Here is a 55379-nt window from a genome sequence, read left to right on the forward strand (position 1 = left end):
CCACTACCAGCGCCGGACGGCCGATCCGCGCGGATTCGGCGCGGAGGCGCTCGCGCACGGTCTGCACGAAATCGTCGACATCGCGGGTTACCGCGGCCGCGGCGAGCTCGGGATCGTAGGGAGCCTTGTCCGGACCCGCCACCGTCTTGCCGGTGACGCGTGCCGGTTTCAGTCCGGTCGCGTGGTCATAGTGATGGAAATCACGGTAGGCGCCGTGGCCCGGGTAGCCCGATTTCGGGGACCAGACGCGGTAGCTGACGTGCAGATCGCGTCCGAAGGCCACCACGTCGGCGTCGCGGACCGGTCGTCCGAGGCTGCTGTCGCCGCGCAGCGACGGACCATCGACCATGAAATGCGTCACACCGGCGGCGTCGTATTCGACCTCCATGCCGGGGGTGAAACCGCACTCCGGCGCCCAGATGCCCTGGGGTGTGTGACCCCAGCGCTGGCGCGCGTCGGCCAGGCCCTCGGACAGCTCGAACCCGCGCAGCCGCGGATCCAGCAGTGGCTGGAACGGATGCGCCAGCGGACCGCCGAGCAGCTCGATCGTCTCGGCGTCGGCGAGCCCGCGCAGCACCGGCGCCGCGCCGTGCCGCCAGTGCTGCTCGAACTCGGTCAAAGCCGTTGCGGCGAGCCGATGTTCGTGGCGGCCGAGGGCGAGGTTGCCGGCCATGGCGGCCTCGTCGGCGCGCAGCTGCCAGTTCCCCAGCCAGTGGTGCATGCCGGCCAGGCAGTGCGGGTCGTCCAGCTGCGCCGCCAGCACCGGCGTGATGCCCAGGCTCAGCAGATGCGAACGGCCCTCCGCGGCCAGCGTGCGCAGCACCTGCGCGATGGGAAGGTAGGTGGCGGCCCAGGATTGGTAGAGCCATTCCTCGCCGACCGGCCACCGCCCGTGGTGCGCCAGCCACGGCAGGTGCGAGTGCAGGACCAGCGTGAACTGGCCGGGAACCGGCTCGCTCACGCCGGTTTCACCGCGATGGCCAGCAGGTCCAGGCTGCCGTCGATGTCCTCGGGGAAGATCGCGAAATCGTCGATGGTGACGCCCGCGACGTCGGCGGTCAGCTCGGCCGGCCACGGCTCACCGGCCAGCGCCCGCTCGATCTGCGCGTCGATGAAGGACCCGCCGTGCTTGGCGTCCAGCGCTTTCAGGCTCGGGCCGTGGTGCACGCCGGTCATCACCGAGACCTCGAACCCGGCGTCGACCAGCAGTTCGGTCAACTCGGCGGCGTTGAGTTCGCGGGTGTGGAACGGATTGAGCGGCGTATCGCGCCCGGGCGAGAAGGTGATCCGGTTCGGCGTGCTGATCAGCAGCTCGCCGCCGGGCCGCAGCACCCGCAGGCATTCGCGCAGGAACTGGCCCTGATCCCAGAGATGCTCGATGACCTGGAAATTCACCACGATGTCGACCGAGGCGTCGGGCAGCGGCAGCTCGGCGAGGTTGCCCTGGATCATCTCCACCCGCGGGTAGCGCGCGCGCACGTGCTCGACCGCGCCGGTGTCGTAGTCCAGCCCGGTGACCTTGGCGGCGACGCCGGCGATCATGTCCGCGCCGTAGCCTTCGCCGGATCCGGCTTCCAGCACGGTCTTTCCGGCGCAGCGCGCCAAGAGGCGGGCGTAGACGATCTCGTGCCTGCGGAACCAGTAGTTCTCCTCGGCGATGCCGGGGACGGTGCGCTCGCCGGTCAGCGGCAGGGGTTCGACGGCAGGGTCCGCAGCATCGGTCGATAGTGCGGCAGGGATCACAACCTCGCTCATCCAGTTGACGTTAGCCGAGCCGAAAAAGGCCGATACCTGCGGCCGGGCGTAGTGCTCCACGGCACGTGAGGGACAGTTGTAGAAGCGAAGCGGCTAAGTTACCCACGAGTAACTTAACGTAGGGTAATGTCACGCCCGAGCTAAACAATTGGACGTACGGCCCAGCCGTGCGACCACCGGATATACGCCCCCAGAACAGGAGGTCGACGAAGACCGATGCCGAACATCGTCGTACTCATCAAGCAGGTTCCTGACACCTGGTCCGAGCGCAAGCTGACCGATGGTGACTACACCCTCGACCGCGAAGCCGCCGACGCCGTCCTGGACGAGATCAACGAGCGCGCTGTCGAAGAGGCGCTGCTGATCAAGGAGGCGCAGGGCGGCGAGGTCACCGTGCTGGCCGCCGGTCCGGACCGCGCCACCGAAGCCATCCGCAAGGCGCTGTCCATGGGCGCCGACAAGGCCATCCACATCAACGATCCGGCGATCCACGGCTCCGACGCCGTGCAGACCGCCTGGGTGCTGGCGAGCGCGCTGGGCCAGGTCGAGGGTGTGGAACTGGTCATCGCCGGAAACGAGGCCACCGACGGCCGCGCCGGTGCGGTCCCCGCGATCATCGCCGAGTACCTCGGCCTGCCGCAGCTGACCCACCTGCGCAAGCTCACCGTCGACGGCGAGAAGATCACCGGCGAGCGCGAGACCGACGAGGGCGTCTTCAAGCTCGAAGCCGCGCTCCCGGCCATCGTCTCGGTCACCGAGAAGATCAACGAGCCGCGCTTCCCCTCCTTCAAGGGCATCATGGCCGCGAAGAAGAAGGAAGTGCAGACCCTCACGCTGGCCGATCTGGGCGTCGACCCGTCGACCGTGGGTGTCGCGAACGCGGGCACCGCGGTGACCGCCGCCACCCCGAAGCCCGCGCGCACCGCCGGCGAGAAGGTCGCCGACGAAGGCGATGGCGGCACCAAGATCGCCCAGTACCTCGTCGGTCAGAAGATCATCTGATTCGCCCGACCGAGACTGCTTAGGAGAGAACACAAATGGCAGAAGTACTTGTGCTCGTCGAGCACGCCGACGGTGCGATCAAGAAGGTCAGCACCGAACTGATCACCGCCGCCTCGGCGCTCGGTGAGCCCTCCGCCGTGGTGACCGGCCCCGCCGGCACCGGCGAGAAGCTGGCCGAGGCGCTGGCCGCCGCGGGCGCCGCGAAGATCTACATCGCCGAGTCCGACGATGTGGACAACTACCTGGTGACCCCGAAGGTCGACGTGCTCGCCGGTCTGGTCGAGTCGGTTTCCCCGGCCGCCGTGATCGTCGCGGCCTCCGCCGAGGGCAAGGAGGTGTCCGGTCGTCTGGCCGCGCGTCTCGGCTCCGGCCTGCTGGTCGACGTCATCGACGTCAAGGCCGACGGCACCGCCGTGCACTCCATCTTCGGTGGCGCGTTCACCGTGGACGCCAAGGCCACCGGCGACGTGCCGGTGATCTCGGTGCGCCCGGGCGCCGTCGAGGCCAAGCCGGCCGCGGGTGCGGGCGAGAAGGTCACCGTCGAGGTGCCGGCTCAGGAAGACGGCGTCGTGAAGGTGACCGCGCGTGAGCCGATCGTGGGCGGCGACCGTCCCGAGCTCACCGAGGCGAACATCGTCGTCTCCGGTGGCCGTGGCGTCGGTTCCGCCGACAACTTCGCGGTCGTGGAGACGCTGGCCGATTCGCTGGGTGCCGCTGTCGGCGCCTCGCGTGCCGCCGTCGACTCGGGCTACTACCCGGGCCAGTTCCAGGTGGGTCAGACCGGTAAGACGGTCTCCCCGCAGCTCTACATCGCCCTGGGCATCTCCGGCGCCATCCAGCACCGCGCCGGCATGCAGACCTCGAAGACCATCATCGCGGTCAACAAGGACGAAGAGGCCCCGATCTTCGAGATCGCGGACTACGGCATCGTGGGCGACCTGTTCAACGTCGCCCCGCAGCTGACCGAAGCGGTCAAGACCCACAAGGGCTGATCCGCGGCACCACCGCACGCCCCCGGCCTCGAAAGAGTCCGGGGGCGTTCGCGTTCCGGGGCAATGGCAGGGTGGACGGTATGACGTTGCCTGTGGAGGTCGCCGAGAACATTCGCGAAGTCTTCGACGAACGCGGCGAGCGGTGGCTGGCGGATCTGCCGGCGATGATCGAAAGGCGCTGCGCGGACTGGGGTCTGGAGGTCATCGGGGAACCGTTCGGGGGCGGCACGCATTCCTGGGTGGCGCCGGTGCGGCGGGCGGACGGCAGTGTGGCGGTGCTGAAGATCCCGGTGATCGACGCGGAGAACCTGGGGGAGGCCGCGGGGTTGTTCTGCTATCAGGGCGACGGTGCGGCGCGGCTGTACGAGTTCGATCCGGAAACCCATGCGCTGCTGCTGGAATGGGCCCGGCCGGGCGCGCCGCTGCTGCGGCAGCCGGGGTTCCCGAGCCTGGAGGGGCGGCCGGAGAACGGCGAGAAGATCGAGCTGGCCTGCCGGTTGTACCGACGGCTGCGCCGCGCGCCGACCGGCATCCCGGCCGGGTATCCGGCGCTGCCCACGGCCGCGGGCATGGTGCGGGAGTGGGTCGAGATGTTCACCGATCCCGAACCCGCGGTGGCACAGGTGCTTCCGGCCGCGCTGCGGGACCGGGCGCTGGCGTGGTGCCCGCGCCTGGCCGTGCCGGACGGCCCGCTGCTCGTCGTCAACCGGGACACCCACCTCGGCAATATCGTTGCCGCCGAACGGGAACCGTGGTTGCTGATCGATCCGAAGGCGTACCTGGGTGAGGCCGCCTTCGACGCCGGATTCCTGGTGATGATCCAGGTGCAGAGCGATCCGGTGCCCGAGCACGCGCGCGCCGTCGTCGCCCGCACCGCGAAGGCGCTGGACGTCGACCCCGAACGGGCCCGGGGCTGGGCGTTCATGCGGGCGATGGAGGAGATCGTCTGGGCTGTCGAGGACGAGGAACCCGCGGACCTCACGCTGCATCTCGCGGTCGCGACCGCGCTGGCCTAGCCGCCGGGCGGCCTCAGCGATGCAGGTTGGCGAGCAGCGTCGACAGGATCGGGGAGGGCCGGGCGTCCGAGCGGACCACCGCCGACACCGGAATGCGCAGGCGATGCTCGGTGAGCTCCAGGACGACCAGGCCTTCGGTCGGGCTCTCCGCGTACAGGACGGTCCAGGCGTCGGGGCGGTTGAGCAGTTCCATGGTGGCGGTGTGGTCGGGCGGGATGGGCGGGCCGTAGGTGGGGCCCTTGGTCAGGTCGGCGAAGGCCGCCCGGATGATGTTGTGCAGCAGCACCTGTTCCTGCTCGGGCGGCAGCAGCAGGGGGTAGGGGCTCAGCTCGGCCAGGGTGACGGTTTCGCGGGTGGCGAGCGGATGGCCGCTGGAGGTGGCGATGACGAGGTCCTCGACCCAGAGTTGTTCCACCGCCAGGCCCGGCTGGTCGACGCTGCCGCGGATCAGGGCGAGATCGCAGTCCCCGTCCGCGACGGCCGTGATCCGCTGGCGGAACGGCTTGATCACATATTCGATTTCGGCATCGGTGTGCGCGGCCCGGGTGCCCGCGATGGCCGAGAGCGATCTGGTCGCGAAGGACATGTTGGCGGCCAGGCGGATTCGTGGCCCGGTGGTGCGCACCGTGGCGCGGATGGCAGACTCCAGGCTGAGCATCTGTTTAGCCAGGGGAAGTAGCCGAGTGGTCGCGTCGGTCGGGATAACGGCCCTGGTGGTGCGCTCGAAGAGGGAGACACCGAGGTCGCGCTCGAGCCGGGCGATCTGATGACTGATCGCCGACTGTGAGATGAAGCACCGGCTCGCGGCTTTGCTGAAGCTCAGTTCCTCACAGACCGCGACAAAGTATGCCAGTTGGCGCAGCTCCACTACAAGCTCCCGATTCATGAATGATCTAGATAAGAGTCATCTTCATTATGCGCCCTAACACCTGAAATATCTGCGTTCCGCATGACGGTTAGTAATGAGAGAAGGAGGCTGTCATGGAACACGTAGATGTGGTTGTAGTCGGATCGGGATTCGGGGGTCTGGCCGCGGCCAAGCAGTTGGCGAAGTCGGGAATCAACTTCGTGCTTATCTCGAGCACGCCGGAGCATCTTTTCCAGCCGTTGCTGTATCAGGTCGCGACGGGTGTGCTGGCCTCCGACGAGATCGCGCCGCCCATCAAGTCGGTGCTGCGGCGGCACCGCGAGGCCGATGTGCGGCAGGGCAAGGTCGTCGACATCGACGCCGACAACGCGGTGCTCACCTACGAGGCGCAGGGGGAGCAGCGCCGGATCCGCTACGGCTCGCTGATCGCGGCGACCGGTGCGAGCCAATCGTATTTCGGCCGTGACGATTTCGCGGACAAGACGTTCGCCCTCAAGACCATCGACGACGCCAAGGCGCTGCGCGCGCAGATCCGCCGGGTCTTCACCGAGGCGAAGGACGCCGACGCGCAGACCCGGGAACGACTATTGAGCTTCGTGGTCGTCGGTGCGGGTGCGACCGGTGTCGAGGTCGCGGGTCAGCTCAAGGAACTCGCGAAAAGGTACTACCACCAAGAGGTTTCGGTGACCCTGGTGGAGGGCGCCGGTGCGGTGCTGCCGCCGTTCGGTGGTGGCCTCTCGGAGTACGCGAAGCGCTCGCTGGCCGGCAGCGGTGTCGAGGTGCTGCTGGGCACCTTCGTCACCGATATCGAGGACGGCAAGGTGACGGTCAAGGACGGCGCCGGCACGGAACGCCGGATCGCCGCGGAGACCGTGGTCTGGTCGGCCGGTGTGCAGGCGGGCGGGTTCGCCAAGATCCTGGCCGCGGCGACCGGTGTCGAAACCGACCGGGCCGGAAGGCTTTTGATCAACCCCGATCTCACCGTCGGCGGGCACGCCGATATCTACGCGATCGGCGACATGACCTCGCTCAACGGCTACCCCGGCCAGTCGCCGGTGGCCATGCAGGAAGGCCGGCACGCCGCCGACATCATCCGCCGCAAGAAGACACCCGGCACCCCGTTCAAGTACTGGGACAAGGGCAGCATGGCGGTGATCAGCCGGTTCAGCGCCGTGGTGAAGCTCAACGATCGGATCACCTTCCGCGGGTTCATCGCCTGGCTGATGTGGCTGGCGGTGCACCTGATGTACCTGGTCGGGTTCCGCAACCGGTTCGCAGCGGTGGCCTCGTGGCTGGTGGCGTTCATCGGGACCGGGCGGCCCGGGTTCGACGAGGTGGAGACCGGTACCGGAACGAAAACGAAGGAGTCGCCGAAATTGGCGGCCTGATCCTTCGGCGCGGCCGGTGAAAGTAACCGGGAAGTTAGCAATAGGCGCAGGTGCAGCCCTTTTCGCGAACCCGGCACGACCAGTCGGTAAACGATTGGTGTGACCGGGGTCTCGTTCACCTGACTGCCCTCGGCCCGACACTTCGGAGTTCCTTCGACGCAGTGTCGGGCTGGCTTCATCGAAGCTATGACTATTTCGTCCGTGCTGACCGCTCCAGCTCCGACGGACTCGGGGGCGGGGAAGTCCACCTACTCGCTCGTCGTCTCCTCCGACGCCGACCATCGCGTGGCCGCCCAGCGGCTGCGCTACCAGGTCTTCGCCAACGAACCGGGCTTCCAGATCCCGGACACCGGCACCGGCCTGGACGCCGACCGCTTCGATGACCACTGCGACCACCTGCTGGTCCGCGACGACCGCTCCGGCGAGTTCGTCGGCTGCTATCGCATGCTGCCGCCGGACAAGGTCGACGCCGCGGGCGGGTACTACACCGCCACGGAATTCGATGTGACGCAGCTGGATCCGGGCGGTCGCCGGATCGTCGAGATGGGCCGGGCCTGCGTGGTGCCCGACCACCGCAACGGCTCGGTGCTCACCCTGATGTGGGCGGGCATCCTGCACTACATCCAGCTCACCGGCTACGAATGGGTGATGGGCTGTGTGTCGGTGCCGATGCAGGACGGCCCGGCCGACCCGATCGGGGTGAACGTGCGCGGCGTGCGCGACGTGCTGCTCGGCCGGCACGCCGCCGACCCGGAATGGCGGGTGCACCCGCTGAACCCGGTGGTCGTCGACGGCAAGACCCTCGACGAGCTGGCGCCGCCCGCGCGCCCGAAGCTACCGCCGCTGCTGCGCGGCTACCTACGCCTGGGCGCGGAGATCTGCGGTGAGCCCGCCCACGATCCGGCCTTCGCGGTCGCCGATTTCGTCGCGCTGCTCGGGCTCGACACGATCAACACCCGCTATCTGGAACGGCTGCAGAGCGCCGCGGCCTCGCTCGACGGACGGTGACCGACCATGGTTTTCGACGCCCCGCCCGCGCAAGCGGTGCACGCGTGGATGCCGTCGAGCCCGTGCGGGCCCGGCTGCGTCGCGGTGACCGCTGAGGTCGGTACCGCCCGAGTGCTCGCCCGGCTGCTCGGTGTCGCCGGATTGCTGATCACCTATCCGCTCGTCAACGCCGCAACCCCGCGCAGGCGCCGCGAATTCGTGCAACGCCGGTACGCGCACGCGGTACTCGGTTGCCTCGGTATCGAATTGCGGGTCCGCGACCTGCGACCCGCCGGGGGATCCGCGCGCTACGCCGAACCCGGACAGGGCGTGCTGATCGTGGCCGGCCACGTGAGCTGGGCCGATGTCGTGGTCATGGCCGCGGTGCAGCCGCTCGGCTTCGTGGCGCGCGCGGACATGCTCGACTGGCCGGTGCTGGGCGGGCTCGCGCGGCGGCTCCGCGTCATCCCGATCGAACGGGAGCGACTGCGGGAATTGCCGGGCGTCGTGGACGAACTCGGCGTGCGGCTGGCCGACGGGGACCGGGTGGCGGTCTTCCCCGAGGGCACCACCTGGTGCGGCCGCGCCTACGGCCGGATGCGCCCGGCCCTGTTCCAGGCCGCGGTCGACACCGGAACCTTCGTGCAGCCGGTGCGGCTGCGCTACCTCGACCAGCACGGTGCCCAGTGCACGGTGCCCGGCTTCGTCGGCGCGGACACCTTCGCCGATTCCGCCAAGCGCATCCTGCGCTCGCGCGGCCTGGTCGCCGAGGTGCTGCTACAGCCGCAGGAGTATCCCGGCCTGGATCGCCGGGATCTGGCCCGGCGCTGCGAACTCGCCGTGCGTGGCACGGAACGGTCCCGGCATGGCGGCGCGGTCGAATGGATCGAGGCGAGCACCACCCGCGTCCAGGACCCGGCGCCACTGCGGGCCGAGCCCGAGATCGCCACCGCGCCCGGTCATCACGGCGTCGACCGCGGACTGCGCGGCCGCGCGGTGGCGGTACTGCGCCGCCGGACGCCCGCCTGAGCGGCGTTCAGCTGGGCTTGATGAGCAGCGTCTCGTAGGCGTAGATCGCCGCCTGGGTGCGATCGCGCAGCTGGAGTTTCTCCAGCACCCGCCGGACGTGCGTCTTCACCGTCTGCTCGGAAATCACCAGCTCCCCGGCGATTTCGGCATTCGACAGGCCGCGCGCGATCAAGACCAGGACCTCGGTTTCGCGGGCGGTCAGGTCGGCCGGTTTCGAGACGGCGTGCGGCCGGCTGCGGCGCGCGAACTCGGAGAGCAGCCGCCGGGTCACCGAGGGCGCGAGCAGGGCCTCCCCGGCGGCGACGATCCGGACCGCCTCTCCGAGGGACTGGGCCGAGGATTCCTTGAGCAGGAAGCCCGCGGCCCCGGCCCGCAGTGCGGCGTAGACGTATTCGTCGAGATCGAAGGTGGTCAGCACGATCACCTGGGTGGCGCTCGCGGCGGTGATCTCGCGGGTGGCCTCGATGCCGTCGCAGACCGGCATGCGCACGTCCATCAGCACCACCTCGGGCTGGAGCCGGGCGGTCTCCTGGATCGCCTGCCGGCCGTCGGCGACCTGACCGACCACGTCGATATCGGGTTGCGCGTCGAGCAGGACGGCCAAGCCCTCGCGGACCAGCTCCTGGTCGTCGGCGATCAGTACGCGGATGCTCATCGGTCTCCGTTCAGGGTCGGAAGTGCCGCGGCGACAAGGTATTCACCGTTTCCGGTCGGCCCCACATCGAGGGTGCCGCCGAGCATCGCGACTCGCTCGCGCATGCCGAGCAGGCCGTGGCCGGAGCCCGGCGTGGCCGTCACCCCGGGCCCGTGGCGATTGTCGACCCGGATCCGGATCTCGGTGGCGGTGGTGGTGACCTCGATCCGGACGGGTGCGCCCGGCGCGTGCCGCAGGGCATTGCTCACCGCCTCCTGCACGATCCGGAAGGCGGAAAGCTGCACGCTGGCAGGCACTGTCGAGCTGTCACCGAGAAGCTTCGATTCGATGTCGGTGCCGGTGGCGCGCACCGAGGCGACGAGGCCGGGCAGGTCGGCCAGGGTCGGTTGCGGCATGACCCCGGTCTCACCGGAGCGCAGCACATCGAGCACGTGCCGCATTTCGCCGAGTGCCGCGGTGGCGCTGGAGCGGATCGTGGCCAGGCTCGCGACGGTCTGCGGCGCGATGCCGGGGTCGCGGTACTGCGCCGCCTCGGCCTGGATCGCGATGACCGACATGTGGTGTGCCACCACGTCGTGCAGTTCGCGGGCGATCCGGGCCCGTTCCTCCAGCAGCACCGTGCGCTGGTGCTGCTGCTCGGCCGCCGCGCGCTGGCCGCGCAGGCTGTGACTCGTCGCGATCAGTGCCCGCACCGTCACCACGGTGGTCAGCAGGAGCCCGGACACCACGCTCGCGGCGAACAGGCCGACCGGCCAGCCGTGCGGGCGCAGATACAGGGCGAGGGCGACGCCGGTGGCGATCGTCGCGCTCCACGACAGCGCGGCGGTCCGCACGCTGGTCCGGAACGCGGCCAAGCCGAGCACGACGAAATGACTGTTGAGCATCGGATCGACCCACAACTCCGCGTCTGCCCACAGCGAGGCGAGGGCCACCGCCGCGAGCGAGCAGCCCCAGGCGAGCGCGGGCGCCCGCGCCACCAGGAACAGCGCGAAACCCGAGAGCAACGCGAGTCCGAGGGCGTGTGCTTCGGACAGCGCCGAGGCCGCGAGCAGGGTGACCAGGACTACCCCGGCCGCCGGGCCGGCCGCGGCGGTCGTCACCGTGCGCAACGGCCACCGCGCGACCCGGCCGGGCCAGGTATCGAGCAGATGCGCCGCGATGGTCCGCATGCGCTAGACCGGATCGCAATGGCGCGGCAGTTCAGATGTCGAAACAATCGAGGTGATCATCGGACTCCAAAGGTGTTTCGATCCTGCTGGCGACAGTAATTCCGGGCCGGGCCCGGCACATCCCGCTCGGGAGCGATCTTTCGCGCTCACTCTCGAGCGGGAGCAGCCGGTTCACACGGGTGCGGGCAGCAGCGCGGGCACCTCGATCTGGAATTCGCTCTCGATCTTCGCGACCTGTTTCTGCCCCACGATGGTCTTCATCATCAGATCGCGGGCCTTGGTCATCGTGTACCCCCGCCACGAGGATATCGTGCCGATGCGCCACGATTCCTGTTGCAGAGCAGTGCTTTCCGGCCGACGCCGGGTCTCGTACTCGGCGAGTACGGCGGCCAGCGCCGCGTTGTCGCTCAGGTCGATGGGCACGATCCCGCGCGCCAGCGCGATCGCGTCGACGATGGCCTCGCTGGCGCCGCGGCCCAGGTTCGGGGTCACGGCGTGCGCGGCGTCGCCCAGGAAGACGACCCGGCCCTTGCTCCAGGCCGGCATGGGGCCCAGGGCACGGACGTCGTGGTGCAGCATCGCGGCGGGCGGCGTGGCGGCGATCAGATCCTGCACCGGCTGCGGAAAGACCCCGAACCGGTTCCGCAGATCGTGTTTGACCAGTTCGTTCGGTTCGTCGATGCCGACCGTCGGGTTGCGCAGCGCGGCGGCCCAGAAGATGTGGTTGCTGCCGCAGTCCTTGATCGCGATGCGGGTGCCCCGGCCGAAGTAGAGGGTGAAATTGTTGGCACCGCAAGGGGGTTCGTGTTCGGCCACCGCGTGCACGATGCGGTAGTTCGCGGTGAGGATCTCGACGTCGGGGAAGATCGCCTGGCGGGTCCGCGAGTTGATGCCGTCGGCGGCGACGAGCAGATCGGCGCGTTCCTGCCGGCCGTTCTCGAAGGTCACCGTGACGCCGGTGTCGTCCTGGTCGACCGCTGTCGCACGGTGATTGAACTCCACCGGCCCGAGATCGGCGGAACCGGCGAGTGTTTCGATCACTTCCGAACGCCGGATCATCACCGGCATCGGTGCGTTGTGCTTGCGCGCCATCTCGGCCAGTTGCGCGTGGTAGAGCGGGGTGCCGTGCTGGTTGAAGAACTGCTGCCGGTGCACTTGCGCACCGCGCGCGCGGATCTCGTCGGCCAGGCCGAGTTCGGCGAAGGCCTTCATGCCCTTGACCCAGACCTGTAGCGAGGCGCCGACGGTGCCGAAGGCGGGTGCTTGTTCGTAGACGGTGGCCTCGATACCGACCTTCTGGAAGGCGATGCTGGCGCAGAGGCCGCCGATCCCGCCGCCGAGGATGATGACTCGTCCATTCGATGTCGTCATGGGAACTCCCGATACTAGGTATGGATGGTGTGCACGAGGTCGAGATCGAAGTCGCCCGAGCGGAATTCGGGGTTCGCCAGGATCGCGTCGCGATGAAACGCCGCGCAGGTGGTCAGGCCCGGCCCCTCGAGCACGAGTTCGTCGAGGGCGCGGCGCATGCGATCGATCGCGCCGAGACGGTCGTCGGCCCAGACGATCACCTTGGCCAGCAGCGCGTCGTAGTACGGCGAGACCGACATGCCCTCCTCGAGATGGCTGTCGACCCGCACCCACGGGCCCGCGGGCGGCCGGTAGCTCGCGATCCGGCCGGTGGACGGCGCGAAATCGCGCTCCGGGTTCTCCGCGTTGATCCGGCATTCGATGGCGTGGCCACGTAAGACGATGTCGGACTGCCGGATTCGCAACGGCTCGCCCTGGGCGATCCGCAGTTGCTCGGCGACCAGGTCCACCCCCGAGACCATCTCGGTGACCGGGTGCTCGACTTGCAGGCGGGCGTTCATCTCCATGAACCAGAACCCGCCGTCGCGGTCGAGCAGGAACTCCATCGTCCCGGCGCCCTCGTAGCCCACCGACCGGGCGCCCGCCACCGCGGCCGCGCCGATCGCGGTCCGCTGCTCCGCGTTCAGCGCCGGTGACGGCGATTCCTCGAGCAACTTCTGATGCCGGCGCTGCACCGAGCAATCCCGCTCTCCGAGATGCACTACATTGCCGTAGCGATCGGCCAGGATCTGCACCTCGATGTGGCGTGCGCCCTCGAGGTAGCGCTCCAGGTAGAGCCCGCCGTCGCCGAAGGCCAGGCTCGCCTCGGCCTGGGTCCGGGTGTAGGCCTCGGCGAGGTCACCGGGTTCGCGCACCACCCGCATGCCGCGACCGCCGCCGCCGGCCACCGCCTTGAGGATCACCGGATAGCCGACCTCGCCGGCGATCTCCTCGGCCTGCTCGGCATTGCGCAAGGCGGCGGTGGTGCCGGGGAGCAGCGGCAGGCCCGCCGCGCTCATCAGCGCCCGGGTCACGGCCTTGTCGGCCAGGCTCGCCATGACCTCCGAGGAGGGCCCGACGAAGACCAGGCCCTCCTCGGCGCAGACCGCGGCGAAATCGGGGTTCTCCGAGAGGAATCCGTAGCCCGGGTGCACGGCGTCGGCGCCGGTGCGCAGGGCGGCCCCGATGATGTTCGGGATATTCAGATAGCTGCGGCCCGGCTCCGGCGGCCCGACGCAGACGGCGTCGTCGGCCATCCGGACCGGAACCGAGTCGGCGTCGGCGGTCGAGTACACCACCACGCTGCGCAGGCCGAGTTCCCGGCAGGCGCGCACCACCCGCAGCGCGATCTCGCCGCGGTTGGCCACCAGCACGGTCTTGATCTCGGTCACGACGCCATCTCCATCGGGGTTTCGGCGGGCTCGAAGACGATCAGGCGCTGGCCGAACTCGACCACCGCGCCGTCGGTGGGCAGGACCTCCACGACCCGGCCCGCGCACGGCGCGGTGATCTGGTTCATCAGCTTCATCGCCTCGACGATGCCGACCACCTGGCCCTCCTCGACGTAGTCCCCGGGTGCGACGAACGGGTCGGCGCCGGGTTCGATGGCGCGATAGAAGTGCCCGACCAGGGGCGATTCGATCGCGACGGTGGTGCTGGCTTCGGCTTCCAGGGGCGGCATCGCCAAGGTGAGCTGATCCGGGCGGGCGCCCGCGATCGCCACGGTCTCGGCCCATTCGATGTCGACGTTGTACTCACCGGCGCGCACCCGCAGGCGGCGCGGTTGCCGATCGAGGTCGGCGACGATCGCCCGCACCTCGCGCATCATGTGGGTGAGCGAGGTGTCGAGATAGGCGTTGTGGTCGGTCTGGCGGAAGGCGGTCATGACTGTTCTCCGATCAGGGGGGTGGTGGTCGATCCGAATTGGCGAAACTTGCGATACCTCGCGTCGACGAGGTCGGAGCCGGATAGTGCGGACAACTCGGTGAGCGCGTGCGTCACCGCGCCGCGCAGGCCCGCGGCCGCGGCGATGATGTCGGCCGGCGTCGATTCCGGGATGACGCCGTCCACGACACCCAGCCGGAGTAGTTCCGGCGCGGTCAGTTTCAGCGCTTGCGCGGCGGCCGCGGCGGCGCTGCGGTCGCCCCACAGAATCGCCGCGCAACCCTCGGGGCTGATCACCGAGTAGTAGGCGTGCTCGAACATCAGCACGCGATCGGCGACGCCCAGCGCCAGCGCGCCACCGCTGCCGCCCTCGCCGGTGACCACCGCGACGATCGGCACCGGTAGCCGGCTCGATTCCATGATCGCGCGGGCGATGGCGCCGGCCTGCCCGCGTTCTTCGGCGCCGACGCCGGGATAGGCGCCGGGCGTATCGATCAGGGTCACGATCGGCATCCCGAACTTCGCCGCGTGCCGCATCAGCCGCAGGGCCTTGCGGTAGCCCTCCGGTTCCGGCATCCCGAAGTTGCGGGCGATGGATTCCTTGGTGTCGCTGCCTTTTTCGTGACCGATCAGCATGACGGTGCGGCCGGCCACGGTGGCCGGGCCGCCGACCAGCGCGGCGCTGTCACCGAACATGCGATCGCCGCGCAGTTCCAGGAACGAGTCGAACGCGACGGCCGCGAAGCTCAGGGTGGTCGGGCGTTCGCGGGCTCGGGCGAGCTTGACGATCGCCTCCGCGGGGCGCGGCGTGAGAAACTCCGGATCGGTGATCGTGGTGGGTTCGATGCTCGGTTCCGGCACGCTGAGAGCATGTGCGGCAAGCACTTTCGCGAAGAACGAGCGCAACTGCGCCCGGGGCACCACCGCGTCGAGCATGCCGCACTCCAGCAGGAACTCCGCGGTCTGGAAGCGGGGCGGCAGGTCCTCGTTGATGGTCTCCCGGATCACGTTCGGTCCGGCGAAGCCGATCAGCGCGCCCGGCTCGGCCACCAGGATGTCGCCGAGCATGGCGTAGGAGGCGGTGACGCCGCCGAAGGTCGGGTCCGTCAGCAGGCACACCACGAGCAGGCCCTGCTCGTGCATGCGGGCGATGGCCTGGCTGGTCTTGGCCATCTGCATCAGCGAGATGCTGCCCTCCTGCATCCGGGCGCCGCCGGAGGCGCACACCAGCAGCAGCGGAAGCCGTTCGGCCAGTGCGTGTTCGGCGGCGCGAGTGATCACCTCGCCCACCGCGCTGCCCATCGAACCGCCCATGAAGCCGAACTCCATGACGGCCGCGACGAGCCGGTGGCCGGCCAGGCTGCCGACGCCGAACAGGGCGGCGTCAGTGCCGCCGGTCCGCTCGCGGGCCTCCTCCAGCCGCCGGGTGTAGCTCTTGCGATCCCGGAACAGCAGTACGTCGTGGGTTTCGATGTCGTCGTACGCGCCCGGGACCCAGGACCCCTCGTCGATCAGCAGGGCGAGCCGATCGGCGGCGGTGAGGCGCAGATGGTGCCCGCACGCCGTGCAGACCCGGAGGTTGCGCTCCAGCCGGCGCTTGTACTGGTATTCCGAACAGGACGGGCATTTCACCCAGGTCGTTTCCTGGGCGAGCACTTGGGTCATCCGAATTCTCCAATCACCGGTGTCTTCTCGACCTGAGCGGCCAGAAATTCCTGCAGCGCGCCGGCAACGGCGGCTGGTGCGTCCGCGTGGACGGCGTGCCCGGCGCCCGCGACGTACACGTGAGATCCGTTGTCCAGCAGGGACAGTGCGCGCCGGACATGCTCGTCGGCCATGAGCGCGCCCGCGGCCGGGTCGCCCTGGACCAGCAGCACCGGGCAGCGCAGCCGCGCCAGCATCTCGTCGGGATCCTGCTCGCGCTGATTGCGGCCCTCCACCCAGCGCTGCTTGAGCTCCGGGTCCGCCAGTCGCAGCGAGACCGCGATCGAACGCATGGCGAAGGTGGGGTTGGCGTAGAAGGTCATGGCGTCACGCTGTTCCTGGCGCAGCTGATACAGCGCCGAGTCCACGATGACCACGGCGCGCACCGAGTCCGGCCGGGCCGCCGCGACCATCGAGGCGACCCAGCCGCCGAGCGAATGCCCGACCAGCACGACCGGTTCGGCGACGACCTCGGTCAGGAACTCCTCGATATCGGCCGCGAAGTCGCTGAGCCCGTACTGTCCACTGGCCCAGTCGGATCGGCCGTGCCCGCGCAGGTCGGGCGCGTAGACGTTCCAGCCCGGCCCGAGGCTGCGCAGGAACGGCCGGAAGGTCTGCCAGCGCGAGCCAAGGCCGTGCAGCAGGCAGAGCGCCGGTCCGTCGTCGCCGAGGTGGGCGTAGTTGAGCATGGCCCCCGCGGACCGGAAACCCCGCGACTCGATGAGCATCATCGCCCGCCGCTCCAGACCAGGGTCATGCCGGCGTATTTCCACTTGCTCGTCTCGATGGCGAGCAGCATGACGTTGTCCCCGGCGCGCAACCGGCCGGTCGTCACGGCCTCGTCCAGGGCCAGCGGCACCGCGGCCGAGCCGGTGGCGCCGACCCGCGCGATGTTCTCGTAGACCTTGTCCCGCAGCGCGAGCCACTCGTCGGTGAGCAGTCCGGCGGCCTCCAATTCGCTGGTCATATAGCCCGCGTTGCCCTCGGGCACGACCCACAGCGCGATGTCCTCGGCCGCCAGCTCGCTGGCCGCCAGCAGGGCCTTCAGTGAGCGGGTGATCATGTGCGGGATGAACTTTCCGGATTCGACGACGTCGACCTCGAGTGCCACCAGCCGCTTGGCCAGGGCCTGCTGGTGCAGCGGCGCGTGGGTCGCCCCGCCGATCACCCGCATGCCCGGTTTCTTCAGGCCGCCCATGGTCTCGAGGACCGAACCGAGCACGCCGGTCCTGACGCCCGGCTCGGCCGGCTCGGCGCGCAACACCAGCGCGCCCGCGCCATCGCCGAAGGTGTAGGCCACCAGGCGATCTCGCATCCGCACCCGCTCCGGGTCGATCCCGCGATACATCGGCACCAGCAGCGGGGAGATGGCCTCGCAGCCGACCACCAGCGCGGTGCGGTGGGTGCCGCGCTCCAGATATCCGCGCGCGATATCCGCCGCCTCGACGAAACCGGCGCAGCCGGAACGAATTTCGAGCGTCGCGCACTCGGCGATGCCCAGGTGCTGCTGCACGAAGGTGACCGCGGGCGGCAGCTGGTATTCGGGGCTGGCCGTCGACATGACGATCAGATCGACGTCGGCGGGTGTCAGACCCGCCCGGTCGAGGGCCTGCGCGGCGGCGCGCGCCGCCATCTCCGAATTGGTGATCAGGTGCTCGCCGGTGAGCGGATCGATCATCCAGTGCCGCTCGAGCACCTGGATGCCCTCGAGAATGTCGTCGGGCACCGGTCCGACCAGCGCCTCGACCTGCTTGTTGTCGATGGGCTCGCCGTGCAGATAGCTGCCGGTGCCCACCAGCTGTACCGACAATCCGTTCGTAGCCATGCTGGGTGTCCTTGGTCTCTCGTGTTTCTCGATCAGCTCGGCGCGAGCACGATGCTGAAATGGGTGCCGCCGAGCGAGGAGCTGTTCACCAGCACCGCGCCGTCGCGGGGCCGGTCGGGATGGAACGCGGCCAGCGCCGTCGCCAGCAGCCCGCCGACACCGATCTGCTCGCCCAGCGCGCGCTTCGCCGAAATGCGTTGCGGCCCCGAACTGCCGAATACGCGATCCAGCGCCAGCCGCTCCGGGTCGTCGATGGCCGGCCAGCCGACCTCGTTCGTCCAGACCTGGGCGATATCGGATACCCCGAGTCCGGCGTTGGCGATCGCGGCCCGCATGGCGCGCGCACTGCCCGCGCCCTGCGGATCGGTGCGGCCGACACCCAGTGCGTCGGAGGCCGAAGCGTGCCCGAGCACCTCGGCATAGACGGTGGCGCCGCGGCGGCGCGCGTTGTCGGCGCTCTCTAGGACGACCGTGGCGGCGCCCTCGCCGAGGGTGAAGGCGTCCTCGGGGCCCATCGGGATCCCGAGGCGGCGGTAGGCGAGCGCGACCAGCGCGGTGAGCGTGTCCGCGGCGGTGGCCAGGATCGCGGTGGCGCGACCGACCGACACCAGGTCGTAGCCGTAGCAGAGGGCATTCGCCCCGGCGGCATGCCCGGCGGTGACCGTCGAGGTGGGGCCGAGCGCCCCGAGCAGCGTGGCGACACTGCCCGCCGCCGCGTTGTACACGGTGTTCGGGAAGACCGCGGGATTGGCCGCGGCCGCGCCTTCCTCGCGCAGCGGCCGGACGAATTGCTCCATCGCCTGCATGGGCCCGAGTCCGGTGCCGAAGACGACACCGACCCGGGTCGGATCGTCGGCGATCAGGTCCGGGCCCGCAGCCTGCACCGCCTGGCTCGCGGCGAAGGTGGACAGCAGCCCGAGCCGGTCCATCCGGCGTGCCTCGCGCCGGGTCAGATGCTCGGCCGGATCGGTCTCGATGCGCCCGAGCCGCATCCCGTCCTCGATCCGGGCGCAATCGCGGCCCTCGGCCAGCGCCCGCAGCGCCGCCTCGAGGCCGACGCCGGCGGCGCCGACCGCACCCGCGCCGGTCAGCGCGACCCGGGTCACCTTCGCCGCCGGCCGGACGACACTGGTCGGGCGGTCGGCGAAGGCGACACTCGCGTTCGCGCCGGCGAACGCGAAGTTGTTCGAGATCGCGTTGCGCGGGCGGCACACGCGCGGCTCGATGGCCACGTGGTCGAGGCGGCACTCGGGGTCGGGCACCACGAGATTCGCGGTCGGCGGGAGGACACCATTGCCCAGCGCGCCGACGGTGATGATCGCCTCCACCGCGCCGGCCGCGCCGAGCAGATGCCCGATCATGGACTTGGAGCTGCTCACCGGCACCGAGTCGGCGGCCGCGCGCAATGCCAGCCGGGTCGCCTTGGCTTCGGCGCTGTCGTTGCGCGGCGTGCCGGTGCCGTGGCTGTTGATGTAGCCGATCTCGTCGTCGGCCAGGCCCGACCACTCCATGGCGGCGCGGATCGCGCGGGCCGCGCCCGTGCCGTCGGGCCGCGGGGCCGTCGGGTGATAGCCGTCCGCGGAGAGCCCATATCCCTTGATCTCGCAGAGCGGTTCGATATCGGCCGCGGCCACCAGGTCGGCCCGGGCCAGCACCAGCATGCCGCTGCCCTCACCGAGCGAGAGCCCGGTGCGCTTGTCCTGATAGGGCGCCGCCGGGGTGGGGGACAGCGAGCCCAGGGAGTTGAAGCCCGCGTAGGCCACATCCGAGAGCGCGTCGGTGCCGCCGGCCAGCACGATGTCGGCGCGGCCGAAAGCGATCAGATCGGCCGCGTAGCCGATCGCGTTCGCGCCGGCCGCGCACGCCGTGTTCACCGACAGCGTCGGTCCCTGGCACTGGAATTCGGCCGCCAGCGACTCGGCGATCGCCTGCGGCGGGCCGAACATCGCCAGCTTCGCGGCGCCGTTGCCGCTGCCGTCGCCGAGCCACTCCAGGGTGCTGAGCAGCCCGGCGTTGCAGGTGCCCAGGACGACCGCGCGGCGCTCCGGTGCGACGCCGGAGACCAGCGTGTGCGCGGCGTCCATCGCCTCCTGGGCGGCCGCGAACGCGAAATCGAAAGCGCGGTCCCGGAATCCGCCGACCGTGGCCGCCACCGGTGACGGCGGCACGGGCGAGCGCACCTCGCCGCCGATCCGGGTGCGGTACTCCGTCATCGGCAGGTGCTCGACCGGACGGATCGCGACGTGGCCGGTGCTGACGCCGTCCCACAGCGCCTTCGCGGTGTCGCCCTGGGAGGTCACGGCGCCGACCGCGACCACGACGACGGTCTGCATCGGCGCGGGCTCGAATTCTTCTCGTTTCATCACGACGGACTCCTGTTCGATTCAGATGCGCTTGAGGGCCAGCGCCGCGGACTGGCCGGACAGGCCCCGGCCGATCGCGACGCTGTAGTCGGAGGTGAGGTCGCGCGCGGTGCCGGGCACCCAGTCCAGGTCGCAGTCCGCGCCCGCGTGCTCGAGGTTGAGGGTCGGCGGCACCGCGCCGTCGCGCAGTGCAGCGGCGGCCAGGGCGACATTCAAAGCGCCTGCGGCGGACAGCAATTGGCCGACAGCTGGTTGCACGCTGCTGGCCAGCACGGTGTCCGCGCCGGCGCCGAGCGCGGTGCGCAGACCACGGGCCTCGGCAGCGTCCGCGCGCGGCACCGCCGCCCCGTCCGCGGCGACGTAGCCGACCTCGGTGCCCTCGATCGCGGCCTCGCGCAGCGCGGACCGGACCGAGGTGGCCACCGCGCTGCCGTCACCCCAGATCTGCCCGGGCGGCACCGGTTCCCAGCCGCCGCCGAACCCGACGACCTCCGCGTACGGCTGGATGCCGCGCCGCAGGGCGGACTCGTAGGTCTCCAGCACCAGCACACAGGCGCCTTCGCCGAGTACCGTGCCGCCGGCCGACCGGTCGTAGGGGCGGACCGCGCCGGGGTCGCTGTCGGCGGTGAGCAGGCCGAGCCGGTCCAGCTTGGAGGCGCACCACCAGGAGACCGCGTCGTCGAAGGCGCCGGCCACCGCGACCTCGGTATCGCCCCGCGCCACCGCGCGATAGGCGTTTCCGATCGCGCTGACCCCGGCGTCGCCGGCGCCGGATTGGAAGGCGCTGGGCCCGGCGAACCCGAATTCGTCGGAGAGGAAGAACATTTCGGCCGACGGCAGGCCTTCGACGAAGAACAGCGGATACATCTCCGCGGCTTCCTTGCCGAGACGTTCGATATCGATGGTGCCGTCGTCGTTGCGTGCCTGGACGGTGGCCTCCAGCACGTGCCGTGGATCGGCGATCTGGTTCTCGCTGGCCAGGAACACCCCGACCGTGTCGTTGCCGGGTGTCGCCGGATCGATCCGCGCCTCGTCGGTGGCCAGCCGCACCGCGGTGTGCGCCAGCTGGTTCGCCCGTGTCATCAGGCGCAGCGACTTCCGGTTGCGCACATAGGGTTTGGCGTCGAAGTCGGCCACCTCGGCGCCGATCCGGGTGCGCAGCGAGGACGGGTCGTAGCGCTGGATGCGCCGCACCGCGCTGTGCCCGGCGAGCAGCGCCTTCCAAGTCGGGGTGAAACCGACACCCAGGGGCGACACCACGCCGATGCCGCTGATCACAACGCGATTCATGGGACTTCCTTAGCTGGAGTCGAGTGGTTGATCAGGGCCAGCTCACGCACCCGGACGACAACCGTGTCGCCGCAGGTGATCCGGCCGGACAGCACCGCGTGCGCGCTGTCGCGGGTGCGCAGGTCCACCGCCAGCCGGAGCTGATCGCCGGGGCGCACGTAGTGGCGGAACTGCGCCCCGCGGGTGGCGGCGAGCTGCCACTGCCCGCCCACCGTCGCGGCCAGCAGCGTGTCGGCCAGATTCGAGAGCCCGTGCAGCAGCAGCACTCCGGGCAGCACCGGGAAGCGCTGGAAGTGGGTGTCGAACACGGTCAGCGTGTGCGGCACGTTCGCCAGCGCGACCGCTCTTGCGCCGACGTGCAATTCGACGATCCGGTCCAGGCACAGCCCGCCCGCCAGCGCGAGGTCGTCGGGCGGCACCCGCAACTGGCCGGTCCAGCGCGGGGCGGACAGAATGCTGTCGACGGTCATGACGCCTCCAGCAGCAGCGAGGCATTGGTCCCGCCGAAGGCGAACGAATTGACCACGGCGACCGAAACATCCGCCGTGCGTGCCTGATTCGGGACGTAGTCCAGATCCAGCTTCGGATCGGGTTCGGTGTAGTTGATCGTCGGCGTCACCAGCCCGTCGGCGAAGGCCCGCAGTGCGGCAAGCACATTGAGCGCGCCCGCGCCCGCCGTCAGATGCCCGGTCATCGACTTGGGCGAGGTGACGAGCAGGTCGTAGGCGTGTGCGCCGAAGACCTGCTTGATGGCCGCGGTCTCGGAGGTGTCGTTACCGGGCGTGCTGGTGCCGTGCGCGTAGACACAGTCGACGGCGTCCGGGACGACGCCGGCGTCGGCGATCGCGTTGGCCATCGCGGTGATCGAACCGCCGCCGTCCGGCGGAGAATCGGTGATCCGGTAGGCGTTCATGGTCGCCGCGTAGCCGCTGACCCGCCCGAGGATCCGCGCGCCGCGGGCCAGCGCGATCCGCTCGTCCTCCAGCACCATGAGCACCGAGCCCTCGCCGAGCACGAAGCCGTCCCGGTTCGCGTCGAACGGCTTGGACCCCTTGGTCGGATCGTCGTTGTATCCGGTGGTGAGGGCGCCGAGCAAGGCGAACCCGGAGACGTCGAGCCAGGTGGTCAGCGCGTCCTGACCACCCGCGATCGCCATGGTGATCTCACCGGCCTGAATGCGCCGGAACGCCTCCCCGATCGCGTGGGTGGCCGACGCGCACGCGGTGCTGATCCCGCTGATCGGTCCGCGGCAGCCGCCCACCTCCGCGATAGCCGCGAGATCGATGCCCTGATCGCAGCGCAGGGTGCTGTCCGGATCGCGGCGATGGATCTCGGCGCCGTCGCTGCGGTCGCGGGTCAGCCCGATCTGCGCCAGTTCGGCGGCTTCGGGCCGGCCGACGTGCCCGCCCACGAAGACCCCGCGCTGCTCCGGGGCGTGATGCCCGGCGACGTCGCCGGCCTCCGCCATCGCCTCCGCCGCCGCGACGACGCCGAATCCGCCTGCCCGGGTGAGTAATTCCCACCGCTGCGTGGGAATCAGCTCGGGCGCGGGCCGGAAGTCGCGCACCATCCCGGCGATCTGCACCGAGAACGAACCGGGATCGAAGGTCTCGATCCGCCCGACCCCGCTGCGTCCCGCGGCCAGCGCGGACCAGGTATCCGGTGCGGTATTGCCCACCGGCGTGACCGCGCCGATACCGGTGATGACCACCTTGTTGTTCATGAGCGTTCCCCACTTCGCAGGATTTCCTCGCGGTCGCGCACCGACGCGGCGTCTTCGAGCACGTCGGCGTCGATCAGCGCGCACATCAGGTCCTCGACTTCGAGGACGGTCCGGTCGCCGACCCGCAGGTGACCGGAGACGACGATGGTGTCCCCGGCCGACCGGATGTCGGCCGCGGCCAGGATGTCGTCGCCGGGGCCGACCCGCGACCGCGCGAGCGCGGCGCCGACCGAGAGGAGCACGGCGCGGTGCTTGCGGTCGGTGCTCAGATAGACCAGCCAGGCCGCGCTCTGCGCGAGCACTTCCAGCTGGATCGGTAGCGGCATGTATTGATGTCCGGAATCATCTGTGGCCCAGTACTTTTCGCTGGAACTGGTGCGCTTGACCGCCTCGATGCGGGTCCACGGTTCGAGCGTGTCGATGCGATCGACCAGATGGAATCTCATGGCGGCACCCGCGTCAGCTCGCCACGCCGACCTGGGGCGAGACCAGGTCGGCCAGGTTGCGCACGGTGAACAGGTTCATCACGTCCTCGGCGGGCAGCTTCCCGCTCAGCTCGGCCGGATCGATCTGGGGCATCACCTTTTCCAGCTGCGCCAGGCCGAGATCGGAGACGACGCCGTCCTCGGTGCCGAACTGCGCGTCGGGGATGCCGCCCTGGATCCGCTCGCTCAGCTCGTTGGTGGTGATCTTGACGCCGAGCCGGCGCTCGATCCGGAACAGGATGTCGAGCAGATCGATCGACTCGGCGCCGACCTCCCCGAAAAGCGTTGCGTCGGCTTCGACTTCGTCGATGTCGAGGGCGACGGCCTCGGCCACGATCTCGCGGACGGTATCGATGACACTGGTTTCGGACATGGTTGTTCCCTCTATCTGTGGTGTGCGGATTACTAGTGGCGGGTGGTCTTCTTGAGCGGCTTGCCCAGGAGCAAAGTGCCCCCGCCCATTCCGTCGATCGGGATCAACGCGCCGCTGAGGTGCCTGGTGTGGGTGGCCGCGAGGAAGGACACCAGCTCGGCGACCTCCTCGACGGAGGTCGCGCCGGGCACGGGTACCTGGCCGATGATGCCGGCGCCGTTGCCGCCGCCGAGGACGTCGGCGATCATCTCGGTCTCCACGAAACCGGGGAGCACGGCGTTCACCCGGATCCCGAATCTGGCGAATTCGAGCGCGGAGGCCCTGGTAAAGGAGTTGATCGCCGCCTTGGAGGCGGCGTAGGCGGAGGCGCCGAGCCAGGCCCGCTCGCCCATGACGGAGGAGACGTTCACGATGGCCGCCCCGTCCTGCTGGGTGAGCGCGGCCGCGGCGGCCCGGGTGCAGTTGAACACCCCGCCGAAGTTGACCCGCATGACCTCGAGCCAATCGGGTTCGTCCATCTGCATGATCAGCCGGTTGCGCGTGATGCCGCAATTGTTGACCAGGATGTCGAGACGTCCGGCCTGTGCCAGGGTCTCCTGGATGACGGCGTCGGCCTCGTCCGGCCGGGCGACGTCGCCCTGTACCGCGATGGCTTTTCCGCCGTTGTGCTCGATTTCCGCGACGACCTCTTTCGCGGCCTGTTCACCGCGAAAGTAGTTGACGGCGACGAATGCGCCCTCCGCGGCCAGCCGACGGCAAATTGCCTGTCCGATCCCGCCCGATCCGCCGGTGACCAATGCGGCGCGGCCGGTGTGAATTGATGACATACATACTCCCCGGAGCACTGCTCTCGGAAGTGCGGCACCGTCCGGATCGAACGATCGGATCCACACTTTCCGAAACCGATGATCCAGCTCGCCACAACGCTGTGCAACTGACCAAACAGTGACGCTGGTCACACAAATTCGGGTCATTGAAAAGTCGCCGGAAGCGCCATTTTCCACCAATCGCACACGATTAATTCCGGTGAATTCCCAGGCAGTCCGCATAATCGTGGCTACCCCTCGCGGGTGACCCCGAAGTTTGCCGGATGCCTATTTCGAACGGCCGTTGCCGAAGTGCGAAATGTGATGTTCACCGATCTGTATCAGTAGATGTACTCGGAAAACCAAACCGGTCGGGCGACTATGTGGGTATGACAGTGATGGAGGCCACTCGCCGGATGAAATAGCCGCCGTTTGCGCGCATAATCGCAAACGTGGGGATGGCCCCGATGCCGCGACAAACCGATGGCGTCCATCGCGGGCCCGGATTCTTCGGGTTTCCTGGTATACCCGTATTTCTCGATGGAGTTTTCGAAATGCATGCTTCGTACTTGTTTCCCGGCCAGGGTTCGCAGCGGATCGGGATGGGCCGCGATCTCCGCGATGCCTATCCGGATCTGGTCGCGCCGATATTCGAGACCGCCGATGACATTCTCGGATTCGAGCTCTCCCGGCTGTGCTGGGAGGGCCCGGAGGATCGGCTGGAGCGCACCGACATCACGCAGCCGGCCGTTTTCCTCGCGGGTTTCGCCGCCTACCGGGTGCTTGCCGAGACATTGCCACCGCCGCTGGTGGTCGCGGGCCACAGCCTCGGCGAGTACACCGCGCTGGTCGCGGCCGGCGTCCTGGACTGGACCGACGCGCTCGCGCTGGTCCGGCGCCGGGGCATGCTGATGGCCGGGGTGAACGAATCGACGCCGGGTGCGATGGCGGCCGCGCTCGGGCTGCCCGCCGCCGAGGTCGAGCGAATCTGCGCGGCGGTGCGCGCTGAGACCGCTGAGATCGTCGAGGTCGCGAACTACAACAGCGCCGATCAGACCGTGGTGTCCGGCAGTGTGCCCGGGGTGGCCGAGTTCAGTGCCCGGGCCCTGGCGCCCGCCGATCCGGCGGTGAAGGTGAAGCGAATCAAGGTCGGTGCGCCGTTCCACAGCTCGATGATGGCGGCGGTGGAAGCGGAATTCGCTGCGGACCTGGCCCGGGTGCGTTTCGCCGATCCGGTGCTGCCGATCATCGCGAACGTCACCGCGCGACCCGTGTGCACCGGGGCGGACGCGCGCGAGGCGTTGCGGGTCCAGCTCGCCGGATCTGTGCGATGGAGTGAAACGCTGACCACGGTGCTCGGTTACGGCATCGACGCATTTCTCGAGGTCGGTCCGGGGCGCGTGCTCACCGGTCTCTGCAAGCGCGCCTATCCCGAGGTGGCCTGCTATTCCGCGGGTGAGGCCCGGCGTATCGAGGCCATTGTCGGCGCGGCGAACTCGGGCGCGGATGCCGAGTTGCGCGCGTCCTGACCGCGGCCCGGGATGCCGTCCCAGAATTCCACCGCGAGGCTCTCGTATCGGATCCCGAATTCCAGCACCAGCAACTCGTTGGCGTCACTTTCCGGAGTTCCGGACAGTGAGGTGTACGCGGTGCGGTAGCGGTCCAGGCGTTGCTGGTGCGCGGACTTCTCGGCGGCGGCGACTTTCGCGACGTCCGCCGGGTCCGACAAACTACCGAAATAGAGTTTCAATAAGCCGCTGTCCCGCAGTTCGTGCGTCGGTGCGTCGGAGCTGTGCGACAGCCATTCGTCGAGTCGTGCCCGGCCGAGATCGGTGATACTATAAATTCGCCGGCGCCGGCCTGTCGGCTCCTGATATCCGGAGAGTAGTTCCTTCTCCGCCAGGCGCTCGGGTTCGGCATAGATTTGAGAGTGGGGGAAAGACCAGAAGAATCCGATCGAGCGGTCCACGTGCTTTTTGATGTCGAATGGTGTGCAGGGGCCGGTTCGTGCCACCAAGCTTAGAACCAGATACGACGTGGGGCTGAGCTTAAATGTAGACAAGCGGCTCATTCCTCTCGTGTCGAGGGCTAGCCGCGAATCGATGCGACGGACCCTTTCTTGGTTGTTGTGGATTCGCGCGGTTCGTAATTCACACAGTCCACTGTCTGGGACTCAACCTGTGGGCCGGACTATACATTTCGGACTGTTGGGCAGTCAACCGCCGTGCGCGGGCGCCCAAGTGCTGCAATGTCTTTCGGAACGAATGTCTCGGCGCCGTTTCAGCGCCGAGACATTCGTGGTTTCACCGAGTTGTCACCAAGGGGGCCAGGGTGTTTCCGGCCAGTTCGACAACGCCGGGCTGATGGCCGTTGGCGACCATATTGATGACCAGGCCGTCGACGCCGAGATCGAGGACCTGCTCCTGGAGCCGGCCGGCGACCTCGTCCGGCCCGCCGATGAACAGCTTGCCGGCCATGCCGGCCCGGACCCGGTCCACCTTCGACGGATCACCGACCCGGCCGGCGAACATCTCGTCGACCGCCCGGTGCGCGCGGTCGGGTGACTCGTCCATGGCGACGAAGGCTAGATAACTGACATCCAAGGTGGCGCGGTCGCGGCCGATCTCGTCGCAGCGCTGCTGCAGCGCGGCCAGCTTGCCCGGCAGTTCGGCGGCATCGCAGCCGATGCTCAGATGATCGGCGTAGCGGGCGGCCAGTGCGAAGGTCTTCTTCTCGCCGGCGCCGCCGAGCATGATGGGCAGGTCGTCGCGCACCCGCGGCTCGTTGATGGCGTTCGCGACGCGATACCACTTGCCCTCGAAACTCGGGCGCTGCCCGCGCAGCATCGGCGTGATGATCTGCAGGGCCTCGTCGAGCTTCTGGAAACGTTCGGTGAAGGAACCGAATTCGTAGCCGTAGGACTTGTGCTCGAGCTCGAACCAGCCGGCGCCGATGCCGAGCATGGCCCGGCCCTGGCTGACCACGTCGAGTGTGGTGATGATCTTGGCCAGCAGCGCCGGATTGCGGTAGGTGTTGCCGGTTACCAAGGTGGACAACTGGATTCGCTCGGTGGCGGTCGCGATGCCGGCCAGTGCGGTGTAGGCCTCCAGCGTCGGCCCGTGCGGCGGGCCGAACCGCTGGTAGAAGTGATCGGTCAGGAACGCGGTGTCGAATCCGGCGCGCTCGGCCTCCTGTGCCTGCGCGATCACGGTGGGGAAGAGCTTGTCGACGGTTCCCCCGAAGTTGAAGTCGGGCATCTGGTATCCGAGGCGAACAATCGCTCGCCCAGCGGGTTTGGTCATCTGCTACTCCGATAGTTGCGGCGCGGATTTCTCACACGTCTTTGCGGATCAGGGCTCGGCGTCCCCCGACCAGTACGCCGAGAGTCAGCAGGATGACGATCACCAGGCGCGGCCAGCCGCCCAGCGCGCCGATGAGCTCATCGGCCGCGTCGGCGCTCTGGGACAGCTTTCCCACCACGGCGGTCGGCGCCATGATCGTCATCAGTTTGTGCAGTTCGCCGAACGCGGTGGCCGAGGCGGCCTCCGGCAGCACCACGTGGGCGCTCACCGCGGCCACGGCGCCGGCCGAGCTGCGCAGCATCAGGCCGATGGCCAGGCCGAACAGGGCTACCGCGGGGAACACCAGATAGATCCCGAGCAGGCCCGGGAATGGCTGTCCCGCAGCGTATTTCGACGCGTCGATGGTGGCGATTCCGACCAGGTAGGCCAGGGTGGTGGACAGCAGGCCGACGACGGTGGAGATCGCGGCGGTGGTGATCACCTTGGCGGCGAAGACGGTGTCGCGCTGCGGGGTCGCCGCGAGCACCGGCCGGATGGTGCCGGAGGAGTACTCGGTGGTCATCATGAGCGCGCCCCACGCGCCGATCACCGCCACCGGCAAGGTCAGCGCGGTCAGGGATCCGCCGAGCACCGTGTCGTGGGCCTCGAGGCTGTCCGACAACCCGACCAGCAGTGCGCTGGCCGGGCCGAGAATCAGGGCCAGCAGCGGGAGCAGCCAGAGGGCGCGCGCGGATCTGGCCTTGATCAGCTCGGACTGCACCTGGAAGCGCAGGGCGGACCAGGCGTGGACCGGGGCGAGGGGGGCGACGATGGTGCTCATGCGGACTCCTGCATCAGGTCGTGCGGTGCGAAAGTGTGCTGGCCGGTGACCAATTGGGTGTAGACGTCCTCGACCGAGGCCTGCAACGGGGTCAGTTCGTCGAGCACGATGCCCCGCACGGCCGCGATCTGCCCGATCTCGCGGGACCGGGTCCCGCGCACGGTGCCGACATCGCCGCGGATCACCAGGCGATCGCCCAGTGCCTCGGCCAGTTCCGGCAGGCCCGCGCTGCGCACGCGCACCGTCGGTTCCGCGACGCGCTCGACGAAGGTCGCCGTCGGCTCGTCGGCGATGAGCTTTCCCCGGCTCATCACCAGCAGGTGGTCGGCGACCAGTTCGGTCTCGCTCATCATGTGGCTGGACAGCAGCACCGTGCGACCCTCGTCGGCCATCGCGCGCAGCGTCTGCCGGATCCAGCGGATCCCCTCGGTGTCCAGGCCGTTGACCGGCTCGTCCAGGATCAGCACCGAGGGGTCGCCGAGCAGCGCCGCGGCGATGCCGAGCCGCTGACGCATGCCGAGGGAGAAGCCCTTGACCCGCTTGCCCGCGACATCGGTGAGCCCGACCCGATCGAGCACCTCCTCGACCCGCCGGCGCGGGATGCCGTTGCTCGCGGCCAGGAAGGCCAGATGCTGGGCCGCGGAGCGCGATCCGAGCACGTCGCCGGCATCGAGCAGCGCGCCGACGGTATGCAGCGGATAAGTGAGTTCGCTGTACCGGCGCCCGACCACGGAGACCTGGCCGGAGGTCGGGGTATCCAGGCCCAGGATCAACCGCATCGTGGTCGACTTGCCGGAGCCGTTCGGTCCGAGAAACCCGGTGACGCGGCCGGGTTCGACGGTGAAGGTGAGGTCTTGGATGGCGCGCGTCTTGCCGTAGAACTTGGTCAGACTCCGTGCTTCGATCATGTTTCGAGCCTATGGACGCAGGCAGCGGGGCACATCCCTCCTCCGGGCGAACTTCGGGAGTCACTCTCAGGAGTGATATTCATGGCTGGATGTGACAGGTATGCGTCATTGCGGACACGTGCGGGGGCGTCGATGATGGGTGCATGCCTCTGATCCATCGCGTACTGATCGCGGTCTTCCCGGATGTCGACCTGCTCGACGTCACCGGGCCGGCCGAGGTCTTCGCGCTGGCCAATCGGGAAGGCGGCGGCCGGGTCCGCTACGAGGTGCGGCTGGTGAGCCCGCACGGCGGCGCGGTCACCACCTCGGCCGGGGTCCGGCTGCTGACCGATGTCTCGTTCGCGGAGGTCGACGGCGGTATCGACACGCTGATCGTGCCCGGCGCGGTGGCGACCTCCCCGAATGGTCCGGTGGCGTTGATCGATCACGACGTGGTGGCGTGGCTGGAGACCGTCGCCCCCCGGGTCGGCCGCCTCGCCTCGGTGTGCGTCGGCGCGCATCTGCTGGCCGCGGCGGGATTGCTGGACGGCAAGGTGGCGACCACGCACTGGTCCACCGCCGATCAGCTCGCCGCGGAGTATCCGCGGATCGTGGTCGACCCCGACCCGATCTTCGTCCGCTCCGGCCGGGTGTGGACCGGCGCCGGAATCAGTGCCTGCCTGGATCTTTCACTCGCGCTGGTGACCGAGGACCACGGCGAGGAACTGGCACTGGCGGTGGCCCGGCAACTGGTGGTCTACCTGAAGCGCCAGGGCGGGCAGAGTCAGTTCAGCGTGCCGCTGAGCCGCCCGGCCGCGTCCCGCCGCGATATCGACGAGCTGCGGCTGTTCATCGCCGAACATCTCACCGACGACCTGTCCGTGTCGGCGCTCGCGACCCGAATGTCGCTGAGCGAGCGGCATTTCACGCGTGTCTTCCGGCAGGAGACCGGCACCGGCGTCGCCGCCTATGTAGAGGCGGCGCGGGTGGAAGCCGCCCGGCGCCTGCTCGAAACCACCGACGAACCGCTGGCCGCGGTCGGCGGCGCCGTCGGCCTGGGCTCGGTGGAGACCCTGCACCGCGCCTTCCGCAAACAACTGGGCACCAGCCCCGGCGCCTATCGCCGCCGCTTCCGCACCATCGCCTGAGTCCAGGCCCGTACCTGTGCCGTAGCCGTTCCGGCCACGGATTCCCCACCCCCATGAAAGGAATTGTTGTGTCTACTGTCGCGCCCTCCGCCACCCTGCGTGAGGTTTCCGGTCTCGGCGACCAGCTGCCCCGCCTGGCCGAGGCCACCGTCGTCCTGATCGATTTCCAGAACACCTACCGCACCGGCGTGATGGCGTTGACCGGCGCCGAAGAAGCGCTGGCCGCGGGCGCCCGGCTGCTGGCCGCGGCCCGGGAGCTCGGCCGCCCGATCGTGCACATCGTCAACGATGGCGGGGAAGGTACGCCCTACGACATCCGCGCCGAGATCGGCTCGATCAGTGCCGAAGTCGCCCCGCGCGCGGGCGAACCCGTGGTGGTGAAGCAGGTTCCGAATGCCTTCTTCGGCACCGAGCTGGAGCAGACGCTGAAGGATCTCGGCGCCGGCCCCGAGCTCGTGCTGGCCGGGTTCATGACCCACATGTGCGTAACCTTCACCGCCCAGGGCGCTTTCAACCTCGGCTACCGCCCGACGGTGGTCGCCGAGGCCACCGCCACCCGGGCGCTGCCGGCTCCCGGCGGCCCGGCCCTGTCGGCCGCGGCACTGCAAGCCGCGGCGCTCACCACCATCGCCGATCTGTTCGGTGTCGTCGCGCCGACCGTGGATGACCTGACGGCCTAACGGAATTCGAGCACCGCCTTGCCGTGCAGGCGGCGTTCCCCGAGCAGGCGGGCGGCGTCGGCGAAGTCCGACCAGTCACCGCGCCAGGCGATGCCGGGATCGAGGCGGCCCGCGGCGACCTGGCCGGCCAGCCAGGTCAGGTCGCGGGCCAGCCCGCCGCAGGAGAGCAGGAAGAAGGTGACGATCGAGCGGTCGTGGCGGCCCTGATCGCCGAAGAAGTCGCCGAACTCGAACTGCTCGGCCTGACCGGCGGAGTGGCCGACAGCGACCAGAGTGCCGGTCTCGCTGAGGGAATGGAAGGCCTCGACCAGTTGGCGGCCGCCGATCAGGTCGACGACGCCGTCGACCGCGGTGTCCAGCTCGGCCGGGCCGGACACGACGCGGTCGGCGCCCAGCGCGGTCAGGGTGCCCGCGTGCGCGCCGGGGTCGCCGGTGCTCGCGATGACGTGCGCGCCGCCCATTCGGGCGAGCTGGATCGTGTAGCGCCCGACTCCGCCGGTGGCCCCGGTGACCAGCACCGAGCGGCCCAGGAGCGGGCCGAGGCGGTGCAGGGCGCGCAGCGCGGTGGCCGCGGCGACCGGGATCGTGCTGATCGCGCCCAGGTCGGCGGACGCGGGCACGACCCCGAGCAGAGCGGTGTCCACGGCGCGCAATTCGGCCCAGGCCCCGGCCATGCCGAGCGTGACCACCGGCGTGCCCGCCGCCGGGCCCGAGCCGTCCGCGGCGGCGCGCTCGACGACGCCCGCGGCATCCCAGCCGAGGACCGCGCCCGCGGGCGCGGTCTTCAGCGCGAACCGTACTTCGCCGTCGTTGAGCGAGGTCGCGGTCACCCGGACCAGGGCCTGATGCGGCGCGGGCTCGGGATCGGGGGCCTGGCCCAGCCGGAGGCCGGACGGCTGGGCATGGTCGACGAGCAGTGCGCGCATGAGCGAAGGCGCCTTTCGGGCGGGTGGTGCACACCGGTCGGCGTGCGGTCATCAATGTGCCACTGAGTGGCAAATGCGGTCAAGAGGCAAAGGGCAACGATAGGCACTCGCTGGGTAGAGTGCGTCCCATGTCCGATGCCGCGTCCCCGCCGCTGCCACTGCGCGAGCGCAAGAAGCAGCGCACCCGGCAAGCGCTGATCGACACCGCCGGGGAGCTGTTCGCCGAGCGCGGCGTCGACAGCACGACGCTGGACGACCTGTGCGCGGCCGTGGAAATCTCCAAGCGCACGTTCTTCCGCAACTTCCCCAGCAAGGAAGCGGTGGCGATGGCCCCGCTGCACGATCTGTGGGCCGCCTTCCTGGCACACCTCGACCACGCCACCCCGGCGACCGGCACGCTGCTGGATCTTCTCCAGGACACCCTCGTGGCCGCCGTCCGCGAAACGGCCGTCGACGGCTGGCCGCGGCGTGCGACCCGCAGCCATGGCCTCGCCCGGACCACCCCCGCGCTGGCCGCCCACAACCTCCAGTTCTGCGACCAGACCACCCGCAGCGCCCTGGATCTCCTGCACCGCGATCTGCGTCTCACCGACGATCTGCACGCCCGGCTGGCCCTGGACATCCTCGTCGCCGCGTTCCACTGCGCCCTCGACACCTGGTCCGCCCGAACCACTTTCGGCACACCCGAGTTGATCGCGGAGCTGCGCGCCGCGTTCGCCGCCGTGCCCGGTGCGCTGACGATGCGTGTCGAGCCGCGCTGATCGCCTGGCGCACTCGAGTGCGCTTTCTATCCTGTGGCATGAGCATTCGAACGGTGGCGTCGCGGCTGGTGTACGAGAATCCGTGGTTGTCGTTGCGGGAGGACCGGATCGAGCGGGCCGACGGGAGCCGGGGGATCTACTCGGTGGTCGACGCGCCGGACTTCGCCGTGGTGCTGCCGTTCGAGGACGACGGGTTCCATCTGGTCGAGCAATATCGGTATCCGATGGGGCGGCGGTCGTGGGAGTTTCCCGCGGGCGGGTTTCCGGCGGGCGTCACCGGGACCCCGGAGCAGCTGGCGGCCGCGGAGCTGGTGGAGGAGACCGGCTTTCGGGCCGGGCGGCTGGAGCGGCTGGGCTTGCTGCATCCGGCCAACAGCATGACCGGTCAGGGTGGGGAGGTGTTTCTCGCGACGGAGCTGTCGGCGGGGCCGGCGCGGCGGGAGGTGACCGAGCAGGACATGCGCCAGCAGTGGTTCGGGCGAACGGAATTCGAGCGGATGGTGCGCGCGGGGGAGATCACCGACGGGCCGACGCTGGCGGCATATCTGCTGTTCCGCATGCGCCCCTAGGACGCTGCCACCGAGCGCGCCAGCGCCCCGTGCAGCCACAGCTGGGCGGCGCCGCTGGTGGCCGGGCCGACGAGTGCGCCGGTGAGGGTCCAGTAGCGCTGGATCCAGGGGTCGGTCTCGCGGGATGCGCGCAGGAGCGTGCTGCGGAAGGTCGCGGTGTCGCGCAGTCCGCGCGCTGCGGCGTGGGTGGCGACGAAGTGGTCCAGGGCCGGGCCGGGGCGCGGGTCGGCGCCGGTGACGATCAGCGGAGCGACCCGTTCGCCCGCTTCGGCGAGGCCGACCAGGAGTCCGCGCCGGTCTTCGAGCTCGGCTGGTCTGGCCCGCCAAATACTCTGGGACATAGTGGCTTTCGCCTGCGGTACGGTCAGGTGCGCGACGAGCTCGGCGAAGGTGAGCAGTTGCCGCGGGGTGGGTTCGGCGGATAGCTCCGGGATGTTCATGAAGGCGAAGCCGTCGAACATCGGCGGCGGAAGCGGGGTGAGCAGACCTCGCCAGAAGTGCCGGATCCGGTCTTCGGCGGTCTTCCGATCCTGCACGGCGGCAAGGAGTTCGATCCGGTTCCGCTGCTGTTCGGGGGAGCCGTTCCCGACCGCGCGCAGCGCCGCACGCCGCCAGTTCAGGGCGGCGAGTTCGCTGTCGACGGCGGTGCGTTCGGCGGCGATCGCCTCGGTCACCGAAATGTGCCCGCGGAGCACCGCTCTGGCCCTGGTCAATCCGATGCCCAGCCCGTGCAGATGGCGGATCAGCTCGAGCTGGTCACTCGCGTCCGCGTCGAAGGTCCGATGGCCGCCGCCGGTGCGCTCGCACGCCAAAGCCCCTTCGTCGCAGTAGAAACGGATCGTCCGCACCGAAACCCCGGTGCGCCGCGACAGTTCCCCGATCCCGATCCGCCCTGTGTCCTCGCTCACGTTCGCTTGCACCTCCACCCGGCTGGAGTTTCTACCGTACTGCCGAACCCGCACTCGAGGATCGGAGCGACAATGACCAAGGAACACGATGATCAGGTCTGGGACGCGGTGGCCGCCGCCCGCCGCAGCCTCGTGCAGCTGCTGGAAGACCTGCCCGAATCATCCTGGGACCACCCCACTCTCTGCGCCGAGTGGCGCGTCCGCGACGTCGTCGCCCACCTGATCCTGTCCGCACACGCCGGCCTGTCCTGGATCCTGCTCGAACTCCTGCGCGCCCGCGGCAGCCTGGACCGCGCCATCCGCGACACCGCCATCCGCCACGCCGACCGCACTCCCACCGCGGCCCTGCTCGCCGAACTCCGCGCCACCATCCCCGCCCGCACCACCGCCCTCGGCACCACCCCCGCCGACCGCCTGATGGACCTCCTCGTCCACGGCCAGGACATCGCCATCCCCCTGGCCCTCCCACACGAAATACCCACCCCCGCAGCCCGAACCGCCCTGCACCGCGTCTGGACCATGGGCCCCCCATTCCACGCCCGCAAAAAACTCCACCCCTACCACCTGATCGCCACCGACACCGACTGGTCCGCCGGCACCGGCATCCAACTCACCGCCCCCACCGCAACTCTGCTCCTGCTGGTGACCGGCCGCACGAACGTCGAAGAGTTGCTCCAGCGCTGAAGATCCCTGCTTGCCGTGCCGCTCGTCCCGTTCGATGCTGTAACCGGTCGCGTTGTCACGACCGGTTCTGTTCGGCGGCGGGGAGATTCGAATGACCTACCTGGCACATGAATTGGCCGCGCGGATCGCCGAGTCGAAGGATCGGGAGGGTGTGGTTCGCGTCTATCCCGGCGAGCACTGGGGCGAGAGTCTGCAACGGATGCTGCACCGGGTGCACACCGAAGTCTTGGTCGCGGTCGGCGCTCCGCTCCGGATGCAGGGCTACTACCTCCGCGAGGCCCTGGTGCTGCGGGATCTGCTCGCGACCGGGAAACGGATCCGGGTGCTGTACTCGCGGGACTACGCACGGTCCCGGAATCCGGCGCCCGGTACCCGGCAGGCGGTGATCGACTCCTGGACCAAGGTCGCGCCGATGGAGTTCCCCAACGCGCTGATCATCGACCGCGCGGTCGGCGTGCTGTGGAGCCCGGTCACCGTGGCGCGGCCCGAGGCGCTGGTCATCCGGGACCCGGCCCTGCTCGGCTATCTACACCGATTCACCACCACGACATGGGATTCCGCGGTGCGGCTGCGGCCGGACCCGGAGTTCGACGGACTCGCCCTCGCGGTGCTGGACTCGCTGGCCACCGGCCTGAAGGACGAGGTGGCGGCACGGCGGCTCGCGGTGTCGGTGCGGACCTATCGCCGCCAGGTGGCGGCGTTGCTCGACCGGCTGGAGGTCGAGACGCGTTACCAGCTCGGAGTGCGCGTCGCCGAGTTGGGCATCGGGCCGGGGCGTGCGCAAGCCCCGGGACCGGATCCGGCAGGAAGCTGCCACAACCGTGGCGACAGCACCTGATCGGCGTGCCGCCGATTTAGCTTGGGCCCCATGGCTTTCAATGTTGCTGATCTGTTCGAACACGCGGTGGACGCCGTGCCGGATCGTCTCGCCGTCATCTGCGGCGACCGTCAGGTCACCTACCGTCAGCTGGACGAACGCGCCAACCGGCTGGCGCATCACCTCGCCGCCCGCGGCATCGGTCCGGGCGATCACGTCGGCGTCTACTCGCGGAACTCGATCGAAGCGCTGGAAGTGATGATCGCGACGTACAAGGTGCGGGCGGTCTCGGTGAGCGTGAATTACCGCTATACCGCCGACGAGGTTCGCTACCTCGTCGACAACGCCGATCTGGTGGCGCTGGTGCACGAGCGCCGATACGCGAACATCGTCGCCGAGGTGCTGCCGTCCACCCCGAAGGTGACGGATGTCCTTGTGATCGAGGATGGTTCGGCCGTCGGCCACGACGGTAGGGTATACGAGGCTGCGCTGGCGGCGCGGTCACCGGTGCGAGATTTCGAGGAGCGCAGCGCCGACGATCTCTACCTGCTGTACACCGGTGGCACGACGGGATTCCCGAAAGGCGTGATGTGGCGTCAGGAAGACGTGTGGCGCGCGCTCGGCGGCGGAATCAACCACGTCACCGGTGAATACGTGGAACACGAGTGGCAGCTTGCCGACGAGGCCCGCCGGTCACCCGCCGGTCTGGTGCTGGCACCGCTGTCGCCGTTGATCCACGGTGCGGCCCAGTGGGCGGCCTTCCTCGGCCTGAATTCCGGCGGCACCATCGTTTTCGTGCCGCAGTTCGATGCCGCCGAGGTGTGGCGCACCGTGGAACGGCACCGCGTCAACGTGCTCACGGTGGTGGGTGACGCGATGGCCGGGCCGCTGCTGGACGCCTACCGGGCCGGCAGCTACGACACCTCGTCGCTGTGGGCGGTCACCAGCCACGCCGCCCTGTTCTCCCATGCGTTGAAACAGCAGTATCTCGAGCTGTTTCCGAATCTGTTCCTCACCGACGTGGCCGGCTCCTCGGAGAGTGGCGGAACCGGACTCGGGGTGGTCACCAAGGACTCCGATCACGCGCAGGGTCCGCGCGTGCGCTGCAACGCGCAGACGGCGCTGCTCGCCGACGACAACAGCCTGATCGAACCGGCGCCCGGCGCGGTCGGCCGGATGGCGCGCACCGGGCACGTGCCCCTCGGCTACTACAAGGATCCGGAGAAGACGAAGACGATCTTCGCCGACGTCGACGGCAAGCGCTATGTGGTGCCGGGTGATTACGCGCGCTACGAAGCCGACGGCACCGTCACCCTGCTCGGCCGCGGTTCGGAATGCATCAACACCGGCGGCGAGAAGGTGTTTCCCGAGGAGGTGGAGGGCGCGCTCAAAGCCCATCCGGATGTGTTCGACGCCTTGGTGATCGGTGTCAGCGACCCGCGCTTCGGGCAGGCGGTGGCGGCGCTGGTGCAGGCCCGGCCGGGAGCCGTGCTCGACCTCGCGCAGCTCGACGGGCATATTCGCGTCACGGTCGCCGGGTACAAAGCGCCGCGCACCTATTGGATCGTCGAGGAGATGATGCGTCAGCCCAGCGGCAAAGCCGACTACCCGGCGGCGAAACGCTATGCCGCCGAACATTCCGAGCTGGCAGGGAAGCCATGCTGATCGCTCAGCGCGCCGGTTCGGCGGTGCCGAGGTGGAAAGGGGTGCTGCGGCCGCGGGCTTCGAGGCGGCCGTCGCCCCAGCTCGCGCTGCCGTAGGCGTCTACCTCGATGGCGTAGTCGCCGGGGGTGAGGGGGTGGGGGAGGTGCAGGGTGGTGGTGGGCTTGCCGTCGACGATGTCGAGGTAGCGGCGGTCGGCGGCGTGCGGGGTGATCATGAAGAGGCGGGCGTATTCGAAGCGGCTGCGGGCGGCGGTGGCGTCGGCGGGTGCCCATGCGATGGTCAGCGCGGGTGGGGTGGCGTCGGTGAATTCGACGGTGACGTGTAGCCGGCCCGGGAGTCCGCTCGGGTGTTTCACGGTTCCTCCTCGGCTGCCCGGATCGGCCGCGCTGTGTTCGGATTCCAGGCTGGCACGTGCGGGGGCGCGGGGCAAATGTCGGTCGGGGACCCTATCGTGGGCCGATGCGAACGCTGTATGTCATCGCGCATCCGGAGTCGGCCCATCATGTCGACGGGCTGGTGGGTGGGTGGTACGACTCGGAATTGACGGCCGGTGGTCTGGCGGCCGCGGCACAGATAGCCGAAGAGTTGCGGGCCCGGATTCCCGACGGTGCCGAAGTGGAGTTGTTCTCCTCCGATCTGTTGCGGGCGCAGCAGGCCGCCGAGGTCATCGGCGCCCGGTTGGGGACAGTCCCGGTCATCGATCGCGCGCTGCGGGAGAAGTCCTACGGCGTGGCCGAGGGGAAACCGCAGGCCTGGCTGCGGGAGCGTTTCGTGACACCGCCCGCGACGGGGGAGCGGCTGGGTCATGACGAAGGCATCGCCGGGGCGGAGACGATGGGCGGGTTGGCGCGGCGCGTGTACGCGGCGATGGACTCGATCCTGGCTCGCGGCGGCGAGCACCAGATCATCGTGACGCATGGCGGCACACTGACTTTCGTGGTGGGCGCGTTTCTCGGGCTGCCGTGGGAGACGCTCGGTTACGCGCGTTTCCGGGGACCTTCCGGCAGTATCACCGAACTCCGGGAGGACGACTACTTCCACAATCGCGAGCTGGTCGGCCTCGGCGATACCGGCCATCTGCGCCGGGAGTGACTCGCGCATCCGGCCTTCCGGGCGGTGGCGCTGGTAGGTTGACCGGAAGGTTGCTGCCGTCCGACATGCGAGGAGAGTGATGTTCGGTGAAGGCGCGGCGATGAACTGGGCGAGGTTTCGGGCCTCGCCGTATTTCCCGGCGACGGTCCTGGTGTTCATCCTGGCGACGGCGGCCGCGATCTTCGCGGGTTCCTACACCTATGTCATGGCCAAGCCCACGCCCCGCCACGTTCCGATCGCCGTGGTCGCGCCCTACGGCGACAACGAGTTACGCGATTTTCTCGCGGCCATGAACGGCGGCTTGAGCGGCACCCTCGAAATGCGGGGTTTCGACAGCTACGGTCCCGCGCTGCGCGAGCTGTACAGCCAGCAGGTCTTCGCGATCGTCGAAAAGCGCGCGCCGGGAATCGAAGTCGACATCGCGACCGCCTCGGGCGCGTCGGTGGCGGATCTGCTGGCGCAGACCGCGGTCACGGCGGGCTCGGAAACCCAGCACGCGGTCACGGTGACGGACCTGATTCCCCTGCAAGAGGGCGATCCTCGCGGCCTCGGCCTGTTCTACATCACCCTGGCGGCCATCATCGTCGGCTTCGTCGGCGCGATCCAGCTCGGTGTGCACGCGAGCGGCCTCGGCCCGCACGCCCGCATCGCCTTCACCGCCGCCTACGCGCTGTTCGGTGGCTTCGCGATCGCCGCCACCGTGGACTGGGGGCTGGGCGCGCTGGAGCTGCCCTTCCCGGAGTCGTGGGTGATCCTCGCGCTGACCATGTTCACCGCGGGCATGGTCTTCACCATGTTCGACAAGCTGTTCGGGCGCTGGGCGATGGTGCCTACCTGGGGTCTGCTGGTGATCCTGGGCAACCCGTCCTCCGGCGGCGCGGTGTCCTGGCCGCTGCTGCCCGCGATGTTCGCCGTGATCGGCCGGTGGTTGCCGCCGGGCGCATCGGTCCAAGCCCAGCACACCGCGGTGTATTTCCGTGCGCACCAAGACCTGTTCCCGTTCCTGGTGCTCGCGGGCTGGGCCGTCGTCACCTGCGCGGTCTACCTGTTCAGCGCACGTCGGCCCCGCCGCTAACCCGGCAGCGTCTCGTTCAGCTTGCGCAACAGCGTGATCAGGGCCGCTCGCTCGTCCGCGGTCAGACCGGACAGCAGCCGCGTCTCGTTGCGCAGGTGCTCGCCGATCGCCTCGTCGATGAGCGCGCGCCCCCGGTCGGTGAGCTGGATCAGCCGCCCGCGCGCGTCGTCCTCGGCCGCGCGCCGGTGCACCAGCCCGGCCCGCTCCAGGCGATCGACCCGCTTGGTGACCGCGCCGGAGGTCACCATCGTCGACCCGCGCAGATCACCCGCGCTCAGTTCGAACGGCTCACCGGAGCGGCGCAGGGTGGCCAGTACGTCGAATTCGCCTCGGGACAGCTCGTATTCGGCGAATACCCGGCCCAGTCGCTCTTCGAGTGCCCAGTGCAGCCGGCTGATCCGGCCGACCACCTGGATCGGGCTCGAATCGAGATCGACCCGTTCCCGGCGCCACTGGCGCTCGATGCGGTCGATGTCGTCGAGCTCGGCGGGGGTGCGATCCATCGCCATAGATTGACATATCTTCCTGGGAAACTAATATATCTTCCATGGAAACTAATTCTGTGGCGCCGCCGTACTCGGCCGCCAGATCGTGGCTGAGCGTCGCGGTGATCACGGCGAGCCTGTTCGTCTTCGTCACCACCGAGCTGATGCCGGTCGGCCTGCTGACTCCCGTCAGCGCGAGCCTGAGCATCTCGGTCGGCGTCGCGGGGCTGATGGTCACCCTGTACGGCCTGTCCGCCGGGCTGGGCGTGCCGTTCATCGTGGCCTGGACCCGGCGGGTCGACCGGCGCATGCTGCTCTCGGCGCTGCTGGCGATCCTGGCGCTGGGCAACCTGGTCACCGCGCTCTCGCCGAGCTACCCGCTGGTGCTGGCGGTGCGGCTGATCATGGGCTTCGCCAACGGCGTGTTCTGGGCCATCGGCGTCAGCATGGCGATGCGTGTTGTCCCGGAACGGCATTCGAGCCGCGCGGCGGCGGTCGCGCTGTCCGGGATCTCGATCGCCACGGTGGTGGGCATTCCGCTGGGCACCTTCCTGGAAAGCGTCAGCAGCTGGCGCACCACCTTCCTGATCTGGAGCGCGCTGAGCGCGGTGGTGTTCGTGGCGGTCACCGTCATCGTGCCCGCCCTGCCCTCGGCGAACGCGATCCCGGTCCGCGAGGTGTTCCAGCTCCCGCTGCGCAACCGGCAGCTGCGGCTGGTGCTGGTGGCCGTCGTGCTGTACGTGTTCGGTCACTTCGGCGCCTACACCTTCGTGCGGCCGTTCCTGGAGCAGAATGCCGCCGTCACACCGGCATTCATCACCGTCCTGCTGATCATCTACGGCGTCGGCGGCGCCGCCGGTAACTTCCTCGCCGGCTACACCGTGACCAAGAACCTGCGGGCCAGCTTCGTCGTCGCCTGCACCGGTCTCGTGGCGGCGCTGCTGTTGCTGCTCGCGATCGGCGACTCGAAGGTCGGCGCGACCCTGGCCCTGGCCCTGTGGGGCGTCTCCTTCGGCGCGGCCAACCTCTGCCAGATCAACCTGCTGCTGGAGGCGGCCCCGGACAAATTCGAGGCCGCGATGTCGATCAACACCATGGGCTACAACACCGCCATCGCGCTGGGCGCGCTGTTCGGCGGCCTGTTCGCCGACCACGTCGGCGTCACCGGCGCGGTCTGGTTCGGCGTCGCCCTGATGGCGGCCTCGCTGCTGGTCACCCTGTTCGCCCGGCGCCGGGCCACCGAACCCGCACCGGCGGAGGTTGTGGCTACCGGCTCATAGTTTTCCGCTGCCACCGATCAGCCACGGGTTGAACGTGCAGGTCGGCACGGTCGCGTGCGCGGGATCGAGCGCGTTCAACGCCAGGCTCGCCGCGCGCGGGGAGTACATCAGGGTCAGGTGATCGGACAGATCCTGCTCGCATCCCTCCTGCAAGGTGATGTTGTGCACCGTGGCGCCCGCCCCGGCCCGCAGGAACGTCCAGTCGTAGGGATTGGTGACCTCGTCCCAGCGGGATCCGACCGCGGTGTAGTCCACGCCGGGCACGGTGTCACCGTCTGCGTTGAGCACGGCGTAGAACGGCGAGCCCACCGCCTGCTGGATGTTCGACAGTCCGGCGATCGGTTCGGCGAAGCCCAGGATGTTGATGCCGAGGTTGTTGATGGCCCGGCCCAGCGTGGCGATGCCCAGCAGCGAGGTGCCGTGGTGGGTGGCGCCGAAGGTCACCAGCTTGGCGACCTTGCCCGCACCGCCGTTGAACTTCAGATAGTGGTTGGCGATCGTGCCGCCCTGGGAGTGGCCGACGATGTCGACCTGGTCGGTCCCGGTCGCCGCGCGCACCCGCTCCACGAATTCCGCGACCTGGAGCGAGGATTCCTCCATCGGGCCGACGCCGTAGCGGCCGGGCAGCACCGAACCGAGCCCGCCGCCCTGCACCAGTCCGGACTTGCCGAAATTGAGCGCGAAGACGCAGTAACCGGCCCGGGCCAGCTGCGGTGAGAGGGAGGAGAAGGTGTCGTAGGCGTTGAGCCAGGTGCCGTGCAGCAGCACTACCGGCCGCGGATGCTCGGCGGTGGGTTGGCAGTCCCACCGGTTGGCGCCGGCGGGCGCGGAGTCCGGGTTGAACAGCCCGTAGGCGAAGGCCGCCAGCGGCGCGGTCATCGCCGGGCCCTCGCCGACCGCGGCCGCCGCCGTGCTGCGCCCCCAGCCGGCACTACCGGAGCCACTGCCGGAATCGACGATGGCCTGCGGCTGCCTGCCGTCCGCCGCCGGGACGAGGCCCGCGGACAGGCTCTGCGCGAAGGCCCGCAACTCGTCCTCCGGCGACGCGTTCGCCGGGCCGACCCCCTGCGCGAGGGCCACGCCCGCGACCAGCACACCGGTCACGATCCGACGTATCCGTTGCTTCTTTGCAACCATGTCCGCACATCCCATCTGTTCGCTGACCCAGCGCGGCGAATGCCTATGACACAGAGCACGATTCGCCTGGAATGTGATGTGTGTCGCTGTGTCGGAGCGGTACAGAAAGTCTGTCTGCGGGACGGCGCGCGGTCACTGCACTGCCGAACGAATTGCGGTCCGCCGACCTTGGCTCCCGTGACAAGGGCTCAGAAGACGCGGCAGCCCGTCGGTACCGGGTTCCCGGCCAGGCGATCGCCGAGATAGTCGAAGACCGCGGGGATTTCGGCGAGGCCGGCGATGGCATGGCCGACCACCTCGGTGCGGTGGTAGGACACGGTGGCGCCCGCCGCGCAGTACCGATCGATCAGCGTGTCCGTCGATTCGCGGGGCAGGGCGTCGTCGTGGCTGCTGTGCCAGGCGTACATGGGCGCGGTGGGCACGGCGCGGCCGAGCTTCTGCTTGTCGGCCGCGGCCCGGATGGCCGGATTGGCGGCGACGTCCGGCGATCCGGAGGCATCACGCAGCACGCGACCGGCATTCGCGGCCACCACCTGTTGGACGCACTGGGTGCCGGCCGTGGCGACGGCGGCCCGGCTCTCCGCGTCGAGCTGCGCCAGGATGTTCAGTTCGGGGCTGAGCCGATCCAGTGCGGCCAGGGCGAAGACGGCCAGCCCGACGTTGGCGGTGCCGTTGTCCATCGCGAGGGCGGCGGGGACATCGGCGGGGATCCCGCCCGCGGCGAAGCCCGCGACATTCAACTCGGGGGCATAGCGCGGCTGCATTTCCAGGGTCGCGACCGTGGCGAACGCGCCACCGGAATAACCGAATGCGGCGACCGGCGCGGCGGGGGAGAGCTCGGCGGGCGGGAAGGCCAGCGCGGCGCGGATGCCGTCCAGCGCGCTGTGCGCGGCTTGGTCGCGGTCCAGGAATCGTTCCTGCGGGCCTTCGTAATCCGAGACCACTACCGCCCAATTGCGTTGCAGCAGGGGCACGGTCAACGGGGTCTCTTGATCCTGGCCGTTCTGCAGCCCGGCCCGCACACCCGCCCGCAGCACGTAGGAGGACGCGCACTGGATGCCGAGGCCGTCCTCGGCCATCTGATAACTCACCACCGGCCGGGGCCCCGGCCCGGTCCAGGGGGTGTTCGGCACGATCACGGTGGTGACGCCGGTGGTGGGCCGATCGGCGGCGTCGGTCGATTTGTACTGCACCTGCCACACCTTGACCGGGAGCGGGAGCTCATAGAGCGCCGAGGGTCGCGATCCGAGAATCGCCCCGTTGGCGTAACCGCCGAGATCCGGCGGTGCGGCATAGAACGGATCTTTGTCGGGCGTCGGCACCGACTGTGCCGCAGCGGGTTCGGCGTGGGCGGCGCCGCCGATCGCGGTCGCCGCGACCACGGCGGTCGCGAGGCACAGGCCGCGAAGCAGCCGGGACGAAGGGTGCTGGTCGCGGATTCGCGTGTTCATCATTGAACTCCGATTTTCGGGTTGTGCCGGCGGGCTAGGTGTTTCGGGTGTTGTCGTGGATGAGGGCGCGGATGTCGGGCCAGAGCGCACGGGGCAGTTCGTGTCCCATGCCGGGGAAGATCGTGCAGGTGGAATCGGGGATGGCCCGGTGCAGCGCCGTGGCGGCCGCCGGGTCGATCAGCTGGTCGCTGTCGCCGTGCAGGATCGTCGTCGGCACGGCGACCCGGCCCAGGGCTCGGGTGCGGTCGGGCGAGGCGAACACCGCGGCCAATTGCCTTGCCGCGCCGTCGGGGTCGTAGTCCCGGTCGTACATGAGCCCGCCGAGTTCGCGCAGCCACGCCGTGTCGACGGGATAGCCGGGCGAGGAGCACGGTGCCTCGTTGCGCAGGTAGAGCTCGACGGCTTCGGCGCGGTTGCGGGCCCTTGGCAAGGCCATTCGTTCGGCCAGCAGATCGGTGCCCACCGCGAAGTCCGCGCTGTTCGGCGCGGTGTAGATCAGCGCGAGGGATCGAACGGCGGCCGGATGGTCGATGGCCAGCTGCTGGGCGACCATGCCGCCCATCGACTGCCCGGCGATGTGCGCGGAGTCGAGGCCGAGGACGCGGAGCAGGCCCGCGGTGTCCGCGGCCAGGTCGCTCAGGAGATAGCCGCCGTCGGGGAACTTCTGGGACAACCCGGTGTCGCGGTTGTCGAACCGGATGACGCGGAACCCGGCGTCCGCGAGCGCCGCGCAGAGTTCGGGATGCCAGCCCAGCAGTTGCGCGCCCAGTCCCTGAATCAGCAGCAGCGGTGGCGCTTCCGGATCACCGAGGTCGTCGTAGTAGAGCCGCACGCCCGCGGGCGTGCTGAGGTAGGGCATAGGTCTGCCTTTCGGGGAGGAGGTCAGCGGATCGCGCGGATCCGCATGATGAGCAGGCCGGCGGCGAACGCGCAGGCCGCGCCGAAGACGAACAGGGCGACGTAGCTGTCGAACGCGATGAGCAGCACGCCGGCGACGACCGAGGACAGCGCCTGCGGCAGTCCGGTGGCGACCGCGAGAATGCCGAAGTCGCGGCCCTCGTTCGCCTTGTCCGGCAGGACAAGTGACATCACCGCGAGATCGACGGCGAAATAGGTGCCGATGAACGCCCCGGACAGCACCGAGTACACGACCATGCCGGTCCAGGTCGGGCTCAGCACCGGCACCAGCATCGACACCGCGAGCCCGGCCGAACTGATCCCGACGAACAACTTGCGCCGGTCCAGCCGGTCGGCGAGCCACCCGGTGAACATCGCGACCACCGCCCACGTCGCCACCGAGATCGTGGCCAGCGTGCTGACCGCGACCGCGACGTCACCACCGGGGATGTTGGCCACGCCGATGTAGTCCTGCATCGAATAGAACAGATAGCCGCTGACCGTGAAGTAGGCCAGGGACAGGCAGGCCCGGCTCAGGAACGCGAAGCCGAAGTCCCGGCTGCGGAAGGCCTCGAAGAACGCGCGCAGGGTCTGTGCCGGCCGCCGGGTGATCCGGGCCGGCGGCACGATGTCGATCGAGGACGCCTCGCGCGCACCGAGCACCAGCACCACGCTGGTCGCCGCGAAAGCGAGTCCGAACAGGGCGTAGGCCCACAGCTGGCCGACCCGGCTGGCCAGGTTGACCCCGACCATGATGCCCAGGGGCGCGCCCAATCCGATGACGGCGGAGGCCAGACCGCGCCGGGCCACCGGGACCCGGTCGGGCAGGATCGCCGCGAACGCGCCCTGGTAGAGGTTCGCGGCGAACCACACCGCCACCTGGGTCAGTGCCAGCACGACGATTCCGGTGCTCAGGCCCATGCCGAGCAGCAGCACCGCCGACAGCACGGACATCGCCACGATCCAGGGGGACCGGCGGCCGAATCGGGAGCGGGTGCGGTCCGAGGCCGCGCCGCCGATCGGCAGCGCCACGACCGAGGCGAGGGCGGCCAGCGCGGTGATCACGGCCAGATTGGTCACCTTGGCCGCCGGATCGAAGGCCTCGACCTGGGCGGGTACCAGGATCTGCTGCACCCCGTTGAAGGCGGCGTACATCGCGGTCGTCGCCGGGAGCAGCAAGGTCAGCAACCGCCCCAGTCCGACCGGGCGAACAGGTGTGGTTGCGGTCTCGGCGTCAAGCATCGTCATCCTCGAGGTATGTGAATGGCCGGAAGCGTATTGCACGGCGCTCATGTGACGCAAGACGCAATCTGTCGCGGTCGACTATCTGGGCCTTAAAGAGAAAATACCGCTGAACTATTGCTTCGCCCGGAGAATGATGCTCATACTAAGTGAATGACTAGACGTTTCACTGGCGCGGCTCGCTATCGGTCGCCGTGGGTCGACGACGAGGTGCTGGCGTTGACGGAGATGGCTCGCGAGTTCATCGAGACCGAGGCCCTGCCGCATCGGGAACGCTGGATCGAGCAGCACCACGTCGACCGCGAGTTCTGGCGCAAGGCAGGCGAAGTCGGGCTGCTGTGCGCGGGCATTCCCGAGCAGTACGGCGGCGGCGGCGGCACCCTCGCGCACGATCTGGCCATCTTCGGCGTGCCATTGGCGTTGACCGAGACCGGATTCGGGCTCGGCAACGCCGTGCACAGCGGCCTGGTCGCGCACTACCTGCTCGCCTACGGCAGCGAGGAGCAGAAACTCCGCTGGTTGCCGAAGATGGCGTCCGGGGAGTTCATCGGCGCGATCGCGATGACCGAGCCCGGCGGCGGATCCGATCTGAAGGCCCTGCGTACCACCGCGATTCGCGACGGTGAGCACTATGTGGTCAACGGCGCCAAGACCTTCATCAGCAACGGCATGCTGGCCGACCTGGTCATCGTGGTGGCCCGCACCGATCCGGCGGCGGGCACCAAGGGCATCTCGCTGCTGGTGCTCGAAACCGCGGCGGCCGAGGGCTTCCGGGTCGGCCGGGTGCTGGACAAGATCGGGCTCAAGTCCCAGGACACCGCCGAGCTGTTCTTCGACGACGTCCGGGTTCCGGTGACCAATCTGCTGGGCGAGGCCGGTGCGGGCTTCGGCTACGCGATGAACCAGCTGGTGCACGAGCGGTTGATCATCTCCGAAGGCGCGATCACCACCGCCGAGGCGGCGCTGGCCGAAACGGTGCGCTACACCAAGGATCGCCGCGCGTTCGGCGCACCGCTGTTCGAGATGCAGAACACCCGGTTCGAACTGGCCCGGTGCGCGACGCTGGTGCGCACGACCCGCGTCTTCGTCGACGACTGCATCCTGCGGCATCTGCGCGGCGAACTCGACAGCGCGACAGCCTCGATGGCCAAGGCGCACGCCACCGAGGTGCAGTGCGAGGTGATCGACCGCTGCGTGCAGCTGTTCGGCGGCTACGGCTACATGCTCGAGTATCCGATCGCCCGGATGTACGCCGATGCCCGTGTGCAGAAGGTGTACGCCGGCGCCAACGAAGTCATGAACGAACTCATCGCTCGCTCGCTGTAGCGGGGGCTAGGAACCGACAATGTATGTGACGCAAATACTTCACCGCGGTCTCCGGCACAATCCCGACCGGCCCGCGACCGTCTTCGGCGAGCGGATCCGCACCGTGGCCGAGTCGGTCGACCGCATCGCCCGGCTCGCCGGCGCGCTGTCGGACCTCGGCGCCGTCGCGGGCGACCGGATCGCCATCCTGGCCTTGAACTCCGACCGCTACCACGAATATCTGCTGGCGGTGCCGTGGCTCGGCGCGGTGGTGAATCCGGTCAACATCCGCTGGAGCGCCGCCGAGATCGCGTACTCGTTGCGCGAATCCGGCACCCGGATCCTGCTGGTGGACGACGCCTTCGCCGCGGTCGTGCCGACCCTGCGCGAGCAGCTTCCCGAGCTGGGTCCGGTGCTCTTCTGCGGCGACGGCGAACGCCCCGCGGATCTGCTCGACTACGAAACCCTGGTCGCGGGCACGAGCCCGATCGAGGACACCCGAACCGGCGGTGACGCGCTGCTGGGCGTCTTCTACACCGGCGGCACGACCGGGCATCCCAAAGGGGTCATGCTCAGCCACGACAACCTGATGACCTCGGCGCTCGGCGTGCTCGCCGACGGCGCCGGCCCCTCCGCGGGCGGGCAGCTGCTGCACGCCGCGCCGATGTTCCACCTGGCCGACATCGCGAACTGGTGCATGGGCAACCTCGTGGGCGCGACCCATGTGATGGTGCCCGCGTTCACCCCGGCGGGGGTGCTCGAGGCGATCGCCACGCATCGGGTCACCGATACCTTGCTGGTGCCCACGATGGTGCAGATGCTCATCGACGAATCCAGCGTCGGCGACTACGACCTGGGCGGTGTCCGGCACGTGCTGTACGGCGCGTCCCCGATCGCGGAGTCGGTGCTGGAACGCGCGCGGGCGACCTTCCCGAACGCCGGATTCACCCAGGCCTACGGCATGACCGAACTGGCGCCGGTCGCGACGCTGCTCAGTGCCGCCGATCACCAGGACTCCGCGTTGCGGCGCGCGGCCGGGCGCGCGGCACCGCACTGCGAGGTCCGCGTGGTCGACCCCGACGACAACGAGGTCCCGGCGGGCACCGTGGGTGAGGTCGTGGTGCGCGGCGACAACGTCATGCTGGGTTATTGGAACCGCCCGGAGGACACCGCGGTGGCACTGCGCGGCGGCTGGATGCACACCGGCGACGGCGGATATATGGACAGCCGGGGCTATGTGTTCATCGTCGACCGGATCAAGGACATGATCATCACCGGCGGCGAGAACGTGTACTCCGCCGAGGTGGAGAACGCCCTGATCGCGCACCCGAGCGTGGCCGCCGCGGCGGTGATCGGGGTGCCCGATCCCCAGTGGGGTGAGCGTGTCCACGCCGTCGTCGTGCCGCACCCCGGCGAGACCGTGACCGAGGCGGAGTTGCGCGCGCACTGCAAGGCCCTGATCGCGGGCTACAAGGTGCCCCGCAGCGCCGAATTCGTGGCCGCGCTGCCCATGTCGGGTGCGGGCAAGGTGCTCAAACGGGAGTTGCGCGAGCCACACTGGAACCACAGTGACCACGGCGTGGCCTGACCACTAATCTGCCGATGTCGGCAAAGAAAGGAATCTGCATGGTGCGCGAGTCGGAGCTGATTCGCCCGGCCCGCGGCACCCGGCCCGCGAATCGGCGGCAGCAGATCATCGCCGCCGCCACCGAGCTGTTCACCCAGCGCGGCTACGCCGAGGTCAACATGGGTGACATCGCCGGCGCCGTCGCGATCGGCCCCTCGGCGCTCTACCGCCATTTCCGGGGCAAGCAGGAGATGCTGGCGGTCGTCATCGACAACGAGCTGGCCCAGCTGACCGAGGTGGTGGCGGCCTGTGCGGCCGACCCGGACCGCGACGTGGCCGCCGCGCTGGCGGCCGCCATGCTCGACCATCGCGGCGTCGGCATGCTGTGGCGCCGGGAGGCCCGCAACCTGCGCCCGGACGACGGCGCCGCGTTCCGGGCCACCGCCCGCCGGATGGCCGGACTGCTGGCCACCGCGGTCCGCGCCCGGCGTCCCGAACTCGGCACCGCCCGATCCGACCTGCTGGCCTGGTGCGCGATGGCGGCGGCCAACAGCGTCTCGTTCCACTCCCTGGCCCTGCCGGACGCCGAATTCACCGGTCTGCTGGCACATCTCATCGCGCTGGTCCTGGACGCCGACATCGCGGCCCCCGACACCGCGGCGGGCGCGGCGCCCGCGCCGAGCGGGCTGAGTATCCAGTCCCGCCGGGAACTGATCCTGATCCACGCGCTGCCCTTGTTCGCCCGGAAGGGCTTCACCGCCGTCAGCGTGGACGACATCGGCGCCGCCATCGGCATCACCGGCTCCAGCGTCTACAACCATTTCGAAACCAAAGCCGACATCCTCGCGGCGGCCATCGTGCGCGGCGACGAATGGCTGCGCATCGACATGCACCGCACCTTCGCCCGCGCCGCCACGCCCCGCGCGGCGCTGAGCGGGCTGCTCGCCGGATATTGCGGGCTCGCCCTGGACAACCCCCGGCTGATGCAGATCCTGATCTCCGAGACCGGGCACCTGCCCGAACCGCACCGGCACCGGGCCCGGGCGGCACAGCACACCTACATCAGCGAGTGGACCCACCTGCTGCACCAGATCCACCCCGACTGGGAGGCCACCGGCACCCGCATCCGGGTGCAGGCGGTCTTCACCATGATCAATGACGCGGGCGTCACACCGCACGGCTGGCACCGGCACGACCTGGAAACCGCGTTGACCAGAATCGGGAGCGACATCCTCGCCCTCGGCGGGCCGTGACGGACCCGGCTTTTCCGCGTCCGACCGGGGCCTGGGGGAATACCGGGCGGGTCGCCTCGGTTGCGGAAACCGTATGCAGAATCGTAGAGATTTCGTAGCCGGCCGGTGGACACCCCGAGATTACGCAGGTCAACGATGGGATAGGCTTTATCGGTCATGAAGTCGGCTCTATCGGGCGGTGCTGCGCCCAAGACGGTCTACCTCGATCACGCGGCCACCACTCCGATGCTGCCTGCCGCCATCGAGGCGATGACCGCTGCCCTGGCGCGGCCGGGCAACGCGTCATCCCTGCACGGGTCCGGGCGGGCGGCTCGGCGGATGCTCGAGGAGGCCCGCGAATCCATCGCCGCGGATCTGGGCGCCCGGCCCTCGGAGGTCATCTTCACCTCCGGTGGTACCGAGAGCGACAATCTGGCGATCAAGGGAATCTATTGGGCCCGCCGCGACGCCGAGCGTCAGCGCACCCGGATCATCAGTTCCTCGGTCGAGCATCACGCGGTGCTCGACGCGATCGAATGGCTGGTGCAGCACGAGGGCGCGCGGGTGACCTGGCTGCCGGTGGACGAGGACGGCGTGGTCTCGCCGCGCGTGCTGCGCGCCGCGCTGGCCGAGCACGCCGACGAGGTCGCGCTGGTCACCGTCATGTGGGCCAACAACGAGGTCGGCGCCATCCAGCCGATCCGGGAATTGGCCGCGGTGGCACAGGAATTCGGCGTCCCCATGCACAGCGACGCGATCCAGGCGGCCGCGCAGCTGCCTGTCGATTTCGCGGCGAGCGGGCTGTCGGCGGCGAGCTTCGCCGGGCACAAGATCGGCGGGCCGCACGGGGTCGGGGTGCTGCTGCTGGGCCGTCAGGTGCCGTGCGTGCCGCTGCTGCACGGCGGTGGGCACGAGCGCGACCTGCGGTCGGGTACCTCCGATACCGCGGCGGCCGTCGGTTTCGCCACGGCGCTGCACCAGGCGGTGGCCGAACTGCCCACGCGCGCAGCCGAATTGGCCGCGCTGCGGGATGAGCTGATCGAGCGGGTGTACGCGACGGTGCCGGAGGCAGTGCTCAACGGCCCGCTCGGCGCGCAGCGCCTGCCCGGCAACGCGCACTTCCGATTCCCCGGCTGCGAAGGCGATTCGCTGCTGATGCTGCTGGACGCCGCGGGCATCGAATGCTCGACGGGGTCGGCGTGCAACGCCGGCGTCGCCGAGCCGAGTCATGTTTTGATCGCCATGGGCGTGCAGCCCTGGCAGGCGCGCGGTTCGCTGCGCTTCTCGTTGGGGCACACCTCGACGCGCGCCGATGTGGATGCCCTGGTGCAGGTGCTGCCCCAGGTCGTGGAGCGAGCCAGAGCGGCTGGTCTTGCCGGTGCGAAAGGTGGTGTGTGATGCGGGTACTCGCGGCGATGAGCGGTGGTGTGGATTCGGCCGTGGCGGCGGCACGCGCCGTCGACGCCGGGCACGAGGTGGTGGGGGTGCACCTGGCGCTGTCCGCGTCACCGGGCACCCTGCGCACCGGGTCCCGGGGCTGCTGCTCGAAGGAGGACGCCGGCGACGCCCGCCGCGCCGCCGACGTGCTCGGCATCCCGTTCTACGTCTGGGATTTCGCGGATCGCTTCAAGGAAGACGTGATCGACGACTTCGTCGCGGCCTACGCGGCGGGTGAGACCCCGAACCCGTGCCTGCGCTGCAACGAGAAGATCAAGTTCTCGGCCCTGGCCGACCGGGCCGTCGCGCTCGGTTTCGACGCGGTGGTGACCGGCCATTACGCGCGACTGGACGAGGGCGTGCTGCGCCGCGCGGTCGACGCCGACAAGGACCAGTCCTACGTGCTCGCGGTGCTGACCGCCGACCAGTTGTCGCGCGCGATGTTCCCGGTCGGGGACACTCCGAAGCCGCGGATTCGCGAGGAGGCCGCCGAGCGCGGGCTCGCCGTCGCGAACAAGCCGGACTCCCATGACATCTGCTTCATCCCCTCCGGCGACACCCGGGCCTTCCTGGGTGCCAAGATCGGCATCCGGCCCGGCGCGGTCGTCGACGCCGACGGCACCAAGCTCGCCGAACACGAAGGCGTGCACGGGTTCACGATCGGCCAGCGCAAGGGCCTCGGCCTGCCCGGCCCGGGCGCCGACGGCAAGCCGCGCTACGTCACCGGCATCGATCCCGAATCCGGCACCGTCCGCGTGGGTTCGGCCGAGGACCTGCAGGTCTGGACCGTGCTCGCCGACCGTGCCATCTGGACCTCCGGCACCGCGCCGGCGGGGGCGATCGAGTGTGTGGCGCAGGTGCGCGCGCACGGCGGCACCGCGCCCGCGGTCGCCGAGGCGATCGGCGACGGCCTGGTCGTGCGCCTGCGCGAACCGCTCACCGGCGTCGCAAAGGGCCAGGCGGTGGTGCTCTACCGCCCGGACACCGCGGGCGACGAGGTCATCGGCAGCGGCACGATCAGCGGCACCGAGCGCGACAGCACCGCCGTCGGCAGCGAAACCAGCGCCGCCGCACAGTGATTTCAGCGAACCAGCGCACCGCGGTGCGCTGGTTCGGTACGGCAGGTGCGTGGCGCGCAGCCACTCGGCGCTCTGTTCAGCGAATACCGACTCGGGTAGGACGAAGTGAGCGAAACCGGAACTGACGCAACGGGAACGGGCGTATCGCGGGTGCTGCCCGGCGGCATCGCGACCGGGGTGGGCTCGTGGCCGGGTACCGATCCCCGTGAGGCGGCGGCGACCATCGCCGGTGAGCTGCCCGATCTCGCGCACCTGGTCGAACTGCCGGAGCGCGGCGTGGGCGCGGACCTGCTCGGCCGGATGTCGGCGTTGCTGGTGGACATGCGGTTCGACACCACCACGCGCGGCTACCGGCTCGCGCCCCGCCCGGGTGCGGCCTCCCGGCGCGCCCGCGACCTGCTGCGCGCGGATCTGGACGCGCTCGAAGAGGTCTGGGAGACAACGGGTTCGGCGGGCACCGGCCGGGTGATCAAGGTGCAGGCCGCCGGTCCGTTCACGCTGGCCGCGCAGGTGGAACTGCCGGGCGGGCATCGCATCCTCACCGATTCCGGTGCGGTGCGCGACCTTTCTGAATCCCTCGCGGAGGGGCTGCGCGAGCACGTGGCCGAGGTCGCCAAGCGCCTCGGCGCGGAAGTTGTTGTGCAGCTCGATGAACCGTCGCTGACCGACGTCCTGAACGGCACGCTGCGCGGCGTGAGCGTGCTGAACACGGTGCGGGCGCTGCCCGAACCGGAGGCGCTCGCGCTCCTCGACGCCGTGATCACCGCGCAGGCCGTGCCGGTCCTGGTGCACAGCTGCGCGAGCGCGCCGGCGATCGGCTTCCTGCGTGGCAGCGCGGCCGCCGCCATCGGCTTCGACCTCGCCACGATCGCGACCCGCGACCTGGACCGGATCGGCGAAACCCTGGACGCCGGAAAGCAATTGGTGCTCGGCCTGGTGCCGACCACGGCCCCCGCCGTACCACCGACCTGGCGCGAGATCGCCGAACCCGCGGTCCGGCTGACCGACCGCCTCGGGTTCGCGCGCCGCACCCTGTCCACCCAGATTCTCGTCTCCCCGGCCTGCGGCCTCGGCACGGCGCCGTTGAGCTGGGCCCGCCGCGCGCTGCAACTGGCCGGCGACACCGCCCGCGCGTTCGCCGACGACCCGGATTCGCTGAGCTTCGACGACCCGGATCAGCGGCAGCGGGACCGCGCCGAGGCGCGCGACGAACGGGACGACGAAGCCCGGAATTCGCGCCGCCGCGACGAGGCCTGAGCCGCGGCCGGGCACTCGGTCCGGAGCCCGACAAGGCCGTCTGACGTGCCCGAATGTGTCGGTGGGGTCCGCTAGGGTTGGTCTTGTGAGCGACAGTGCCGAACCCCTTCAGAACCCCGCCGGTGCCGGTGCCAGTGCCCCCGCGCCGGCGTCGGCGGAACTGCGCGTGCAGTGGCAGCAGTTGGCCGACGAGGTGCGCGAGCATCAGTTCCGGTATTACGTGCGCGACGCGCCGATAGTCTCCGATGGCGAGTTCGACACGCTGCTACGGAAGTTGCAGGCGCTGGAGGAGTCGCATCCGGATCTGCGCACGCCCGATTCGCCGACCCAGCTGGTCGGCGGCGGCTTCGCGACCGATTTCACCGCCGTCGACCATCTGGAGCGGATGCTCTCGCTGGACAACGTCTTCGACTTCGACGAGTTGCGCGCCTGGGCGAGCAAGGTGGAGGCCGAGGCCGGGTCCGGCCTGCACTACCTGTGCGAGGTGAAGATCGACGGCGTCGCGCTGAACCTCGTCTACGAGAACGGCAAACTGGTGCGCGGCGCCACCCGCGGCGACGGGCGCACCGGTGAAGACGTGACGCTGAACGCGCGCACCATCGAGGACATCCCCGGCGAATTGACCCCGACCGCGGAATTCCCGGTGCCGGCGCTGCTCGAGGTGCGCGGCGAGGCCTATATGCGGCTCGAGGATTTCGCGACGCTGAACGCGGCCATCGTCGCCGACGGTAAGCCGCCGTACGCGAATCCGCGCAACACCGCCGCCGGTTCGCTGCGTCAGAAGGACCCCGCGGTGACGGCCCGCCGCCGCCTGCGCATGATCTGCCACGGCTTCGGGCGCATCGAAGGCTATGCGCCGACCTCGCAGCACGAGGCCTACCGGGCGCTGGCCGCGTGGGGTCTGCCGGTGTCCGAGCACACCCGGCTGGTGCAGGGCATCGACGCGGTGATCGAGCGGGTCGCCTACTGGGGCGAGCACCGCCACGACATCGAGCACGAGATCGACGGCCAG

The 55379-nt window shown here is 69.6% G+C and carries 54 protein-coding genes (2 of these 54 only partly in view); 24 read left to right on the forward strand and 30 right to left on the reverse strand.

What is annotated here, in order from left to right; all coding sequences use genetic code 11:
- Both AB0H76_RS04005 and AB0H76_RS04010 read right to left on the reverse strand, forming a co-directional pair.
- Nucleotides 1-961, reverse strand: the 5' portion of a protein-coding gene (locus AB0H76_RS04005; protein ID WP_357317039.1) for a glycoside hydrolase family 57 protein. It extends 617 nt beyond the left edge of the window; the window shows 961 of its 1578 coding nt (coding positions 1-961); it begins with the start codon at nucleotides 959-961; its stop codon lies off the left edge, out of view.
- The gene (locus tag AB0H76_RS04010) at nucleotides 958-1755 is read right to left on the reverse strand and encodes a class I SAM-dependent methyltransferase (RefSeq protein WP_357317041.1); all 798 of its coding nucleotides are present in this window, start codon (nucleotides 1753-1755) and stop codon (nucleotides 958-960) included. The genes AB0H76_RS04005 and AB0H76_RS04010 overlap by 4 nt, the downstream gene beginning before the upstream one ends.
- Before the next feature lie 216 nt (nucleotides 1756-1971).
- Between AB0H76_RS04010 and AB0H76_RS04015 the strand changes: the two genes are divergently transcribed.
- The 3 genes from AB0H76_RS04015 (at nucleotide 1972) to AB0H76_RS04025 (ending at nucleotide 4765) form a co-directional block, all read left to right on the forward strand.
- A complete protein-coding gene (locus AB0H76_RS04015) occupies nucleotides 1972-2757 on the forward strand; it encodes an electron transfer flavoprotein subunit beta/FixA family protein (RefSeq protein ID WP_357317044.1) in 786 nt (261 codons plus the stop codon).
- 35 nt (nucleotides 2758-2792) lie between these two features.
- Nucleotides 2793-3749 carry an electron transfer flavoprotein subunit alpha/FixB family protein gene (locus AB0H76_RS04020; RefSeq protein ID WP_357317047.1) on the forward strand — a complete coding sequence of 319 codons (957 nt, stop codon included), beginning with the start codon at nucleotides 2793-2795 and terminating at the stop codon, nucleotides 3747-3749.
- An 80-nt stretch (nucleotides 3750-3829) separates the two neighbouring features.
- Complete coding sequence (locus AB0H76_RS04025; RefSeq protein ID WP_357317050.1) at nucleotides 3830-4765, forward strand: aminoglycoside phosphotransferase family protein; 936 nt, start codon at nucleotides 3830-3832, stop codon at nucleotides 4763-4765.
- Nucleotides 4766-4778: 13 nt separating this feature from the next.
- Here the strand turns inward: AB0H76_RS04025 and AB0H76_RS04030 are convergent, their stop codons facing one another.
- Nucleotides 4779-5633: a LysR family transcriptional regulator gene (locus AB0H76_RS04030; RefSeq protein ID WP_357320371.1), complete on the reverse strand. Its 855-nt coding sequence runs from the start codon at nucleotides 5631-5633 to the stop codon at nucleotides 4779-4781.
- 113 nt (nucleotides 5634-5746) lie between these two features.
- Between AB0H76_RS04030 and AB0H76_RS04035 the strand changes: the two genes are divergently transcribed.
- The 3 genes from AB0H76_RS04035 to AB0H76_RS04045 all read left to right on the forward strand — a co-directional run bounded on the left by AB0H76_RS04035 (nucleotide 5747) and on the right by AB0H76_RS04045 (nucleotide 9037).
- The gene (locus AB0H76_RS04035; protein ID WP_357317052.1) at nucleotides 5747-7021 is read left to right on the forward strand and encodes an NAD(P)/FAD-dependent oxidoreductase; all 1275 of its coding nucleotides are present in this window, start codon (nucleotides 5747-5749) and stop codon (nucleotides 7019-7021) included.
- Between the two features lie 186 nt (nucleotides 7022-7207).
- A complete protein-coding gene (locus AB0H76_RS04040) occupies nucleotides 7208-8029 on the forward strand; it encodes a GNAT family N-acyltransferase (RefSeq protein ID WP_357317054.1) in 822 nt (273 codons plus the stop codon).
- 6 nt (nucleotides 8030-8035) lie between these two features.
- Nucleotides 8036-9037 carry a lysophospholipid acyltransferase family protein gene (locus AB0H76_RS04045; protein WP_357317057.1) on the forward strand — a complete coding sequence of 334 codons (1002 nt, stop codon included), beginning with the start codon at nucleotides 8036-8038 and terminating at the stop codon, nucleotides 9035-9037.
- Between the two features lie 7 nt (nucleotides 9038-9044).
- On the opposite strand, the gene AB0H76_RS04050 is transcribed toward AB0H76_RS04045, so the two are convergent.
- The 15 genes from AB0H76_RS04050 to AB0H76_RS04120 all read right to left on the reverse strand — a co-directional run bounded on the left by AB0H76_RS04050 (nucleotide 9045) and on the right by AB0H76_RS04120 (nucleotide 24685).
- The gene (locus AB0H76_RS04050; protein ID WP_357317060.1) at nucleotides 9045-9692 is read right to left on the reverse strand and encodes a response regulator transcription factor; all 648 of its coding nucleotides are present in this window, start codon (nucleotides 9690-9692) and stop codon (nucleotides 9045-9047) included.
- Entirely contained in the window at nucleotides 9689-10861 is a 1173-nt protein-coding gene (locus AB0H76_RS04055; RefSeq protein ID WP_357317063.1) for a histidine kinase, read from the reverse strand. Before AB0H76_RS04055 ends, AB0H76_RS04050 begins: the two co-directional genes overlap by 4 nt.
- Nucleotides 10862-11032: 171 nt before the next feature.
- Entirely contained in the window at nucleotides 11033-12232 is a 1200-nt protein-coding gene (locus AB0H76_RS04060; protein ID WP_357317066.1) for an FAD-dependent monooxygenase, read from the reverse strand.
- A 14-nt stretch (nucleotides 12233-12246) separates the two neighbouring features.
- Nucleotides 12247-13602 carry an acetyl-CoA carboxylase biotin carboxylase subunit gene (gene accC / locus AB0H76_RS04065; protein ID WP_357317069.1) on the reverse strand — a complete coding sequence of 452 codons (1356 nt, stop codon included), beginning with the start codon at nucleotides 13600-13602 and terminating at the stop codon, nucleotides 12247-12249.
- Entirely contained in the window at nucleotides 13599-14096 is a 498-nt protein-coding gene (locus tag AB0H76_RS04070; RefSeq protein ID WP_357317072.1) for a biotin/lipoyl-containing protein, read from the reverse strand. The genes accC and AB0H76_RS04070 overlap by 4 nt, the downstream gene beginning before the upstream one ends.
- Complete coding sequence (locus AB0H76_RS04075; RefSeq protein ID WP_357317074.1) at nucleotides 14093-15760, reverse strand: acetyl-CoA carboxylase carboxyltransferase subunit alpha; 1668 nt, start codon at nucleotides 15758-15760, stop codon at nucleotides 14093-14095. Before AB0H76_RS04075 ends, AB0H76_RS04070 begins: the two co-directional genes overlap by 4 nt.
- Nucleotides 15757-16530, reverse strand: a complete 774-nt coding sequence (locus AB0H76_RS04080; RefSeq protein ID WP_357317077.1) for an alpha/beta hydrolase — start codon at nucleotides 16528-16530, stop codon at nucleotides 15757-15759. The genes AB0H76_RS04075 and AB0H76_RS04080 overlap by 4 nt, the downstream gene beginning before the upstream one ends.
- Complete coding sequence (locus tag AB0H76_RS04085) at nucleotides 16527-17624, reverse strand: 3-oxoacyl-[acyl-carrier-protein] synthase III C-terminal domain-containing protein (protein WP_357317080.1); 1098 nt, start codon at nucleotides 17622-17624, stop codon at nucleotides 16527-16529. The genes AB0H76_RS04080 and AB0H76_RS04085 overlap by 4 nt, the downstream gene beginning before the upstream one ends.
- A 32-nt stretch (nucleotides 17625-17656) precedes the next feature.
- Nucleotides 17657-19987: a beta-ketoacyl-[acyl-carrier-protein] synthase family protein gene (locus tag AB0H76_RS04090; RefSeq protein WP_357320374.1), complete on the reverse strand. Its 2331-nt coding sequence runs from the start codon at nucleotides 19985-19987 to the stop codon at nucleotides 17657-17659.
- A gap of 21 nt (nucleotides 19988-20008) precedes the next feature.
- Nucleotides 20009-21277 (reverse strand): beta-ketoacyl synthase N-terminal-like domain-containing protein, encoded by a 1269-nt coding sequence (locus tag AB0H76_RS04095; RefSeq protein ID WP_357317083.1) that lies wholly within the window; start codon nucleotides 21275-21277, stop codon nucleotides 20009-20011.
- Nucleotides 21274-21747, reverse strand: a complete 474-nt coding sequence (locus AB0H76_RS04100; protein WP_357317085.1) for a hypothetical protein — start codon at nucleotides 21745-21747, stop codon at nucleotides 21274-21276. The genes AB0H76_RS04095 and AB0H76_RS04100 overlap by 4 nt, the downstream gene beginning before the upstream one ends.
- A complete protein-coding gene (locus AB0H76_RS04105) occupies nucleotides 21744-23000 on the reverse strand; it encodes a beta-ketoacyl-[acyl-carrier-protein] synthase family protein (RefSeq protein WP_357317088.1) in 1257 nt (418 codons plus the stop codon). Before AB0H76_RS04105 ends, AB0H76_RS04100 begins: the two co-directional genes overlap by 4 nt.
- Nucleotides 22997-23446, reverse strand: a complete 450-nt coding sequence (locus AB0H76_RS04110) for a hypothetical protein (protein ID WP_357317091.1) — start codon at nucleotides 23444-23446, stop codon at nucleotides 22997-22999. The genes AB0H76_RS04105 and AB0H76_RS04110 overlap by 4 nt, the downstream gene beginning before the upstream one ends.
- Nucleotides 23447-23459: 13 nt before the next feature.
- Nucleotides 23460-23858: an acyl carrier protein gene (locus AB0H76_RS04115; protein ID WP_357317093.1), complete on the reverse strand. Its 399-nt coding sequence runs from the start codon at nucleotides 23856-23858 to the stop codon at nucleotides 23460-23462.
- A 32-nt stretch (nucleotides 23859-23890) separates the two neighbouring features.
- Nucleotides 23891-24685 carry an SDR family NAD(P)-dependent oxidoreductase gene (locus tag AB0H76_RS04120; protein WP_357317098.1) on the reverse strand — a complete coding sequence of 265 codons (795 nt, stop codon included), beginning with the start codon at nucleotides 24683-24685 and terminating at the stop codon, nucleotides 23891-23893.
- A gap of 533 nt (nucleotides 24686-25218) precedes the next feature.
- Between AB0H76_RS04120 and fabD the strand changes: the two genes are divergently transcribed.
- Nucleotides 25219-26193, forward strand: a complete 975-nt coding sequence (gene fabD / locus AB0H76_RS04125; RefSeq protein WP_357317100.1) for an ACP S-malonyltransferase — start codon at nucleotides 25219-25221, stop codon at nucleotides 26191-26193.
- Here the strand turns inward: fabD and AB0H76_RS04130 are convergent.
- The 4 genes from AB0H76_RS04130 to AB0H76_RS04145 form a co-directional block, all read right to left on the reverse strand.
- Nucleotides 26109-26735: a PadR family transcriptional regulator gene (locus tag AB0H76_RS04130; protein ID WP_357317102.1), complete on the reverse strand. Its 627-nt coding sequence runs from the start codon at nucleotides 26733-26735 to the stop codon at nucleotides 26109-26111. The genes fabD and AB0H76_RS04130 overlap by 85 nt on opposite strands.
- A gap of 232 nt (nucleotides 26736-26967) precedes the next feature.
- A complete protein-coding gene (locus tag AB0H76_RS04135; protein ID WP_357317105.1) occupies nucleotides 26968-27921 on the reverse strand; it encodes an LLM class F420-dependent oxidoreductase in 954 nt (317 codons plus the stop codon).
- A 76-nt stretch (nucleotides 27922-27997) separates the two neighbouring features.
- A complete protein-coding gene (locus tag AB0H76_RS04140) occupies nucleotides 27998-28786 on the reverse strand; it encodes an ABC transporter permease (RefSeq protein ID WP_357317108.1) in 789 nt (262 codons plus the stop codon).
- Nucleotides 28783-29694: an ATP-binding cassette domain-containing protein gene (locus tag AB0H76_RS04145; RefSeq protein ID WP_357317110.1), complete on the reverse strand. Its 912-nt coding sequence runs from the start codon at nucleotides 29692-29694 to the stop codon at nucleotides 28783-28785. Before AB0H76_RS04145 ends, AB0H76_RS04140 begins: the two co-directional genes overlap by 4 nt.
- 143 nt (nucleotides 29695-29837) lie before the next feature.
- Here AB0H76_RS04145 and AB0H76_RS04150 point away from each other — a divergent pair, with 143 nt between their 5' ends.
- Both AB0H76_RS04150 and AB0H76_RS04155 read left to right on the forward strand, forming a co-directional pair.
- Nucleotides 29838-30821 carry a helix-turn-helix domain-containing protein gene (locus AB0H76_RS04150; RefSeq protein ID WP_357317112.1) on the forward strand — a complete coding sequence of 328 codons (984 nt, stop codon included), beginning with the start codon at nucleotides 29838-29840 and terminating at the stop codon, nucleotides 30819-30821.
- Between the two features lie 68 nt (nucleotides 30822-30889).
- A complete protein-coding gene (locus tag AB0H76_RS04155) occupies nucleotides 30890-31501 on the forward strand; it encodes an isochorismatase family protein (protein ID WP_357317115.1) in 612 nt (203 codons plus the stop codon).
- Here the strand turns inward: AB0H76_RS04155 and AB0H76_RS04160 are convergent.
- Entirely contained in the window at nucleotides 31498-32427 is a 930-nt protein-coding gene (locus AB0H76_RS04160; RefSeq protein WP_357317118.1) for a zinc-binding dehydrogenase, read from the reverse strand. The genes AB0H76_RS04155 and AB0H76_RS04160 overlap by 4 nt on opposite strands.
- 128 nt (nucleotides 32428-32555) lie before the next feature.
- Here AB0H76_RS04160 and AB0H76_RS04165 point away from each other — a divergent pair, with 128 nt between their 5' ends.
- On the forward strand, nucleotides 32556-33188 hold the full coding sequence (locus tag AB0H76_RS04165; RefSeq protein ID WP_357317121.1) for a TetR/AcrR family transcriptional regulator: 633 nt from the start codon (nucleotides 32556-32558) through the stop codon (nucleotides 33186-33188).
- A gap of 38 nt (nucleotides 33189-33226) precedes the next feature.
- Nucleotides 33227-33757, forward strand: a complete 531-nt coding sequence (locus AB0H76_RS04170; RefSeq protein WP_357317124.1) for an NUDIX hydrolase — start codon at nucleotides 33227-33229, stop codon at nucleotides 33755-33757.
- Here the strand turns inward: AB0H76_RS04170 and AB0H76_RS04175 are convergent.
- A complete protein-coding gene (locus AB0H76_RS04175) occupies nucleotides 33754-34665 on the reverse strand; it encodes a MerR family transcriptional regulator (RefSeq protein ID WP_357317127.1) in 912 nt (303 codons plus the stop codon). The genes AB0H76_RS04170 and AB0H76_RS04175 overlap by 4 nt on opposite strands.
- Nucleotides 34666-34737: 72 nt before the next feature.
- Here AB0H76_RS04175 and AB0H76_RS04180 point away from each other — a divergent pair, with 72 nt between their 5' ends.
- From AB0H76_RS04180 to AB0H76_RS04190, 3 genes are all read left to right on the forward strand, one after another.
- Entirely contained in the window at nucleotides 34738-35349 is a 612-nt protein-coding gene (locus AB0H76_RS04180) for a maleylpyruvate isomerase family mycothiol-dependent enzyme (RefSeq protein ID WP_357317128.1), read from the forward strand.
- Nucleotides 35350-35440: 91 nt separating this feature from the next.
- Entirely contained in the window at nucleotides 35441-36187 is a 747-nt protein-coding gene (locus AB0H76_RS04185) for a hypothetical protein (RefSeq protein ID WP_357317131.1), read from the forward strand.
- 30 nt (nucleotides 36188-36217) lie between these two features.
- Nucleotides 36218-37831, forward strand: coding sequence for an acyl-CoA synthetase (locus tag AB0H76_RS04190; protein ID WP_357317133.1), 1614 nt, complete (start codon nucleotides 36218-36220; stop codon nucleotides 37829-37831).
- 4 nt (nucleotides 37832-37835) lie between these two features.
- Here AB0H76_RS04190 and AB0H76_RS04195 read toward each other — a convergent pair whose 3' ends face one another.
- Nucleotides 37836-38186, reverse strand: coding sequence for a hypothetical protein (locus AB0H76_RS04195; RefSeq protein ID WP_357317135.1), 351 nt, complete (start codon nucleotides 38184-38186; stop codon nucleotides 37836-37838).
- A gap of 104 nt (nucleotides 38187-38290) precedes the next feature.
- Here AB0H76_RS04195 and AB0H76_RS04200 point away from each other — a divergent pair, with 104 nt between their 5' ends.
- Together AB0H76_RS04200 and AB0H76_RS04205 are read left to right on the forward strand one after the other, a co-directional pair.
- The gene (locus AB0H76_RS04200; RefSeq protein WP_357317138.1) at nucleotides 38291-38923 is read left to right on the forward strand and encodes a histidine phosphatase family protein; all 633 of its coding nucleotides are present in this window, start codon (nucleotides 38291-38293) and stop codon (nucleotides 38921-38923) included.
- A 79-nt stretch (nucleotides 38924-39002) separates the two neighbouring features.
- A complete protein-coding gene (locus AB0H76_RS04205) occupies nucleotides 39003-39998 on the forward strand; it encodes an ABC transporter permease (protein WP_357317141.1) in 996 nt (331 codons plus the stop codon).
- On the opposite strand, the gene AB0H76_RS04210 is transcribed toward AB0H76_RS04205, so the two are convergent.
- Nucleotides 39995-40501, reverse strand: coding sequence for a MarR family transcriptional regulator (locus AB0H76_RS04210; protein WP_357317143.1), 507 nt, complete (start codon nucleotides 40499-40501; stop codon nucleotides 39995-39997). The two genes, AB0H76_RS04205 and AB0H76_RS04210, sit on opposite strands and share 4 nt — an antisense overlap.
- Nucleotides 40502-40545: 44 nt before the next feature.
- Here AB0H76_RS04210 and AB0H76_RS04215 point away from each other — a divergent pair, with 44 nt between their 5' ends.
- Complete coding sequence (locus AB0H76_RS04215) at nucleotides 40546-41763, forward strand: MFS transporter (RefSeq protein WP_357317146.1); 1218 nt, start codon at nucleotides 40546-40548, stop codon at nucleotides 41761-41763.
- Here the strand turns inward: AB0H76_RS04215 and AB0H76_RS04220 are convergent.
- The 4 genes from AB0H76_RS04220 to AB0H76_RS04235 form a co-directional block, all read right to left on the reverse strand.
- Nucleotides 41758-42867, reverse strand: a complete 1110-nt coding sequence (locus AB0H76_RS04220; RefSeq protein WP_357317149.1) for an alpha/beta fold hydrolase — start codon at nucleotides 42865-42867, stop codon at nucleotides 41758-41760. The two genes, AB0H76_RS04215 and AB0H76_RS04220, sit on opposite strands and share 6 nt — an antisense overlap.
- Nucleotides 42868-43088: 221 nt before the next feature.
- Nucleotides 43089-44351 (reverse strand): lipase family protein, encoded by a 1263-nt coding sequence (locus AB0H76_RS04225; RefSeq protein ID WP_357317152.1) that lies wholly within the window; start codon nucleotides 44349-44351, stop codon nucleotides 43089-43091.
- A 34-nt stretch (nucleotides 44352-44385) separates the two neighbouring features.
- Nucleotides 44386-45210, reverse strand: a complete 825-nt coding sequence (locus AB0H76_RS04230) for an alpha/beta hydrolase (RefSeq protein ID WP_357317154.1) — start codon at nucleotides 45208-45210, stop codon at nucleotides 44386-44388.
- A gap of 23 nt (nucleotides 45211-45233) precedes the next feature.
- Complete coding sequence (locus AB0H76_RS04235; protein ID WP_357317156.1) at nucleotides 45234-46496, reverse strand: MFS transporter; 1263 nt, start codon at nucleotides 46494-46496, stop codon at nucleotides 45234-45236.
- 147 nt (nucleotides 46497-46643) lie between these two features.
- On the opposite strand from AB0H76_RS04235, the gene AB0H76_RS04240 reads away from it, so the two are divergent.
- The 7 genes from AB0H76_RS04240 to ligA all read left to right on the forward strand — a co-directional run.
- A complete protein-coding gene (locus AB0H76_RS04240; protein ID WP_357317159.1) occupies nucleotides 46644-47816 on the forward strand; it encodes an acyl-CoA dehydrogenase family protein in 1173 nt (390 codons plus the stop codon).
- A 19-nt stretch (nucleotides 47817-47835) separates the two neighbouring features.
- Nucleotides 47836-49383 (forward strand): long-chain fatty acid--CoA ligase, encoded by a 1548-nt coding sequence (locus tag AB0H76_RS04245; protein WP_357317161.1) that lies wholly within the window; start codon nucleotides 47836-47838, stop codon nucleotides 49381-49383.
- A 38-nt stretch (nucleotides 49384-49421) separates the two neighbouring features.
- Nucleotides 49422-50615: a TetR family transcriptional regulator gene (locus tag AB0H76_RS04250; RefSeq protein WP_357317164.1), complete on the forward strand. Its 1194-nt coding sequence runs from the start codon at nucleotides 49422-49424 to the stop codon at nucleotides 50613-50615.
- Between the two features lie 156 nt (nucleotides 50616-50771).
- A complete protein-coding gene (locus tag AB0H76_RS04255; protein WP_357317166.1) occupies nucleotides 50772-51992 on the forward strand; it encodes a cysteine desulfurase family protein in 1221 nt (406 codons plus the stop codon).
- Nucleotides 51992-53110: a tRNA 2-thiouridine(34) synthase MnmA gene (gene mnmA / locus AB0H76_RS04260; protein WP_357317168.1), complete on the forward strand. Its 1119-nt coding sequence runs from the start codon at nucleotides 51992-51994 to the stop codon at nucleotides 53108-53110. The genes AB0H76_RS04255 and mnmA overlap by 1 nt, the downstream gene beginning before the upstream one ends.
- Nucleotides 53111-53263: 153 nt before the next feature.
- A complete protein-coding gene (locus AB0H76_RS04265; RefSeq protein ID WP_357320377.1) occupies nucleotides 53264-54367 on the forward strand; it encodes a methionine synthase in 1104 nt (367 codons plus the stop codon).
- A gap of 85 nt (nucleotides 54368-54452) precedes the next feature.
- Nucleotides 54453-55379 carry the 5' portion of an NAD-dependent DNA ligase LigA gene (gene ligA / locus AB0H76_RS04270; RefSeq protein ID WP_357317170.1) on the forward strand. 1197 nt of this gene lie beyond the right edge of the window, so 927 of the gene's 2124 nt are visible here — the first part of the coding sequence; it begins with the start codon at nucleotides 54453-54455; its stop codon lies beyond the right edge, outside the window.

The sequence above is a fragment of the Nocardia sp. NPDC050712 genome (assembly GCF_040654295.1).
GTDB lineage: Bacteria > Actinomycetota > Actinomycetes > Mycobacteriales > Mycobacteriaceae > Nocardia.

Coding starts and splice junctions, on each gene's coding strand:
- AB0H76_RS04110 (WP_357317091.1), bottom strand. CDS start 23,446: ATGAGATTCCATCTGGTCGATCGCATCGACACGCTCGAACCGTGGACC.
- mnmA (WP_357317168.1), top strand. CDS start 51,992: ATGCGGGTACTCGCGGCGATGAGCGGTGGTGTGGATTCGGCCGTGGCG.
- AB0H76_RS04135 (WP_357317105.1), bottom strand. CDS start 27,921: ATGCCCGACTTCAACTTCGGGGGAACCGTCGACAAGCTCTTCCCCACC.
- AB0H76_RS04045 (WP_357317057.1), top strand. CDS start 8,036: ATGGTTTTCGACGCCCCGCCCGCGCAAGCGGTGCACGCGTGGATGCCG.
- AB0H76_RS04140 (WP_357317108.1), bottom strand. CDS start 28,786: ATGAGCACCATCGTCGCCCCCCTCGCCCCGGTCCACGCCTGGTCCGCC.
- AB0H76_RS04165 (WP_357317121.1), top strand. CDS start 32,556: ATGTCCGATGCCGCGTCCCCGCCGCTGCCACTGCGCGAGCGCAAGAAG.
- AB0H76_RS04130 (WP_357317102.1), bottom strand. CDS start 26,735: ATGAGCCGCTTGTCTACATTTAAGCTCAGCCCCACGTCGTATCTGGTT.
- AB0H76_RS04185 (WP_357317131.1), top strand. CDS start 35,441: ATGACCTACCTGGCACATGAATTGGCCGCGCGGATCGCCGAGTCGAAG.
- AB0H76_RS04090 (WP_357320374.1), bottom strand. CDS start 19,987: ATGAAACGAGAAGAATTCGAGCCCGCGCCGATGCAGACCGTCGTCGTG.
- AB0H76_RS04010 (WP_357317041.1), bottom strand. CDS start 1,755: ATGAGCGAGGTTGTGATCCCTGCCGCACTATCGACCGATGCTGCGGAC.
- fabD (WP_357317100.1), top strand. CDS start 25,219: ATGCATGCTTCGTACTTGTTTCCCGGCCAGGGTTCGCAGCGGATCGGG.
- AB0H76_RS04055 (WP_357317063.1), bottom strand. CDS start 10,861: ATGCGGACCATCGCGGCGCATCTGCTCGATACCTGGCCCGGCCGGGTC.
- AB0H76_RS04150 (WP_357317112.1), top strand. CDS start 29,838: ATGCCTCTGATCCATCGCGTACTGATCGCGGTCTTCCCGGATGTCGAC.
- AB0H76_RS04080 (WP_357317077.1), bottom strand. CDS start 16,530: ATGATGCTCATCGAGTCGCGGGGTTTCCGGTCCGCGGGGGCCATGCTC.
- AB0H76_RS04230 (WP_357317154.1), bottom strand. CDS start 45,210: ATGCCCTACCTCAGCACGCCCGCGGGCGTGCGGCTCTACTACGACGAC.
- AB0H76_RS04245 (WP_357317161.1), top strand. CDS start 47,836: ATGTATGTGACGCAAATACTTCACCGCGGTCTCCGGCACAATCCCGAC.
- AB0H76_RS04105 (WP_357317088.1), bottom strand. CDS start 23,000: ATGAACAACAAGGTGGTCATCACCGGTATCGGCGCGGTCACGCCGGTG.
- AB0H76_RS04145 (WP_357317110.1), bottom strand. CDS start 29,694: ATGATCGAAGCACGGAGTCTGACCAAGTTCTACGGCAAGACGCGCGCC.
- AB0H76_RS04040 (WP_357317054.1), top strand. CDS start 7,208: ATGACTATTTCGTCCGTGCTGACCGCTCCAGCTCCGACGGACTCGGGG.
- AB0H76_RS04070 (WP_357317072.1), bottom strand. CDS start 14,096: ATGACCGCCTTCCGCCAGACCGACCACAACGCCTATCTCGACACCTCG.
- AB0H76_RS04235 (WP_357317156.1), bottom strand. CDS start 46,496: ATGACGATGCTTGACGCCGAGACCGCAACCACACCTGTTCGCCCGGTC.
- AB0H76_RS04060 (WP_357317066.1), bottom strand. CDS start 12,232: ATGACGACATCGAATGGACGAGTCATCATCCTCGGCGGCGGGATCGGC.
- AB0H76_RS04160 (WP_357317118.1), bottom strand. CDS start 32,427: ATGCGCGCACTGCTCGTCGACCATGCCCAGCCGTCCGGCCTCCGGCTG.
- AB0H76_RS04035 (WP_357317052.1), top strand. CDS start 5,747: ATGGAACACGTAGATGTGGTTGTAGTCGGATCGGGATTCGGGGGTCTG.
- AB0H76_RS04015 (WP_357317044.1), top strand. CDS start 1,972: ATGCCGAACATCGTCGTACTCATCAAGCAGGTTCCTGACACCTGGTCC.
- AB0H76_RS04170 (WP_357317124.1), top strand. CDS start 33,227: ATGAGCATTCGAACGGTGGCGTCGCGGCTGGTGTACGAGAATCCGTGG.
- AB0H76_RS04240 (WP_357317159.1), top strand. CDS start 46,644: ATGACTAGACGTTTCACTGGCGCGGCTCGCTATCGGTCGCCGTGGGTC.
- AB0H76_RS04190 (WP_357317133.1), top strand. CDS start 36,218: ATGGCTTTCAATGTTGCTGATCTGTTCGAACACGCGGTGGACGCCGTG.
- AB0H76_RS04120 (WP_357317098.1), bottom strand. CDS start 24,685: ATGTCATCAATTCACACCGGCCGCGCCGCATTGGTCACCGGCGGATCG.
- AB0H76_RS04095 (WP_357317083.1), bottom strand. CDS start 21,277: ATGAATCGCGTTGTGATCAGCGGCATCGGCGTGGTGTCGCCCCTGGGT.
- AB0H76_RS04075 (WP_357317074.1), bottom strand. CDS start 15,760: ATGACCCAAGTGCTCGCCCAGGAAACGACCTGGGTGAAATGCCCGTCC.
- AB0H76_RS04100 (WP_357317085.1), bottom strand. CDS start 21,747: ATGACCGTCGACAGCATTCTGTCCGCCCCGCGCTGGACCGGCCAGTTG.
- AB0H76_RS04215 (WP_357317146.1), top strand. CDS start 40,546: ATGGAAACTAATTCTGTGGCGCCGCCGTACTCGGCCGCCAGATCGTGG.
- AB0H76_RS04205 (WP_357317141.1), top strand. CDS start 39,003: ATGTTCGGTGAAGGCGCGGCGATGAACTGGGCGAGGTTTCGGGCCTCG.
- AB0H76_RS04210 (WP_357317143.1), bottom strand. CDS start 40,501: ATGGATCGCACCCCCGCCGAGCTCGACGACATCGACCGCATCGAGCGC.
- AB0H76_RS04050 (WP_357317060.1), bottom strand. CDS start 9,692: ATGAGCATCCGCGTACTGATCGCCGACGACCAGGAGCTGGTCCGCGAG.
- AB0H76_RS04025 (WP_357317050.1), top strand. CDS start 3,830: ATGACGTTGCCTGTGGAGGTCGCCGAGAACATTCGCGAAGTCTTCGAC.
- AB0H76_RS04255 (WP_357317166.1), top strand. CDS start 50,772: ATGAAGTCGGCTCTATCGGGCGGTGCTGCGCCCAAGACGGTCTACCTC.
- AB0H76_RS04085 (WP_357317080.1), bottom strand. CDS start 17,624: ATGGCTACGAACGGATTGTCGGTACAGCTGGTGGGCACCGGCAGCTAT.
- AB0H76_RS04200 (WP_357317138.1), top strand. CDS start 38,291: ATGCGAACGCTGTATGTCATCGCGCATCCGGAGTCGGCCCATCATGTC.
- AB0H76_RS04115 (WP_357317093.1), bottom strand. CDS start 23,858: ATGTCCGAAACCAGTGTCATCGATACCGTCCGCGAGATCGTGGCCGAG.
- AB0H76_RS04225 (WP_357317152.1), bottom strand. CDS start 44,351: ATGAACACGCGAATCCGCGACCAGCACCCTTCGTCCCGGCTGCTTCGC.
- AB0H76_RS04250 (WP_357317164.1), top strand. CDS start 49,422: ATGGTGCGCGAGTCGGAGCTGATTCGCCCGGCCCGCGGCACCCGGCCC.
- AB0H76_RS04020 (WP_357317047.1), top strand. CDS start 2,793: ATGGCAGAAGTACTTGTGCTCGTCGAGCACGCCGACGGTGCGATCAAG.
- AB0H76_RS04180 (WP_357317128.1), top strand. CDS start 34,738: ATGACCAAGGAACACGATGATCAGGTCTGGGACGCGGTGGCCGCCGCC.